The 55,697-nt window shown below is 74.5% G+C and carries 54 protein-coding genes and 1 riboswitch (1 of these 55 only partly in view); of the genes, 35 read left to right on the top strand and 19 right to left on the bottom strand.

All coding sequences use genetic code 11. From position 1 onward, the window contains the following. The 4 genes from GNZ18_RS35545 to GNZ18_RS35530 form a co-directional block, all read left to right on the top strand. Window positions 1-1,420, top strand: the 3' portion of a protein-coding gene (locus tag GNZ18_RS35545) for an NADH-quinone oxidoreductase subunit NuoF family protein (RefSeq protein WP_156221030.1). Its footprint begins 95 nt before the window's first position; only the last 1,420 of its 1,515 coding nucleotides appear in the window; its start codon lies off the left edge, out of view; the stop codon is at window positions 1,418-1,420. Window positions 1,421-1,544: 124 nt separating this feature from the next. Next, window positions 1,545-2,180 carry a DUF4142 domain-containing protein gene (locus tag GNZ18_RS35540; RefSeq protein WP_246251062.1) on the top strand — a complete coding sequence of 212 codons (636 nt, stop codon included), beginning with the start codon at window positions 1,545-1,547 and terminating at the stop codon, window positions 2,178-2,180. Between the two features lie 46 nt (window positions 2,181-2,226). Further along, on the top strand, window positions 2,227-3,447 hold the full coding sequence (locus GNZ18_RS35535) for a DUF1996 domain-containing protein (protein WP_156221029.1): 1,221 nt from the start codon (window positions 2,227-2,229) through the stop codon (window positions 3,445-3,447). A 41-nt stretch (window positions 3,448-3,488) separates the two neighbouring features. After that, window positions 3,489-4,148, top strand: a complete 660-nt coding sequence (locus GNZ18_RS35530) for an NAD(P)H-binding protein (protein WP_156221028.1) — start codon at window positions 3,489-3,491, stop codon at window positions 4,146-4,148. 4 nt (window positions 4,149-4,152) lie between these two features. Here GNZ18_RS35530 and GNZ18_RS35525 read toward each other — a convergent pair whose 3' ends face one another. Further along, window positions 4,153-5,943, bottom strand: coding sequence for an AMP-dependent synthetase/ligase (locus GNZ18_RS35525; RefSeq protein WP_312874927.1), 1,791 nt, complete (start codon window positions 5,941-5,943; stop codon window positions 4,153-4,155). A gap of 273 nt (window positions 5,944-6,216) precedes the next feature. Here GNZ18_RS35525 and GNZ18_RS35520 point away from each other — a divergent pair, with 273 nt between their 5' ends. The 5 genes from GNZ18_RS35520 (at window position 6,217) to GNZ18_RS35500 (ending at window position 10,284) form a co-directional block, all read left to right on the top strand. Further along, complete coding sequence (locus GNZ18_RS35520; protein WP_156221027.1) at window positions 6,217-6,918, top strand: copper homeostasis protein CutC; 702 nt, start codon at window positions 6,217-6,219, stop codon at window positions 6,916-6,918. A gap of 51 nt (window positions 6,919-6,969) precedes the next feature. After that, entirely contained in the window at window positions 6,970-7,737 is a 768-nt protein-coding gene (locus tag GNZ18_RS35515) for a metallophosphoesterase family protein (RefSeq protein ID WP_156221026.1), read from the top strand. Between the two features lie 40 nt (window positions 7,738-7,777). Continuing rightward, complete coding sequence (locus GNZ18_RS35510; RefSeq protein ID WP_156221025.1) at window positions 7,778-8,212, top strand: SRPBCC family protein; 435 nt, start codon at window positions 7,778-7,780, stop codon at window positions 8,210-8,212. A 381-nt stretch (window positions 8,213-8,593) separates the two neighbouring features. After that, window positions 8,594-9,562, top strand: a complete 969-nt coding sequence (locus GNZ18_RS35505; protein WP_156221024.1) for an ROK family glucokinase — start codon at window positions 8,594-8,596, stop codon at window positions 9,560-9,562. Next, window positions 9,559-10,284, top strand: coding sequence for an endonuclease/exonuclease/phosphatase family protein (locus GNZ18_RS35500; protein WP_312874926.1), 726 nt, complete (start codon window positions 9,559-9,561; stop codon window positions 10,282-10,284). Before GNZ18_RS35505 ends, GNZ18_RS35500 begins: the two co-directional genes overlap by 4 nt. Here GNZ18_RS35500 and GNZ18_RS35495 read toward each other — a convergent pair. Next, the gene (locus GNZ18_RS35495) at window positions 10,281-11,090 is read right to left on the bottom strand and encodes a hypothetical protein (RefSeq protein ID WP_312874925.1); all 810 of its coding nucleotides are present in this window, start codon (window positions 11,088-11,090) and stop codon (window positions 10,281-10,283) included. The genes GNZ18_RS35500 and GNZ18_RS35495 overlap by 4 nt on opposite strands. 377 nt (window positions 11,091-11,467) lie before the next feature. On the opposite strand from GNZ18_RS35495, the gene GNZ18_RS35490 reads away from it, so the two are divergent. The 5 genes from GNZ18_RS35490 (at window position 11,468) to thiI (ending at window position 16,673) form a co-directional block, all read left to right on the top strand. Beyond that, entirely contained in the window at window positions 11,468-12,199 is a 732-nt protein-coding gene (locus tag GNZ18_RS35490) for a lysophospholipid acyltransferase family protein (RefSeq protein ID WP_156221023.1), read from the top strand. 26 nt (window positions 12,200-12,225) lie between these two features. Next, entirely contained in the window at window positions 12,226-13,446 is a 1,221-nt protein-coding gene (macS, locus tag GNZ18_RS35485; RefSeq protein WP_312874924.1) for a MacS family sensor histidine kinase, read from the top strand. Window positions 13,447-13,479: 33 nt separating this feature from the next. Further along, a complete protein-coding gene (locus GNZ18_RS35480; RefSeq protein WP_156221102.1) occupies window positions 13,480-14,121 on the top strand; it encodes a response regulator in 642 nt (213 codons plus the stop codon). 134 nt (window positions 14,122-14,255) lie between these two features. After that, on the top strand, window positions 14,256-15,281 hold the full coding sequence (locus GNZ18_RS35475; RefSeq protein WP_156221022.1) for a 6-phosphofructokinase: 1,026 nt from the start codon (window positions 14,256-14,258) through the stop codon (window positions 15,279-15,281). Between the two features lie 162 nt (window positions 15,282-15,443). Continuing rightward, complete coding sequence (thiI, locus tag GNZ18_RS35470; protein ID WP_156221021.1) at window positions 15,444-16,673, top strand: tRNA uracil 4-sulfurtransferase ThiI; 1,230 nt, start codon at window positions 15,444-15,446, stop codon at window positions 16,671-16,673. Window positions 16,674-16,767: 94 nt separating this feature from the next. On the opposite strand, the gene GNZ18_RS35465 is transcribed toward thiI, so the two are convergent. The 3 genes from GNZ18_RS35465 to aroF form a co-directional block, all read right to left on the bottom strand. Then, window positions 16,768-17,670, bottom strand: a complete 903-nt coding sequence (locus GNZ18_RS35465; RefSeq protein WP_156221020.1) for a DUF5954 family protein — start codon at window positions 17,668-17,670, stop codon at window positions 16,768-16,770. 135 nt (window positions 17,671-17,805) lie between these two features. Then, entirely contained in the window at window positions 17,806-18,867 is a 1,062-nt protein-coding gene (locus GNZ18_RS35460) for a DMT family transporter (protein WP_156221019.1), read from the bottom strand. Between the two features lie 219 nt (window positions 18,868-19,086). Next, the gene (gene aroF, locus GNZ18_RS35455; protein ID WP_156221018.1) at window positions 19,087-20,127 is read right to left on the bottom strand and encodes a 3-deoxy-7-phosphoheptulonate synthase; all 1,041 of its coding nucleotides are present in this window, start codon (window positions 20,125-20,127) and stop codon (window positions 19,087-19,089) included. Between the two features lie 268 nt (window positions 20,128-20,395). Here aroF and GNZ18_RS35450 point away from each other — a divergent pair, with 268 nt between their 5' ends. The 5 genes from GNZ18_RS35450 to GNZ18_RS35430 all read left to right on the top strand — a co-directional run bounded on the left by GNZ18_RS35450 (window position 20,396) and on the right by GNZ18_RS35430 (window position 25,694). Next, a complete protein-coding gene (locus GNZ18_RS35450) occupies window positions 20,396-21,022 on the top strand; it encodes a sulfite oxidase-like oxidoreductase (protein ID WP_156221017.1) in 627 nt (208 codons plus the stop codon). A 169-nt stretch (window positions 21,023-21,191) separates the two neighbouring features. Beyond that, window positions 21,192-22,520 carry a histidine kinase gene (locus GNZ18_RS35445; protein ID WP_156221016.1) on the top strand — a complete coding sequence of 443 codons (1,329 nt, stop codon included), beginning with the start codon at window positions 21,192-21,194 and terminating at the stop codon, window positions 22,518-22,520. Window positions 22,521-22,595: 75 nt separating this feature from the next. After that, complete coding sequence (locus tag GNZ18_RS35440) at window positions 22,596-23,387, top strand: LytR/AlgR family response regulator transcription factor (RefSeq protein WP_156221015.1); 792 nt, start codon at window positions 22,596-22,598, stop codon at window positions 23,385-23,387. Beyond that, window positions 23,380-23,982: a hypothetical protein gene (locus GNZ18_RS35435; RefSeq protein WP_156221014.1), complete on the top strand. Its 603-nt coding sequence runs from the start codon at window positions 23,380-23,382 to the stop codon at window positions 23,980-23,982. Before GNZ18_RS35440 ends, GNZ18_RS35435 begins: the two co-directional genes overlap by 8 nt. Beyond that, window positions 23,979-25,694 (top strand): sodium/solute symporter, encoded by a 1,716-nt coding sequence (locus tag GNZ18_RS35430; RefSeq protein WP_312874923.1) that lies wholly within the window; start codon window positions 23,979-23,981, stop codon window positions 25,692-25,694. The genes GNZ18_RS35435 and GNZ18_RS35430 overlap by 4 nt, the downstream gene beginning before the upstream one ends. A 639-nt stretch (window positions 25,695-26,333) precedes the next feature. On the opposite strand, the gene GNZ18_RS35425 is transcribed toward GNZ18_RS35430, so the two are convergent. From GNZ18_RS35425 to thiO, 6 genes are all read right to left on the bottom strand, one after another. Continuing rightward, window positions 26,334-27,182: a deoxyribonuclease IV gene (locus GNZ18_RS35425; protein WP_156221013.1), complete on the bottom strand. Its 849-nt coding sequence runs from the start codon at window positions 27,180-27,182 to the stop codon at window positions 26,334-26,336. Window positions 27,183-27,244: 62 nt separating this feature from the next. Then, on the bottom strand, window positions 27,245-29,140 hold the full coding sequence (gene pknB, locus GNZ18_RS35420) for a Stk1 family PASTA domain-containing Ser/Thr kinase (RefSeq protein WP_173390991.1): 1,896 nt from the start codon (window positions 29,138-29,140) through the stop codon (window positions 27,245-27,247). 78 nt (window positions 29,141-29,218) lie between these two features. Further along, the gene (locus GNZ18_RS35415) at window positions 29,219-30,184 is read right to left on the bottom strand and encodes a DMT family transporter (RefSeq protein WP_156221012.1); all 966 of its coding nucleotides are present in this window, start codon (window positions 30,182-30,184) and stop codon (window positions 29,219-29,221) included. 154 nt (window positions 30,185-30,338) lie between these two features. Next, complete coding sequence (locus tag GNZ18_RS35410) at window positions 30,339-31,121, bottom strand: thiazole synthase (protein WP_156221011.1); 783 nt, start codon at window positions 31,119-31,121, stop codon at window positions 30,339-30,341. A gap of 1 nt (window position 31,122) precedes the next feature. Continuing rightward, a complete protein-coding gene (gene thiS / locus GNZ18_RS35405; RefSeq protein ID WP_156221010.1) occupies window positions 31,123-31,323 on the bottom strand; it encodes a sulfur carrier protein ThiS in 201 nt (66 codons plus the stop codon). Then, complete coding sequence (gene thiO / locus GNZ18_RS35400) at window positions 31,323-32,447, bottom strand: glycine oxidase ThiO (RefSeq protein ID WP_156221009.1); 1,125 nt, start codon at window positions 32,445-32,447, stop codon at window positions 31,323-31,325. Before thiO ends, thiS begins: the two co-directional genes overlap by 1 nt. After that, window positions 32,437-32,550, bottom strand: a riboswitch (TPP riboswitch). (Overlaps the previous gene by 11 nt.) Before the next feature lie 85 nt (window positions 32,551-32,635). Here thiO and GNZ18_RS35395 point away from each other — a divergent pair. From GNZ18_RS35395 to GNZ18_RS41025, 4 genes are all read left to right on the top strand, one after another. Continuing rightward, the gene (locus GNZ18_RS35395; RefSeq protein WP_156221008.1) at window positions 32,636-33,844 is read left to right on the top strand and encodes an NAD(P)/FAD-dependent oxidoreductase; all 1,209 of its coding nucleotides are present in this window, start codon (window positions 32,636-32,638) and stop codon (window positions 33,842-33,844) included. Window positions 33,845-33,922: 78 nt separating this feature from the next. Continuing rightward, window positions 33,923-34,297: an Rv2175c family DNA-binding protein gene (locus tag GNZ18_RS35390; RefSeq protein WP_156221099.1), complete on the top strand. Its 375-nt coding sequence runs from the start codon at window positions 33,923-33,925 to the stop codon at window positions 34,295-34,297. Between the two features lie 154 nt (window positions 34,298-34,451). After that, a complete protein-coding gene (gene thiE, locus GNZ18_RS35385) occupies window positions 34,452-35,111 on the top strand; it encodes a thiamine phosphate synthase (RefSeq protein WP_156221097.1) in 660 nt (219 codons plus the stop codon). Between the two features lie 115 nt (window positions 35,112-35,226). Further along, window positions 35,227-35,385 (top strand): hypothetical protein, encoded by a 159-nt coding sequence (locus tag GNZ18_RS41025; protein ID WP_173390987.1) that lies wholly within the window; start codon window positions 35,227-35,229, stop codon window positions 35,383-35,385. A gap of 1 nt (window position 35,386) precedes the next feature. On the opposite strand, the gene GNZ18_RS35380 is transcribed toward GNZ18_RS41025, so the two are convergent. Both GNZ18_RS35380 and GNZ18_RS35375 read right to left on the bottom strand, forming a co-directional pair. Continuing rightward, window positions 35,387-36,499, bottom strand: a complete 1,113-nt coding sequence (locus GNZ18_RS35380; protein WP_156221007.1) for a serine/threonine-protein kinase — start codon at window positions 36,497-36,499, stop codon at window positions 35,387-35,389. Between the two features lie 69 nt (window positions 36,500-36,568). Beyond that, a complete protein-coding gene (locus GNZ18_RS35375; RefSeq protein WP_173390990.1) occupies window positions 36,569-37,654 on the bottom strand; it encodes a polyprenyl synthetase family protein in 1,086 nt (361 codons plus the stop codon). A gap of 170 nt (window positions 37,655-37,824) precedes the next feature. Between GNZ18_RS35375 and metF the strand changes: the two genes are divergently transcribed. Next, window positions 37,825-38,757 (top strand): methylenetetrahydrofolate reductase [NAD(P)H], encoded by a 933-nt coding sequence (gene metF, locus GNZ18_RS35370; RefSeq protein ID WP_156221005.1) that lies wholly within the window; start codon window positions 37,825-37,827, stop codon window positions 38,755-38,757. Here the strand turns inward: metF and GNZ18_RS35365 are convergent. The 5 genes from GNZ18_RS35365 to GNZ18_RS35345 all read right to left on the bottom strand — a co-directional run bounded on the left by GNZ18_RS35365 (window position 38,694) and on the right by GNZ18_RS35345 (window position 41,567). After that, window positions 38,694-39,296, bottom strand: a complete 603-nt coding sequence (locus tag GNZ18_RS35365) for a GNAT family N-acetyltransferase (RefSeq protein WP_214617758.1) — start codon at window positions 39,294-39,296, stop codon at window positions 38,694-38,696. The genes metF and GNZ18_RS35365 overlap by 64 nt on opposite strands. Before the next feature lie 112 nt (window positions 39,297-39,408). After that, a complete protein-coding gene (locus GNZ18_RS35360) occupies window positions 39,409-39,753 on the bottom strand; it encodes a hypothetical protein (protein ID WP_214617759.1) in 345 nt (114 codons plus the stop codon). 2 nt (window positions 39,754-39,755) lie between these two features. Beyond that, the gene (locus GNZ18_RS35355; RefSeq protein WP_156221004.1) at window positions 39,756-40,640 is read right to left on the bottom strand and encodes a hypothetical protein; all 885 of its coding nucleotides are present in this window, start codon (window positions 40,638-40,640) and stop codon (window positions 39,756-39,758) included. A 77-nt stretch (window positions 40,641-40,717) separates the two neighbouring features. Continuing rightward, entirely contained in the window at window positions 40,718-41,101 is a 384-nt protein-coding gene (locus GNZ18_RS35350) for an ArsC/Spx/MgsR family protein (protein ID WP_156221003.1), read from the bottom strand. 1 nt (window position 41,102) lies between these two features. Beyond that, window positions 41,103-41,567, bottom strand: a complete 465-nt coding sequence (locus GNZ18_RS35345) for a YbaK/EbsC family protein (protein ID WP_156221002.1) — start codon at window positions 41,565-41,567, stop codon at window positions 41,103-41,105. A gap of 45 nt (window positions 41,568-41,612) precedes the next feature. On the opposite strand from GNZ18_RS35345, the gene GNZ18_RS35340 reads away from it, so the two are divergent. Next, window positions 41,613-42,458, top strand: coding sequence for a L,D-transpeptidase family protein (locus GNZ18_RS35340; RefSeq protein WP_156221001.1), 846 nt, complete (start codon window positions 41,613-41,615; stop codon window positions 42,456-42,458). Window positions 42,459-42,714: 256 nt separating this feature from the next. Further along, window positions 42,715-43,209: an SAV_6107 family HEPN domain-containing protein gene (locus GNZ18_RS35335; RefSeq protein WP_156221000.1), complete on the top strand. Its 495-nt coding sequence runs from the start codon at window positions 42,715-42,717 to the stop codon at window positions 43,207-43,209. Between the two features lie 391 nt (window positions 43,210-43,600). Here the strand turns inward: GNZ18_RS35335 and bldD are convergent, their stop codons facing one another. Then, window positions 43,601-44,095 carry a transcriptional regulator BldD gene (gene bldD, locus GNZ18_RS35330; protein ID WP_067463081.1) on the bottom strand — a complete coding sequence of 165 codons (495 nt, stop codon included), beginning with the start codon at window positions 44,093-44,095 and terminating at the stop codon, window positions 43,601-43,603. A 448-nt stretch (window positions 44,096-44,543) separates the two neighbouring features. On the opposite strand from bldD, the gene pyrR reads away from it, so the two are divergent. From pyrR to mihF, 9 genes are all read left to right on the top strand, one after another. Next, complete coding sequence (gene pyrR, locus GNZ18_RS35325) at window positions 44,544-45,104, top strand: bifunctional pyr operon transcriptional regulator/uracil phosphoribosyltransferase PyrR (RefSeq protein ID WP_242892297.1); 561 nt, start codon at window positions 44,544-44,546, stop codon at window positions 45,102-45,104. Beyond that, the gene (locus tag GNZ18_RS35320; RefSeq protein WP_214617762.1) at window positions 45,101-46,042 is read left to right on the top strand and encodes an aspartate carbamoyltransferase catalytic subunit; all 942 of its coding nucleotides are present in this window, start codon (window positions 45,101-45,103) and stop codon (window positions 46,040-46,042) included. Before pyrR ends, GNZ18_RS35320 begins: the two co-directional genes overlap by 4 nt. Next, entirely contained in the window at window positions 46,039-47,322 is a 1,284-nt protein-coding gene (locus GNZ18_RS35315) for a dihydroorotase (protein ID WP_156220999.1), read from the top strand. Before GNZ18_RS35320 ends, GNZ18_RS35315 begins: the two co-directional genes overlap by 4 nt. Then, window positions 47,319-48,437: a glutamine-hydrolyzing carbamoyl-phosphate synthase small subunit gene (carA, locus tag GNZ18_RS35310; protein WP_156220998.1), complete on the top strand. Its 1,119-nt coding sequence runs from the start codon at window positions 47,319-47,321 to the stop codon at window positions 48,435-48,437. The genes GNZ18_RS35315 and carA overlap by 4 nt, the downstream gene beginning before the upstream one ends. Further along, entirely contained in the window at window positions 48,437-51,781 is a 3,345-nt protein-coding gene (carB, locus tag GNZ18_RS35305) for a carbamoyl-phosphate synthase large subunit (protein WP_156220997.1), read from the top strand. The genes carA and carB overlap by 1 nt, the downstream gene beginning before the upstream one ends. A 35-nt stretch (window positions 51,782-51,816) precedes the next feature. After that, window positions 51,817-52,704 carry an iron-sulfur cluster-binding protein gene (locus GNZ18_RS35300; protein ID WP_214617765.1) on the top strand — a complete coding sequence of 296 codons (888 nt, stop codon included), beginning with the start codon at window positions 51,817-51,819 and terminating at the stop codon, window positions 52,702-52,704. Further along, the gene (locus GNZ18_RS35295; RefSeq protein WP_214617766.1) at window positions 52,701-53,681 is read left to right on the top strand and encodes a dihydroorotate dehydrogenase; all 981 of its coding nucleotides are present in this window, start codon (window positions 52,701-52,703) and stop codon (window positions 53,679-53,681) included. The genes GNZ18_RS35300 and GNZ18_RS35295 overlap by 4 nt, the downstream gene beginning before the upstream one ends. 8 nt (window positions 53,682-53,689) lie before the next feature. Beyond that, window positions 53,690-54,394: an orotidine-5'-phosphate decarboxylase gene (gene pyrF / locus GNZ18_RS35290; protein ID WP_312874929.1), complete on the top strand. Its 705-nt coding sequence runs from the start codon at window positions 53,690-53,692 to the stop codon at window positions 54,392-54,394. Between the two features lie 883 nt (window positions 54,395-55,277). Then, window positions 55,278-55,604: an integration host factor, actinobacterial type gene (mihF, locus tag GNZ18_RS35285; protein WP_021597647.1), complete on the top strand. Its 327-nt coding sequence runs from the start codon at window positions 55,278-55,280 to the stop codon at window positions 55,602-55,604. Window positions 55,605-55,697: the final 93 nt, after the last annotated feature.

Raw genomic sequence — 55,697 nt, 5'->3', positions numbered from 1 at the left:
CGTGCACGGCCGGCTGCGCGCCCCCGGCCTCGCCGACCTCGTCGAGATGGCCGAGCAGGTCGACCTGCGCGGCCGGGGCGGCGCGGGCTTCCCGTTCGCGCGCAAGCTCACCGCCGTCGCCGCCCGGGTGCGCCACCCCGGCGCGGACGACCTCCCGCCGCTGCCGGGGGAGCGGCGCGGCGCGCGCGGCCCCAGCGAGGACGTCGTGGTCGTGGTGAACGGCGCCGAGGGCGAGCCGGGCAGCGCCAAGGACCGGGTGCTGCTCGGCCGCGCGCCCCACCTCGTCCTGGACGGCGCGCAGATCGCCGCGTCCGCGCTCGGCACCCGGCGGATCGTCGTCGCCGTCGAGGACGGCGAGGCCGCCCGCTCGGTCCGCGCCGCGATCGCCGAGCGGCGGATGCCCACCCGCGTCGTCCGGCTCACCGAGCGGTTCATCTCCGGGGAGAGCGGCGCGGTCGTCCGCGCGATCAACGGGGAGGCGCCGATCCCGCCGGGGGTGAAGGTCCGCGCCGCCGAGTCCGGGGTGGACGGCTGCCCGACGCTGCTGTCCAACACCGAGACGTTCGCGCAGCTCGCCGTGCTGGTCTCGCTCGGCCCCGACCTGTACGCCTCGGCGGGCGGCGAGGACGAGCCGGGCACGACGCTGCTCACCGTCGGCGGGACCCGGGTCGTCGAGGCGCCGCTCGGCACGCCGCTGCGCGCCGTCCTGGAGCACTGCGAGGTCCCGCCGTCCCCGGGCGTGCTCGTCGGCGGATACCACGGCATGTGGCTCGACCCGCCCGGCGCGGCGCGGGCCGTGCTCTCGCGCGCCGGGATGCGGCGGGTGGGCGGCACCGTCGGCGCCGGGATCATCCTGCCGCTCGCGCGCGGCACGTGCCCCCTCGGCGAGGTCACGCGCATCGCGTCCTACCTCGCCGCGCAGTCCGCCGGGCAGTGCGGGCCGTGCCGGCTGGGGCTGCCCGACGTCGTCCGGTCGCTGACCGCGCTCGCCGACGGCTCCGGGACGGTCGAGGACGTGCGGCGCGCGGCGGGCGTCGGGCGGGGCCGGGGCGCCTGCACCCACCCCGACGGCACCGCGAGGTTCGTGCTGTCGGCGGTCGAGGCGTTCGCCGGGGACATCGACGTCCACCGGCAGGGCGGGACCTGCGGGCAGCCGACCTACGGGGTGCTGCCGCTGCCCGTCCCGACCGGCGAGGAGGGCCGCGTCGCGATCGACTGGAGCCGCTGCGACGGGCACGGGCTGTGCGCCTACCTCGTCCCTGAGCTGATCCAGCTCGACCGGTACGGCTTCCCCGTCGTGCTCGGCAGCGACATTCCGGCCTGGATGGAACGCGACGTGGCCAAAGCGGTGGCGATGTGCCCCGCGCTCGCGCTGCGCGTCACCGGCGGAATCACGGGAAGTGCGGCGCGGCGTCCATGACCGGCCAATCCTCCGCGATTTTCCATCGCGAATCGGTGAACCCCGGGTTCGGTGCGGTGCGTACCTCCTGGCGACCCGCGCCGGGTCGGTCCGGCGACATTTCCGAAAGGAGGACGAGGCCGTTTTGAGGAAGAGCCACGGTTTCGCGCGGGTGCGCCGGCGCCGCCGCCACCGCGTCGGCCGCGCCCTGCTGCTGCTGGCGGTGGCGGCCGCCGTCGCGGGCGCCGCCGCGGTGGTCCTGCGCCCCGGATACGGCGGTGCGCCCGCCGACGGCGCGACCCGGGGAGGCACGACCCAGACCCGCTGGGGCCGCCTCAGCGCGCTCGACAGGGTGCTGCTGGTGAAGGTCCGGCAGGCCGGGCTGTGGGAGATGCCCGCAGGCCAGCAGGCCCAGCAGCGCGCCTCCAGCCCCCGCGTGCGGGAGGTCGCGGGGATGATCATGGAGCAGCACATGCGGCTGGACGCCGACACCCGCGCCACCGCGGAGCGGCTCGGAGTGATCGTGCCGAACCAGCCGAACGGCACCCAGCAGAGCTACCTCCGGGAGCTCTCGCACAAGATCGGGGCGGACTACGACCGGACGTTCGTGCTGCGGCTGCGCTCGGCCCACGGGCAGGTCTTCAGCGTCATCGCCAAGGTCCGCGCGCAGAGCGAGAACACCGAGATCCGCGCTTTCGCGGAACGGGCGCTGAAATTCGTCAACACCCATATGTCACTGCTGGAGAGCACGGGCCTGGTGACCAAATCGGCCCTGCATTGAACGGCACCGCATTGAGGCTTTCCGCCCACACCTAGGGAGTTTTTCCATGGGAAGAAGGAAGAAGGCGCTCGCCGCGATCGTCCCGGCGCTCGCGCTCGTCGCGACGGCGGCCGGGACGCCCCCGGCGGGGGCCGCGCCGATCGGGGGCCGCGCGGTGCTCGCCGCCGGCCCGTCCGATCCGCCCTCCTCCGACCCGCCGCCCCCCGACCCGTCCGCGAGCCCGTCGGCCGATCCGTCGGCGGAACCGCCCGCCGACGCGTCCGCCGATCCGTCGGCGGGGCCGCCCGGGGAGCCCTCCGCCGAACCGTCCGCGGAGCCGTCCGTGGAGCCGCCGGACCAGCCGACCGCCGCGCCGCCGCAGGGGCAGGGCGGGCAGGCGGTCAAGCAGGGGCCGAACCGGAACCAGTTCGCCGACATCCGCCGGGCCCCGCGCGTGCGGCAGCCCCGGCAGGGCCGGGGCGGGTCGCGCGGCACCTTCACCTCGAACTGCGGGCGCAACGAGGGCCAGCGGCACAGCAACCCCGACAACGTGATCGTGGCGCCCGGCGTCCAGAACGGCGCGCACCACATCCACGACTACGTGGGTAACGAGTCGACCGACGGGTTCTCCACCGACCAGAGCCTCGCCGCCGCCGGGACGACCTGCACCAACGGCGACAGGTCCACCTACTACTGGCCGGTCGTGCGGCTCCGCGCCGGGCGGGACGGGTCGGACGCGGCGGGCCAGAGCAAGCAGGACGGCAACACCGGCTCCGTCGTCACCCCCTCGTCCGTGCAGCTCCGGTTCATGGGGAACGCGCGGGGCAGGGTCGCCGCGATGCCGGAGTTCATGCGGATCGTCACCGGCGACGCCAAGGCCGGGACGAACGGCCCGGGCAACGCCCGCTCCCAGTGGACGTGCACCGGCTTCCAGGACCGCGCGTTCACCGACCGGTACCCGCTGTGCCCGCGCGGCAGCCGCGTGACGCGCGTGCTGAACTTCCCGAGCTGCTGGGACGGGCGCAACTCCGACAGCGCGAACCACCGGGACCACGTCGTCTTCCCCGACCCGCGGACCGGCGCGTGCCCGCAGGGGCGCCAGGCCGTCCCGCAGCTGCGGATGACCCTGACCTACGCGGTCCCGGCGCGCGCGCTGGCGTTCGCGCTCGACACCTTCCCCGAGCAGGGCCACGACCCGGTGACCGACCACGGCGACTTCATCAACGTGATGTCGCCGGACCTGATGCGCCGCGCGGTCGGCTGCGTGAACTCCGGCCGCCGCTGCTGAGGTCCCGGGTCCCCGGCCCGTCCGGCCGTAGGATCGCGGGTATGAACGTAGTGATCGCGGGCGGGCACGGGCAGATCGCGCTGCGGCTGGCGCGGCTGCTGGCCGCGCGGGGGGACACGGTGCTCAGCATGATCCGCAACCCGGCGCACGAGGAGGACGTGCGGGCGGCGGGCGCCGGGCCGGTGCTGTGCGACCTGGAGTCGGCGTCCGTCGAGGAGGTCGCCGACGTGGTGTCGGGCGCGGACGCGGTCGTGTTCGCCGCCGGGGCGGGGCCGGGCAGCGGCGCCGCCCGCAAGGACACCGTGGACCGGGCCGCCTCGGTGCTGCTGGCGGACGCGGCGGAGCGCGCCGGGGTCCGCGACTTCGTGCAGATCTCGGCGATGGGCGCCGGGGAGCCGCCCGCCCCCGGCCGCGACGACGTCTGGGCCGCCTACATCAGGGCCAAGGGCGAGGCGGAGGACGACCTCCGCGCGCGCGGAGCCCTCGACTGGCTGATCCTGCGCCCGGGGCGCCTCACCGACGACCCCGGCACCGGCCGGGTCCTCCTCGCCGAGCCGCCGGTCGGCCGCGGCGAGGTCACCCGCGACGACGTCGCGGCGGTCGTGGCCGCGGTGCTGGACGCTCCCGCCGCCCGCCGCCGCACCCTCGACCTGCTGGGCGGCGACACGCCCGTGGAAGCGGCGGTCGCCGCGCTCTCCTGAGCGGTCAGGAGTCGTAGAGCGCGTCGATCTCGGCGGCGAAGTCGCGCAGCACCACACTGCGCTTGACCTTGAGGCTGGGCGTCATGTGCCCGGCCTCCTCGGTGAAGTCCACGCCGAGCACGGCGTACTTCTTGACGGCCTCGGCGTGGCTGACCGCCCGGTTCGCGGCGGCGACGGCGGCGTCGATCTCGGCGACGAGGTCGGGGTCGCGGCGCAGCTCGTCCACCGTGGCGCCCCCGGGCTTGCCGTGCCGCTCCTTCCACGGGCCCAGCGCCTCGTCGTCCAGCGTGATCAGCGCGCCGACGAACCTGCGGCCGTCGCCGACGACCAGGCACTGGCTGACCAGGGGGTGCGCGCGGATCCGGTCCTCCAGCGGCGCGGGCGCCACGTTCTTGCCCGCCGCGGTGACCAGGATCTCCTTCTTGCGGCCGGTGATGCTCAGGAAGCCGTCGCCGTCCAGGGAGCCGAGGTCGCCGGTGTGGAACCAGCCGTCGTCCAGGGCCTCCTTGGTGGCGGCCTCGTTGTTCCAGTAGCCGCTCAGGATGTTGACGCCCCGGACGAGGACCTCCCCGTCCTCGGCGAGGCGGACGTCCACGCCCGGGATCGGCGGGCCGACCGTGCCCATCCTGATCTTGGTCGGCCGGTTGACGCTGACCGGCGCGGTCGTCTCGGTGAGCCCGTAGCCCTCCAGGATCGTGATGCCGACGCCGCGGAAGAAGTGCCCGAGCCGCTCGCCCAGCGCGGCGCCGCCCGACACCGCGTACTCGACCCGCCCGCCGATCGCCGCGCGCAGCTTCTTGTAGACCAGCACGTCGAAGACCTTGTGCCGGACCGCCAGCCCGAGGCCGGGGCGGCCGGAGTCCAGCGCGCGGCTGTAGGCGACCGCCGTCTCGGCCGCCGCCTTGAAGATCCTGCCCTTGCCCTCGGCGGCGGCCTTCTGCTCGGCGCCGTTGTAGACCTTCTCGAACACGCGGGGGACGGCGAGCAGGAACGTCGGGCGGAACGTCGCGAGGTCGGGCAGCAGGTTCGGGACGTCGCTGTGCCCGAACACGACCCCGGCCTCGACGCACGCCACCTCGATCATCCGCGCGAACACGTGCGCGAGCGGCAGGAACAGCAGTGTCGAGCTGCCGTCCACGGTGATCTCGGAGATCGCGCCCTGGACGGCGTTGCGGGCCGTCCGCAGCAGGTTCCCGTGGGTGATCTCGCAGCCCTTGGGGCGCCCGGTGGTGCCCGAGGTGTAGATGAGCGTCGCGGTGTCGGCGGTGTCGCGGGAGGCGCGGCGCTCCTCCACCACGTCCCGCGCGACCTCCTTGCCGAGCCGGACGACCTCGGCGACGCCGCCCGCGTCGATGCCCCAGACGTGCGCGAGGTCCGGGAGCGAGCCCCGGACCTCCTCGATCGCGGCCTCGTGCGCGGCCGTCTCGGCGAACACCGCCCTGAGACCGGAGTCGCCGGCGATCCACTCGATCTGCTCGGCGGAGGACGTCTCGTAGACCGGCACCGAGACCGCGCCCGCCGCCCAGATCGCGTAGTCCAGCAGCGTCCACTCGTAGCGGGTCCGCGACAGCAGCCCGACCCGGTCGCCGGGCTCGATCCCGGCGGCGATCAGGCCACGGGCCACGCCCGCGACCTCCTCCGCGAACTCGGCCGCGGTGACCGAGCGCCACGCCCCGCCGCCCCGTCTGCGCAACACGATCACGCCGGGTTCCCGCGCGGCGCGGGTGAAGGGCGCGTCGGTCAGATTGGCGGAGTCGGGGACCTCCACCATCGCGGGGACGCTGAACTCGCGCACGGCCCACTCCTGTTGTCGGTCGTCTGTTGTGGCTTGGCGGGACGGCGGGGGAGTCGTCTCCGGCTCCTCCGCAGCCGATGATACCCACGGGTAGGTAACAGACCGCCAGCAAAACGCCGCCAACCAGGGCGTGCGCGGCATCGCGGAGGCTTTCGAACGCCCGCCGGAGGCGGCTGCTAACGGCACGGCAAAGACCGCCCGGCCACCCGTGGCGGGCGCCGTGCCGTGGCCTACCCTTGGTGTCGCCGGACACCTGGGACTCGGGGGATCGCCATGTCGCTGCTTGAGGTGATCGCGCTGACCGCCGACGACGCGCGCGCCGCGCAGGACGGCGGCGCCGACCGGATCGAGGTCGCCGCCGACATGGCCGCGGGCGGGCTCACCCCCGATCCCGACGTCGTCGAGGCGATGCGCCGGGCGACGTCGCTGCCGATGCGGGTGATGCTGCGCGCCAACGCCGGGTTCCGCACGACCGGCGCCGAACTCGACCGGCTCCGGGACGCCGCCGCGCGCCTGGCCGGGTCGGGCGTGGACGGCTTCGTGCTCGGCTTCCTCGACCCGCTCGGCCAGGTCGACACCGCCGCGATCGACAAGCTCGCCGCCGTCACCGCCCCGCTGCCGTGGACGTTCCACCGCGCCCTCGACAACGCCGCCGACCCCGCGCAGGCGTGGGAGGTCGTCCGGGGCCTCGGCGGCGGGCTCGACACCGTCCTCACCGCGGGCTCGGCGCGCGGCGTGGACGCGGGCGTCGACGTCCTCGCCCGCCGCGCCCAGCGGGACGGCGACTCCGCGAGCATGATCCTCGCCGGCGGCGGGCTGCGGCGCAGGCACGTCGCCGTCCTCGCCGCCGCCGGCGTCAGCGCGTTCCACGTGGGCGGCGCCGTCCGCCCCGACGGGGCCTGGGACGCCACGGTCGACGCCGCGCTCGTCGCCGAGTGGCGCTCGCTGGTCTCCGCCGCCGCCGACGGCGCCTGAGCGGCGCGCGGGCGGCGTTCTGGCCGCCTCTCGGCCGATTAGAGTCGGTTCATGAGGATCCACGTGGTGAGCGACGTCCACGGCCGCGCGGACGCGCTGAGGAGCGCGGCCGACGGCGCCGACGCCCTCCTCTGCCTGGGCGACCTGATCCTGTTCGTCGACTACTCCGACCACGGCCGCGGGATCTTCGCCGACCTGTTCGGCCCGGAGGCCGCGAGCCGCTTCATCGCGCTGCGCGACCAGCGGCGCTTCGACGAGGCGCGGGAGTTCTCCCGGACGCTGTGGACCCGGCTCGACGGCGAGCCCTGGCCGCACATCGAGCGCGCCGTGGACCGCCAGTACGCCGAGCTGTTCGCGGCCATGCCCGCCCCCGCCTACCTCACCTACGGGAACGTCGACGTCCCGCACCTGTGGGCGCCGCACCTGCGGGACGGGCACCGCGTCCTGGACGGCGAGACCGCCGAACTCGGCGGGCTGCGGTTCGGGTTCGTCGGCGGCGGCCTGCGCACCGAGTACCGCACCCCCTACGAGCTGGACGAGGACGCCTACGCCGCCAAGGTCGAGGCGGTCGGGGCCGTGGACGTGCTGTGCTGCCACATCCCGCCCGCCGTCCCCGAACTCCTCTACGACACGGTCGCGCGCCGGTTCGAGCGGGGCAGCGAGGCGATCCTGGAGGCGATCCACCGGACCCAGCCGAAGTACGTGCTGTTCGGGCACGTCCACCAGCCGCTCGCGCGCCGCGTCCGCCTCGGACGCACCGAATGCGTGAACGTGGGGCACTTCAGGGCCAGCGGGGTGCCCTACGTGCTGACGGTGTGAAGATACTTCCTGTGAGGACCCCGTCCGGAGGGAAGCGCGCATGGCCGACCGCACGAGTTCGTCGATCAACGTGAAGGCGGCGAAGGCCGAGATCATGGCGGTGATCGCCGATCTCGGGAGCTATCCGCGCTGGGCCAGCGGCATCCGGGAGTTCACCGTCCAGGAGACGGGCGGCGACGGGCGGGCCGAGCGGGCCCGGCTCACCTTCGACGGCGGGCCGTTCAGCGACACGGTCGGGCTGGCCTACACCTGGGCCGGCGACGACCGCGTCACCTGGGACCTCGTGGAGAAGGGCAACGTCGTCACCGGCCTGCACGGCTCCTACACCCTCACCGAGGCGGGCGGCGGCACCGAGGTGACCTACGAGCTGGCCGTGGACGTGCGGGTTCCCATGCTCGGGATGGTGAAGCGCAAGGGCGAGAAGCGGATCATCGACTCCGCTCTCAAGGGGCTCAAGCGACACGTTGAGAGCTGAGTGGTTCGTTCCCTGTCGCGGGGGCGATACCGTTTCACGCCGACAACGGATGGAAAATGTGGTCATGACCGATCAGCCGGGTGGTGTGCGGGGCCGGGCGACCGCCGAGGACGTCCAGCGTGCCGGCACGGAATGCCGGTACCGCCCGATCCGCCGGGCGACTGCGCTCGGCCGCGCTGGGGACCGCCGCGGCCGCGGCGGGGAGGGGTCAGGGGGCTTCTGGGCGGGTACGTCCGATCGGTCGGGCCCGTCGCGTCCCGAGGGGAGCGGCCGCCCGCAGCGGGAGGACGCGTGGTCGCCGGCCACCGCCGGCGATCCCACCGACATCCGCCAGCGCGGTACGCGCCCCTGCCGGGACGCGTGAGGAGGAGGAAGCGTTACATGGCCCTGACCATCGGCGTGGATGTGGGCGGCACGAAGGTGGCCGCCGGGGTCGTCGACGACCGGGGGAGGATCCTGGAGAAGGTCCGCCGGCCGACCCCCTCGACGAACCCCAAGGAGACCGCCGACGCCATCGCCGAGGTCGTCGACCTGCTGAAGGGCAAGTTCGAGGGCGTCTCGGCGGTCGGGCTCGGCACCGCCGGGTTCGTCGACGAGACCCGCTCCACCGTGCTGTTCGCCCCGAACCTGGCCTGGCGCGACGAGCCGATCAAGGAGAAGGTCGAGAGCCTGGTCGGGCTCCCGGTCGTGGTCGAGAACGACGGCAACGCCACCGCCTGGGGCGAGGCGAGGTTCGGCGCGGGGCGCGGCGAGAACTTCATCGTGCTCGTGGCGCTCGGCACCGGCATCGGCGGCGGCATCATCATCAACGGCGAGCTGTACCGGGGGCAGTTCGGCATCGGCGCCGAGATGGGCCACTTCCGCGTCGTCCCGGACGGGCGGCGCTGCGGCTGCGGCAACCGCGGCTGCTGGGAGCAGTACGCCAGCGGGAACGCCCTCGTCCACGAGGCCCGCGACCTCGCCCGGGTCGCCCCCGCGATGGCGGGGCGGCTGCTGGAGCTAGGCGACGGCAGGCCCGACGGGATCAGCGGCCCCGAGGTCACCCAGGCGGCCCGCGAGGGCGACAAGGCGGCGCTGGAGTGCTTCCGCACCGTCGCGCACTGGGCGGGCCAGGGCCTCGCCGACCTCAGCGCCATCCTCGACCCGGGCGCGTTCATCATCGGCGGCGGCCTCTCGGACGCCGGGGACCTGCTCCTCGACCCCATCCGCGCCGCGTACGGGAACGCTCTGACGGGGCGGGGCCACCGCCCGGTGTCCGACATCCGCATCGCCGAACTCGGCAGCGCCGCCGGGATCGTCGGCGCCGCCGACCTGGCCCGCGCCCGCACCCGCGAGGACGCGGTCGTGTGACGGGCGCCCCCGCCCGCGGCTCCGGCGTCCGCGTCCTGAGCTACAACGTCCGGTCGCTGCGCGACGACCCGGCCGCCGTGGCGCGGGTCGTCCGCGGGATCGGCCCGGATCTGCTGCTCCTCCAGGAGGTCCCGCGCTTCTGGGACTGGCGGGTCAAGCGCCGCAGGCTGGCCCGCGCCTGCCGGATGGAGATCGCCGCCGGGCGCCGCGCGTGCGGGCTGGCCGTGCTGGCGGCGCCGGGCGTCCGGCGGGTGGGGCGCGAGTTCCACCTGCTCAGCCCCGTCCCGGGGCTGCACCGGCGCGGGCTCGCGATCGCCGTCGTGGAGGTCGGCGGCGCGCGGCTCGTCGCCGCGTCCACCCACCTGGACCTGATGGACGCGCCGCGCCTGCGGCACACGAGGGAGGTCCTCGGCCACCTGGAACGCGCCCGCGACCGCTACGGCGCGCCCGTCGTGCTGGCGGGCGACATCAACGAGGAGCCGGGCGGCCCGTCCTGGACGATGTTCACCGGGACCTTCCAGGACGCCCACGCCGTCGCCCCGGACGGCGGCGAGCCGACCTTCTCCGCCCGCGACCCCCGGCGGCGCATCGACGCGGTCTTCGCCGACCCGCCGGTGGAGGTCCTCGCGTGCGGCGTCCCGCCGGACCCGGACGGCGACCACGAGCGCGCCACCGACCACCGCCCGCTACGCGCCGACCTGCGCCTCCCGGCGGGCTCCTAGACGACGGCCCCGTCGTCGGGGTCGCGGGGCTCGTCGCCCATCCGCAGGACGAGGGTGACGAAGCCGCCGATGAACGCGGCGACCGCGAGGAAGGCGGCCCAGCCGGGCACCTCCCAGTCGAGGATGACGGTGATCAGCAGGTAGACGGGGCCGCCGATGAGCGCGATCCAGGCGCCCTTGGTGAGGGGGTCGGCGGTCGGGAGCGGGGGCGGCGGCGGGGGGACGTAGTGGCCCTCATCGTCGTCGTCCGGGGGGAACTCGGGCGGGTCGTCGGTGTCGATCACGCGGGCGCGGGGCAGCCGGCCGGTGCGGTCCTCGCCCTCGGCGGGCGGCGCGGAGGGCTCGTCGATGTTCTCCTGGTCGGGCCAGGGGTTCTCGTCGCCCTCGGGGGCGGTGTCGAAGCCGGCGACGATCTCGGCCCAGATCGCGTCCTCGTCGCGCTCGGCGGTGTCGCCCTCGGGCGGGGAGGCGGGGGTCGGGGCGGGGGTGTCGGCGTCGCGGTCGGCGAGGTCGGTCTCGGGCTCGGAGCCGCGCACGGAGGCGTCGCGCAGGCGGGCGAGGTGGGCGCGCAGGATGCCCTCGGCGGCGGGCTTCATCTCGACGTCCACGTAGAGCCGGTCGAGGACGTCGCCGGACGCGGGCTCGCCCGCGAGGTCGGGCAGGTCGGCGAGCCCGGACGGCGACGCGGCGTAGGCGGCGACGCCCGCCTCCCCGAGCGCGGCGAGCATGGCGTCGGCGAGGTGGGGGGCGAGGTCGACCAGGGGGGCGTAGGTGTCCGCCGACAGTCCGTTGCCGCGGCGGTTCACGGAGCCGGCTCCTTCGACTGCACCGGCATGACGGCCTCCGCTCCCCGATGGTCATGTGCCCGGCGGTACGCGGTGGCACCCACGGACACCCCGAAACGTGAGTCCCACGGTATTCGCTGCGCCGCCCGGGACAAGCCCCCGGGGCACACCCGATTGAGATTTCGTACAGAGCCTACGTTCATGTCGCGGCCACCCGCGCCCGCGCGGACGGACGGGGCCTGTTCGCCGCGCCGTTCCGGGTGCGGCTCCTGGGGCTGGTCGCGGCGGCGTTCGACGTGTGGGCGCCCACCGGCCGGGATGCGAGGATGTCCCATCATCTCCCCTCGGGGACTTAACCTTGCGCCCGCGGGCTCGCGCGGTCGGAGGAAGGTGTCGGCATGCTCTGGTTCTGGATCCTGCTGAGGATCGTTCTCACACCCATCATGTACGCCGGGTGGTGGCCGCGGAACCGGGGTATGCGGAACGTCCCGAAGCGGGGCCCCGCGCTGCTGGTCAGCAACCACCTCTCGTTCGCCGACCACTTCTTCGGGCCGCTGCCGCTGCTGCGCCCCATCTTCTTCATCGGCAAGGGCGAGTATTTCACCGGCCGCGGGATCAAGGGCCTGGTCAGCAGGGCGTTCTTCACCGGGGTGGGCGTCGTGCCGGTGGACCGGACGGGCGGCTCCTCGGCCGAGGCGGCGCTGCGGACGGGCCTGCGGATCCTGTCGGAGGGCAAGCTGCTCGGCATCTACCCCGAGGGGACCCGGGCACCCGACAACCGCCTCTACCGGGGCAAGACGGGCGTCGCGCGGCTGGCGCTGAAGTCCCGGGCGCCGGTGGTCCCGATGGCGATGATCAACACCTTCGAGCTGATGCCGCCGGGACGGCGGTTCCCGAGGTTCGGGATCAGGCCCGGGGTGCGGTTCGGCGCGCCGCTGGACTTCTCCCGGCACTACGGCCGCGAGGACGACCACGACGTGCTGCGGGAGATCACCGACGAGATCATGCAGGCGATCCGGGACCTGTCGGGCCAGGAGTACGTGGACCGCTACGCGGCCGACGTCAAGGCGGAGCTGGCCGGGGGCCCGGCCCGGGACGCCGAGGACGACGGCGGCTTCGGAGGCGGCTGAGGGCCTCGGGCGAAGGAGGGGGCGGGGTGACCGGCACCGGCGTCGGCGGCGGGCAGGGCCTGGAGGTCGCGCTGTGGCGCGCGGTCGCGGTGTACCGGGTCGCGGCGCTCGGCTACGCGGCCGTGGTGATCGTGATGAACTACGACGGCTACGCGCACCCGTGGGGCGGCTGGGCCGTCCTCGCCGTGATGACCGCCTGGACGGCCTACACCGTGCCGGCCTACGGCGGCCGGCGGCGCCGGGGCTGGCCGCTGCTGATCGCCGACCTCGCGGTCGCGGCCTGCTGCGTGGTCGCGACCGCGTGGGTGGAGCGGCCCGACAACATCGCGGACGGGCGTCCGACGCTGCCGGTGTCGTGGGTCGCGGCGGCGCTGCTGGCGTGGGCGGTGGCGGGCGGGCGGCGCGTGGGGATCACCGCGGCGGCCGTGCTGTCGGCCGCGAACCTGCTGGTGCACGCCCTCGCGCGGACGAGCGGCGGGATGAGCCGCACCACCTTCAACGCGATCGTGCTGCTGTTCCTCGCGGGCCTGGTCGTCGGGCACGTCGTCCGGCTGGCGCTGGAGGCCGAGGCGCGGCTGGCGCGGGCGGTGGAGATGGAGTCGGCGACCCGGGAGCGCGAGCGCCTGGCCCGCCGCATCCACGACTCGGTGCTCCAGGTGCTCGCGATGGTGCAGCGGCGCGGCGGGGAGCTCGGCGGCGAGGCGGCCGAGCTGGGTCGGCTCGCGGGGGAGCAGGAGGCGGCGCTGCGCGCCATGATCGGCACCGCGCCGTCCGTCGAGGCGGTGGTGGACGCCGCCGTGGACGGGCGGCGCGGAGCGGACGGGCACGGGCGGCTCGTCGACCTGCGCCCCCTGCTGGCGGCCCACGCGTCCCCCTCGGTGACCGTGTCGGCCCCGGCGACCGCGGTGCGGCTGCCCGAGCACGCGGCGGGCGAGGTCGCGGCGGCGGTGGCGGCGGCGCTGGACAACGTCCGGCGGCACTGCGGCGGCTCCGCCCGCGCCTGGGTGCTGCTGGAGGACGACGGCGCGGGCGCGGTGACGGTCAGCGTCCGCGACGACGGCCCCGGCATGCCGCCCGACCGGCTCGCGCTCGCCGCCGCCGACGGGCGCCTGGGCGTCGCGCAGTCGATCCGGGGCCGCGTCCGCGACCTCGGCGGGACGGTGTCGATCGTCTCGGCCCCGGGCGAGGGGACCGAGATCGAGATGACGGTTCCGGGAGCGGAGGCCGCGGGGCGCGTCCGGCCGTAGGGTGAGGGGGTGAGCGAGGTTCCCCTCAGGGTCATGGTCGTGGACGACCATCCGATGTGGCGCGAGTCGGTCGCCCGCGACCTGGCCGAGGCCGGGTACGAGGTGGCCGCGACGGCGGGCGACGGCCGCACGGCGGTGCGCGTCGCGGCGGCGGCGCGCCCGGTGGTCGCGGTCGTCGACCTCCAGCTTCCCGACATCAGCGGCGTCGAGGTGACCAGGCACCTGGTCGCCGCCGACCCGCCCGTCCGCGTGCTGGTGCTCTCGGCCAGCGGCGAGCAGCAGGACGTCCTGGAGGCGGTCAAGGCGGGCGCCACCGGCTACCTGCTGAAGTCCGCCGCGCGCGAGGAGTTCCTGGACGCCGTCCGGCGGACGGCGGAGGGCGACGCGGTCTTCACCCCGGGCCTGGCCGGGCTCGTCCTCGGCGAGTACCGGCGGCTCGCGGCGGCCCCCGCCCGCGCGGACGACGGCGCGCCCCGCCTCACCGACCGCGAGACCGAGGTGCTGCGCCTGGTCGCCAAGGGGCTGACGTACAAGCAGATCGCGCAGCGGCTCGTCCTTTCCCACCGGACCGTCCAGAACCACGTGCAGAACACCCTTGGAAAGCTCCAGTTGCACAACCGCGTCGAGCTCGTCCGCTACGCCATAGAAAAGGGGCTCGATCAGGAGGCGGAGTAGGGGCCGGACGGCTATGGTCTAGACCAATGGCGGCGCGCCGGGGGCACCGGCGAATGCCCCGAGGGGCCGTGTGCGGACGGCTAGTCTGACCACGTGGACGAGGGAGGATCCCGGTGGCGGGAGAGGGAGAGGGCATGCGCGTCGGAGTGCTGACCGGCGGCGGGGACTGCCCCGGCCTGAACGCGGTGATCCGCGCTGTCGTGCGCAAGGGGGTCCAGGTCTACGGCTATGAGTTCGTGGGCTTCCGGGCGGGCTGGCGCGGCCCGCTGGAGGGCGACACCGTGGCCCTGGACGTGCAGGCCGTCCGAGGGATCCTGCCGCGCGGCGGAACGATCCTCGGCTCGTCGCGGACCAACCCCGTCAAGGTCGAGGGCGGCGTCGAGCGGATCAAGGACAACCTCGCCGGGCTCGGCGTGGACGCGCTGATCGCCATCGGCGGCGAGGACACCCTCGGCGTCGCGCGCGAGCTGCACGCGAACGGGGTCGACGTCGTCGGAGTGCCGAAGACGATCGACAACGACCTGAACGCCACCGACTACACCTTCGGCTTCGACACCGCCGTCAACATCGGCATGGAGGCGGTCGACCGGCTGCACACCACCGCCGAGAGCCACCACCGCGCGCTGATCTGCGAGGTCATGGGGCGGCACGCGGGCTGGATCGCGCTGCACGTCGGGATGGCGGCGGGCGCCAACGTCATCCTCATCCCCGAGCGGCCCTTCGACATCGACAAGGTCTGCGAGTACGTCGAGAGCCGGTTCAAGACCCGCTTCGCGCCGATCATCGTGGTGTCCGAGGGCGCCCACCCGATCGACGGGCAGATGGAGCTCCAGACCGGCGAGCGCGACGCGTTCGGGCACGTCCGGCTCGGCGGCATCGGCCAGGCCCTCGCCGACGAGATCGAGAAGCGCACCGGCAAGGAGGCCCGCGCCACCGTGCTCGGGCACATCCAGCGCGGCGGCACCCCGACCGCGTTCGACCGCGTGCTCGCCACCCGCTTCGGCCTCCAGGCGATCGACGCCGTCCGCGACGGCGACTACGGGAAGATGGTGTCGCTCCAGGGCACGGACATCGTCCGCGTCGCCCTGGCCGACGCGACCAAGGAGCTGAAGACCGTCCCGCTGGAGCGCTACTCCGAGTCCGAGGTCTTCTTCGGCTGACGCGGCGCCCCACCTGACGGCCGGCCGGGGCGACCCCGGCCGGCCGGTCCGCCTCCGGGAACAGGTTCACGCGGTCGCGGCGTTGCCGACTGTGGGCCACACTAGAGAGGCCCGCCCCCAGTACCGTCCGGCCTGTTCCGGCCCTCGCCAGGAGGATCACGCATGACCACGCTCGACACCGCGCCCGCCGCCGTCCGGGAGGCGCCGGTCGACGGCGAGCCGTGCGTGCTGCTGAAGCTGGGCGAGGTCGTGCTGAAGGGCAAGAACCGCGAGCTGTTCGAGCGGCGCCTCGCCGACAACGTCCGGATGGCGTGCCGCCCGATCGCCCGGGTGGACGTGATCAGGCGGCACGGGGTGTTCATCGTCCGCACCAAGGACGCCGACACCGCCACCGTCGACCGGCTCGCCCAGCGCATCACCGACGTCATGGGCATCGTGTGGGCGCACCGCGCCTGGCGGGTCGGCAAGGACCTCGCCAGCGTCGAGCGCGCCGCCCTGGAGCTGATGGACGGCCGGATCGGCGCGTTCGCCGTCCGGTCCCGGCGCCGCGACAAGCGGTTCCCGATGACCTCCACCGAGCTCGACCGGCACATCGGCGGCCTCGTCGCCGACCGGTACGGGCAGCCCGTCCGGCTGAAGGCCCCCGAGCACACCCTGTCGATCGAGGTCGACCGCGACGAGGTGTTCGTGTTCTCCGGCGGCCTCCCCGGCCAGGGCGGCCTGCCCGTCGGCATGAGCGGCCGCGCGCTGGTGCTGATGTCGGGCGGCATCGACTCGCCCGTCGCCGCGTACCGGATGATGCGCCGCGGCCTGCGCGTCGACTACCTGCACTTCTCCGGCATGCCCTTCACCGGCCCCGAGTCGATCTACAAGGCGTACGCGCTGGTCCGCGAGCTGGACAAGTTCCAGGGCGGCTCCCGGCTGTTCGTCGTCCCGTTCGGCAAGGCCCAGCAGCAGATCAAGTCCTCGGGCGCCGACCGGCTCGCGGTGATCGCGCAGCGCCGGCTGATGCTGCGCACCGGCGAGGTCCTGGCCCGCCGGCTGCGCGGCTCCGCGCTGATCACCGGTGACGCGCTCGGCCAGGTGTCCAGCCAGACCCTCACCAACATCACCGCGCTGGACGACGCGGTCGAGCTGCCGATCCTGCGCCCCCTCGTCGGCATGGACAAGGTCGAGATCATGGACCAGGCGCGCCGCATCCGGACGCTGACGATCTCCGAGCTGCCCGACGAGGACTGCTGCACGATGCTGGCTCCCCGCCGCGCCGAGACCAAGGCCAAGATCGACGACCTCCGCCAAATCGAGAAGCGCCTGGACGTGGGCGAGCTGGCCGACCAGCTCGCCGCCTCCGTCCAGGAGCACCGCCCGGTCTACGGGGACACGACAGCCTGACAGCCCGCCCTCCGGCAAGGACCTCGGCCGTCAGGCGAGCCTTGCCGGGAATTCCGCGGAGGGACGCCGGGCGAGCACTTCGGGCCAGGACAGGTCAACAGGTGTCGAAGTCGTCGGGGCGGGGCGGTTCGGGGCCGTCCGGGCCGATCAGGGTGATCCGCTCGATGCGGACGATCCGGAACCGGCGGCCCGCGGCCTGCACGCCGTTGCGGCGCGGCTCGTCCTCCATCAGGTCGGCGGCCTCGGTGTACTCGGCGAACGCGGCCGGGGTGGGCTGCTCCACGGCCGGGATCACGTGCCGGAAGTAGGTCACGAGCGCGGCGCGGGCCTGGCGCGGGGTGTCGTGCAGCCGGCCGATCGGGCGCCAGCGGCCGCCGAGCCGCTCGGCGACCGTGAACGCGGGCGCGAGGGCGATCGGGGTGAGGAACGCGCCGGACGGCTCGTTGCCCGTCGCGGCCGCCGCGTCCAGCACCTGGCACAGCAGTTCGGCGGTGGTGAGGTCGGAGGCGGCCCGGTCCTCGGGCAGCAGGTCGTAGGGGCGGGGCGGGACGGCGCGCCGGTCGGCCGGGTGCGGGTCGAGGTCGGTGGGGCGCGGCGGCTCGGGGCCGTCGGGGCCGGTGCGGACGAGCTGCTCGATCCGGACGACGCGGAACCGCCGCCCGTCGGCCGCCACGTCGTCGGCGGGGGAGTCGCGCAGCAGGTCGGCGGCCTCCCGCAGCTCCCGCGCGGACGCGCCCTCGGCGAGGGCCGCGCCGTCGTCGAGGTGGTCGGCGAGCAGCTCCCGGGCGCCCTGGGGGAGCGGGTCGCAGGGGCAGAGGATCTGCCAGCCGCCGGGGACGTGCTCGGCGGCGGTGAACAGCGCGCCGACGACGACGAGTTCGGGATAGGCCGCGATGGAGCGGCAGGCGTCCGCGAGCATCACCGCGGCGACCGGATCGACGCCGTCCAGATTGTCCGGGAAAAGTCGCCCTCCGGCGTCCCCATCGCCCGTAGTCATGCCGGATATCATCCCCGCCGAGATCGGTTCTGGCGAGTGGTTCAGACCAATTTGTTACTGCGGAGTCTGTCCCGTCTCCCCCGTCCCCGTACGCGATGCCCCGGCGGGCCCGCGCGGGCCCGCCGGGGCCCCTCGCTACCGCCGCGCGGGCAGGACCAGGACGACCAGGCTCGCCGCCAGCAGCGCGAGCCCGCCGAGGGCGACCGCGCCGAGGCTCTCGCCGAGGACGGCCGTGCCGAGCACCGCCGCCACGGCCGGCTCGGCGAGCGTCAGCGTCGTCGCCGTGGTCGCGGGGGTGGTGCGCAGGCCGCGGGTGAACAGCACGTACCCGCCGCCGGTGGTGACCGCGCCCAGGTAGAGCGCGGTGAGCGCGCCCGGCCCGGTGAGCAGCCAGCCGGCCGGCCCCACGAGCAGGACGGGCAGCAGCACGGCGCCCGCCGCCCCGAACAGCGCCGCCGCGACGGCCCGGTCGTCCTCGCCCCGGGAGATCAGCGCGGACGCCGCCGTCGCGTACGCGGCGTAGGCGAGCCCGGCCACCAGCGCCAGCGCGATGCCGACCGGCTCGATCCCGGCGTCCCGGCCGCCGCCGATCAGCGCCGCGCAGCCGCCGACCGCGCCCGCCGTCGCGAGCGCCCAGCGCCGCGACGGCGCGCTCCGGTGGACCACCAGGCCGATCAGGCCGGTGAAGGCGGGCGCGCTGCCGATCGTGACGACGGTCCCGGCCGCGACGCCGGTGCGGGCGACCGCCACGAAGAACGCCGTCTGGTACACGGCGATCGCCGCCGCGCCGACTGCGAGCGGCGGCCACGAGCGGCGGGCGGCGAGCAGCCGCCGCAGCCCGGCGGCGCGGGTGAGCGCGGCGAGGGCGACCAGCACGGTCCCGCCGATGACGATGCGGGCCGCGCCGAGCGAGACGCTGGACGCGCCGTCCGCGAACGTCGCGACGGTGCCGGTCGTCCCCCACAGGGACGCGGCGGCGAGGATGTCGGCGCTGCCGCCCGGCAGCCGCCGCCGGGACGCGGGCCCGGGGGACGTGCCCTGCTTGGAGGTGCCCTGCTTGGAGGTGCCCTGCTTGGAGGTGCCCTGCTTGGAGGTGCCCTGCTTGGAGGTGCCCTGCTTGGAGGTGCCCTGCTTGGAGGTGCCCTGCTTGGAGGTGCCCTGCTTGGAGGTGTTCGGCCTGAACGTGCGCACTGCCACGGGAGATGCTCCTGGGCTCGAATCGGGAGGGGATGATCCGGATCCGGGGCGCAGGAGGATGCCAGCCCGGCGCAGGTCAGCGCCGGGCCGCGGCAGGTCTCAGGGAGGTCGTGTCGCCGCGCCCCGTCAGGAGCGGGGTGGCCCGAGGTTGGAGGTCCAGTACGCCATGCCGCCGAGGCTACCAGGCCAGACGTGGCGACCGGCCCCCGCGCGACCGGCTCAGGCGGGGACGCCGTCGGCCGTCCCGGTGAGCACGCGGCCCACCATCGGCGGCAGGTCGCGGACGATCTTGGCCAGCTCGCGCAGGTCGCCGTCCACGAGGGCCTGCGGGCCGTCGCACAGCGCGGTCTCCGGGTGCGGGTGCACGTCGATGATCACGCCGTCGGCGCCGACCGCGATCGCGGCGCGGGTCAGCGGCAGCACCAGGTCGCGGCTGCCGCCCGAGTGGGACGGGTCCACGATCACCGGCAGGTGCGACATGCGCTGCGCCACCGGGACCGCGGAGATGTCCAGGGTGTTGCGGGTGGCGCGCTCGAAGGTGCGGATGCCGCGCTCGCACAGCACGATGTCGAGGTTGCCGCGCTGCGCGATGTACTCGGCGGCCATCAGCCACTCCTCGATCGTGCCGTTCATGCCGCGCTTGAGCATGACCGGGCGCCCCGCCTCGCCCGCCGCCTGGAGCAGCGCGAAGTTCTGCGCGTTGCGGGTGCCGATCTGGAGCATGTCGGCGTAGGAGGCGACGAGGTCGACGTCCCGGGCGTCCACCACCTCGGTGACGATCGGCATGCCGGTCTCCTCCCGCACGTCCGCGAGGATGCGCAGGCCCGCCTCACCGAGGCCCTGGAACGCGTACGGGGAGGTCCGGGGCTTGAACGCGCCGCCGCGCAGCAGCGTCGCGCCGGCCGCCTTCGCCATCTGCGCGGCGCCGAGCGTCTGCTCGGGGGTCTCCACCGCGCACGGGCCGGCGATCAGCGTCATCGTGCCGGGGCCGACCGGGACGCCGCCGACCCGCACGACCGTCCGCTCGGGGTGGTTCTCGCGGCTCACCAGCTTGTGCGGCGCGGAGATGCGGATCACGTCGCTGACGCCGCGCATCCCGCGCAGGTTCAGGGAGGCGAACTGCTGGACGTCGCCGACGAGCCCGACGATGGTCCGCTCGACACCGCGGCTGACGAACGCGTCGCCGCCCGCCGTCTCGACCAGTGAGACGACGGCCCGGACATCCGCTTCGTTGGCCTCGGGGGCCATGACGACGACCATTGGTGTGCTGCCTCTCCTCGTGGCGCGGGGGCCGGCGGCCCCCGCGAACATCCCTGGAACGACGAAGAGCCCCGGGCCGCTGGGGCCCGGGGCTCTTCGTCTGGTGGTCTGTCAGCGCAACGTCTGGCAGACCAGCCGCCCGGGCTGGTCGAACCAAAAGAAATACACGACGTTGCGCACGAGGTCAGCGTAGCCGATTCCCGGGCCCCCGCTCCGTACGGGGGGCGAATATGGCTCAGCTCACGCCGGATGGCAGGATGGCCGCGTCATGTCGTCCCCACCCGATGAGCCCGCGCCGGATCCGCGGGACCTTCCGCCCGGCCAGTACGTCCCCCGGGGCTGGCCGGTCCTCCACTACGGGCCGGTGCCCAGGTTCCGCCCGGAGGGCTGGGACTTCCGGGTCTTCGGCGCCACCGAGTCGGGCGGGCAGTACCGCTGGAGCTGGGACGAGTTCGACGCGCTCCCGAAGTCCGAGGCCGTCGGCGACTTCCACTGCGTCACCAAGTTCACGATCCCCGACAACGAGTGGCGGGGCGTGCCCTGCACGCTGATCGTGGACCTCGCGCCGCCCGCGCCGGACGTCACCCACGTCATGGTCTGGGCCGAGTACGGCTACAGCGCCAACATCCGGATGACCGACTTCCTCGCCGACGGGACGATGTTCGCCACGCACCGCGACGGGGAGCGGCTCAGCCCCGACCACGGGTTCCCGATCCGCATCGTCGTGCCGCACCTGTACGCGTGGAAGAGCGTGAAGTGGGTCCGGGGCGTGGAGTACCTGGTGAGGGACCGCCGCGGCTTCTGGGAGGAGCGCGGCTACCACAACGTCGCCGACCCGTGGCGCGAGCAGCGCTACTCCTACCAGGAGGACGAGGGCGAGTCGCCGCCCGGCTGACGCGGCGAATCGCGGCCCATGGCGCTCCTACGGGGACGACTCCCTGGCCATCCGCCTTTGTGGACCATGCGCGGATCGGTGCGTTGTCCGGGATTTCGGTCCAATCGAGTTCTTCGTAAATGGGCAACAGACAGACCGGGCGGCGAGACAGCCATTACCGTGGGTCGTCATGGACCTACCGTCCGTTGTGGGTGTCATGGCATGCGCGTCGGCCGCCGCGGCGGTCACCGGCGCCTGCGCGCTGCACCGCTGGCCCGCGGCCCGGCGGCGCCGCGGCCCCGGGCTCGCCGCCGAGGCGGCGAGGTTCGCCGCGCTGCACACGATCGCGCGGGCCTCGCCGCCGCTGCGCGGCGGGCTGAGCAGGGAGGCGGCCCGCCGGTCGGCCGGGCACCTGCGCTCGCTGCTCGGCGCCGAGGCGGTCGCGCTGATCTCCGCCCACCCCCCCGAATGCGAGGAGGGGGCCGACCCCGGCGGCGCGGACGGGCGGCTGCTCGCCTGGGACGGCGCGGGCGGCGGGTGGCACGCGGCCGAGGCCGTCCGGCACGCCCTGCCGGTGCTGGCCTCCGGGCGCCCCCGCGTGGTCACCCCCGGCCCCCCGGCCTGCGCCGACCCCCGCTGCGCGCTGCGCGTCGCCGCGATCGCCCCGCTCACCGTCGAGGGACGGGTGGAGGGCGCGCTCGCCGCGTACTGGCCCGGCCCGTCCGCCGCCCGGGTCAAGGCGGTGGGCGAGGCGGCCCGCTGGGTCACCGACCAGCTCGAACTCGCCGAACTGGACGCCTCCCGGGTCCGGCTCGCCGAGGCCGAGACCCGGGCGCTGCGGGCCCAGATCTCCCCCCACTTCGTCTACAACTCGCTGACCACGATCGCCTCGTTCGTCCGCACCGACCCCGCCCGCGCCCGCTCGCTCCTGCTGGACTTCGCCGACTTCGCCCGCTACTCCTTCCGCAACCCCCGCGACTTCACCACGCTCGCCGACGAGCTGCGCTCCATCGACCGCTACCTGCTTCTGGAGCGCGCCAGGTTCGGCGAGCGGCTGCGGTTCAGCGTGGAGGTGGCGCCCGAGGTGCTGCCCGTCGCGGTGCCGTTCCTGGCCCTCCAGCCCCTGGTCGAGAACGCCATCCGGCACGGCATGCAGGGCGCGGACGGCGAGTTCCACATCTCGATCGTCGCGCGCGACTCCGGCGCCGACGCCGCGATCAGCGTCGAGGACGACGGCGCGGGCATGGACCCCGAGCGCCTCCAGGAGATCCTCTCCGCCCCCGTCGGCCGGTCCCGGACGCACGGGCCGGGGGGCGCCGCGTCCCGCGGACGATCCGGGGGCGACCCCCAGGAAAGGCCGAACGCGGACGGAGCGGGCATCGGCCTCGCCAACGTGGACGAGCGGATGCGGCAGGTCTACGGCGAGGAGTACGGGCTGACCGTCGAGACCGCGCCGGGCGCCGGAACGAAGGTGAATTTGCGTGTCCCGAAGTACCGGCCAGGAGTATTTCCAGAGTGAGCGGCGGTCCACGACACGCCACTCACATTTCGAAACCGATTGCGGACAGACGGTAATCGCGGCAAAGTCGCCCCTATGCTGCGCGTCCTGGCCGTCGACGATGAACGCCCCGCCTTGGAGGAGCTCACCTACCTGCTCCGCAAGGACCCGCGGATCGGGCAGGTCACCGGGGCGGGCGAGGCCGCGTCCGCGCTGCGCGACCTCAGCCGCATGCTGGTGGCGGGCGAGCGGCTCGACGCGGTCTTCCTCGACATCCGGATGCCGGGGCTGGACGGCCTCGACTTCACCCGGCTGCTCACCGGCTTCGCCGCGCCGCCGCGCGTCGTGTTCGTCACCGCGCACGACGACTGCGCCGTCACCGCCTACGAGCTCGGCGCGCTCGACTACCTGCTCAAGCCCGTCCGGCCCGAGCGGCTCGCCGAGGCCGTCCGCCGGGTCGCCGAGGCCGCCGGGCGCGCCGCGCCGCCGGGCGAGGGCGGCCGCGCCGACGACGAGATGATCCCCGTCGAGCTGGGCGGGCGCACCCGGCTGGTCTCGCGCCGCGCGGTCACCCACGTCGAGGCGCAGGGCGACTACGTCCGGCTGCACACCGCCGACGGCGGCTTCCTCGTCCGGATGCCGCTGGCGGCGCTGACCAAGCGGTGGGAGGCGGCCGGGTTCATCCGCATCCACCGCAGCACGCTCGTCGCGTCCGAGCACATCACCGAGCTGCACTTCGACGGCGGGCGGGCGGCCGTCCAGATCGGCGACGAGCTGCTGCCGGTGAGCCGCCGGCACACCCGCGAGGTCCGCGACCTGCTGATCCGCCGCTTCCACCAGCCCGCCCGACAGCAGCCCGAAGCTCCCGGAGGTGGCCGCCTTGGCTGACCGACGCCGCGTCGTGGTCTCCGGCGCGACCGCCGCCCGCGCCCGTGCCCTGCCGCAGGCGGCGCCGGACCCCGGCGGCGGGCCGCCGGGCGCCGAGCCCTCCGGCGCCGGTCACGACCCGGCCGGGCGGGAGACCGCCGACACCGACCCGCCCGATCCGCCATGTCCTTCGTGTTCTGTTTCGTTCCCCCTCGCGGCCTGCGCCGGTGAGCCGGCGGGACGCGGCGGCGACGGGGCGGGGCTCGCGCAGGCGCGGGCCCTGATCCGCGTCCAGCTCCGGGCGGCCCTCACCACCGGCGCGACCGTCATGATCGTGGTGACGGGCCTCCCGCTGCTGCTCGCCCTCGCCCCCGCCCTCGGCCGCCTGCGCGCCGACGGCGTCCCGCTCGCCTGGGCCGTCCTCGCCCTCGGCATCCAGCCGGTCTGGGTCGCCGCGTCCCTCCTGCACCTCCGCCGCGCCGAGGGCGCCGAACGGGCCCTGACCCGCCAGACCTCCCGCGCCGCACCGCCCGAGCACACGGCGCCGACCGGCGGCACGGCGCCGGCCGGGCGCCGGGGGCCGGTCGGGCGCGCGGGGCCGGCGGGGCGCCGGTGACCGTGACGGCCACGGCGGCCTCCCTCAGCGCCCTGGCCGCGCTGGTCGGCATGACCGCCGCCCTCGGCCTGTACGGCCGCCGCGCCGTCCGGACGACCTCCGACCTCCTCATCGCCTCGCGCGGCGTCACCCCCTGGTGGAACGCCTCCGCCATCGGCGGCGAGTACATCTCCGCCGCCGCCTACCTCGGCACCGCCGGGCTGGTGCTCGCCTACGGCGCCGACATGGTGTGGCTGCCCATGGGCGCGACCGCCGGATACGTCCTGCTCCAGGCGTTCGTCACCGCGCCGCTGCGCAGGTCGGGCGCCTACACGATCTCCGACTTCGCCGAGTGGCGGCTCGGCTCCCGCGCCGTCCGGCGGATCGTCACCGGCTGCGTCTGCTTCGTCGGCTGGTTCTACCTCCTGCCGCAGTTCCAGGGCGCCGGCGTCACCCTCCGGGTGCTCACCGGCGCGCCCGTGTGGGCGGGCTGGGCCCTGGTGATCGCGGTGGCGCTGCTCGTCGTGGCCTCCGGCGGCATGCGCAGCATCACCGCCGTCCAGGCCGTCCAGTTCTGGGTGAAGCTCGTCGCGGTCGCCGTCCCCGCCGTGGCGCTGCTGGCCCTGTGGCACCTGGACGGCGGCGCCGACCCCGCGAGCGCCGGCGCCCCCACGTTCGCCCGCGACACCCGGGTCCACGTCGGCCATGGCCTGACCGTCACCCTCCCCGCCGACACCGTCGTGACCGTCCGCGGGCCCGTCGACGGCGTCCCGCGCGCCGGGGAACGGCTGCGGCTGCCCGCCGGCACCCACACGATCGGCCCCGGCGCCGACGTGGACTTCCCGCCCGGCGCGCCCGTCCCGCACGCCGGGCGCCTCACCGTCCAGGACGGCGACACCTGGGCCATGCCGTTCGGGCACGGCGAGGGCCTCGGGCTCTACGCCGGGTACTCGGCGATGCTCGGCGTCCTCCTCGGCACCATGGGCCTCCCGCACATCCTCATGCGCTTCTACACCAACGCCTCCGGCACCACCGCCCGCCGCACCGCCGCCGCCGTGCCCGCCCTGCTCGCCCTGTTCTCGGTGTTCCCCGTCCTGTACGGCGCGCTCGGCCGCCTCTACACCCCCGACCTGCTGCTCACCGGCGACCTCGACGCGACCGTCCTGCTCCTCCCGCAGCGGATGCTGCCCGGACCCGCCGGCGCGCTGCTCACCGGCCTCGTCGCCGCCGGCGCGTTCGCCGCGTTCATCTCCACCTCGTGCGGCATCGTCGTCGCCATCGCCGGGACCCTCTCCCAGTGCGTCCGCCGCCGGGGCGTCACCGCGTTCCGCGCCGGCGTCGTCCTCGCGCTCGCGGCGCCGCTCGCGCTGCTCCCCGGAATCGGCCCCCAGGGCGCCGCGAACGTCGTGACGATGGCGCTGTGCGTGTCGGCGTGCTCGCTGTGCCCGCTGCTCGTCCTCGGCATCTGGTGGCGCGGCCTCACCGCGCCCGGCGCCGGCGCCGGGCTCCTGCTCGGCGGCGGCCTGTCGGTCGCCGCCGGCGTCGCCCGCCTCGTCGCGGGCCCGTTCACGGGCTGGCCCGCCGTCCTGCTCACCCACCCGGCCATGCTCCTCGCCCCGCTGTCGTTCGCCGCGATGGTCGCCGTCTCCCTGCTGACCCGGCGCCGCGTCCCGCGCCGTGCCGAACGCGCGCTCGCCCGGCTGCACCTGCCCGAGGACATCACCGCCCGCTGATCCGCCGCCCATCGGGCCGGGCGGCAGCCGCCCGACCTGCGTGGACCGTTCCCGCGACCGCGCCCGGCCCGCTCGTCCCGTCGGACCGCCCGCTCGTCGCACAGCTACTCTACGCACATCTCCGACTACATACCGCTCATCGAGCCCCGCGTTTTCCGCCTCCCGATCGGTGGCACCAGACCCCTAGTGTTCTCAGTGGCACTACAACCACACCCGCCACGGAGGGCGGACGGCGATCCAGCACCACCCCACCGCCGGAACCTCCCACAACAGCAAATCCGGAGATCCGGCGCACGCCAGTCGAGCGCCGGGTCGTGAGTCGCTGGATCCCGTACCGGGGGGGTGGGATCCGGCGACCTGTGGCTCGGGCGTCGCGGAACAGTCGGGGGGTTGTTCCGCGGCGCCTGAGTCCTTTTGTATTGCCCTTGGCGTCGGTCGCTGGCGCTCCCTCCTTCGGCAGGCAACACGGCGATCGCTGGCATCGCTCCGAACTCGCCTTGGCGGCTCGCTTCGCGATCAGATTCTCGCTTCGCTCGCATCTGCCTTCGGACGCGATCGCAACGTTTCGGTCGTTGCGGGGCTGGGCTTACTGCGTTGCGCGTGGTGCTCTTGGTGCCTCTCTTGGCCCTTGCTTCGGGCCTACGGGCGCAGGTTTTTCAGGGTGGTTATGTCTTTGGCGTGGGGTTCCGGGGCTCGGCCCGGGGTTTCGATGATGAAGGGGATGCCGGCCACGGCGGGGTGGTGGAAGAGGTCGGCGAAGGGGGACTCGCCTATGTGGCCCGCGCCGATGTTCTCGTGGCGGTCGCGGCCCGAGGCGCAGGGGTCCTTGGAGTCGTTGGCGTGCACGAGTTTGAGGCGGCCCTCGCCCACGGTGGCGACCAGGGCGTCGATGGCGGCCTTGGCGCCGCCGGGGGCGGCCAGGTCGTGGCCCGCCGCGTAGGCGTGGCAGGTGTCGAAGCAGACGCCGAGCTTCGGGTGGTGTTCGAGCCTGTCGAAGAAGGGGCCGAGTTCCTGGACCTTGGCGCAGAGCATGTTGTTCTGGCCCGCCATCGGCTCCAGCAGCAGGTCGGGGCCGTCCTCGGGGATCTCTTCGAGGAGGGGGAGGACGTGCTCGTGGACCTGCGCCATCGCCTCGTCGTAGGTCTGGCTCACGGAGGAGCCGGTGTGGACGACGACGCCGCGGGCGCCGATCGCGCGGCCCCGGGCGAGGGAGTGGCGGATGCTCGCCAGCGACTTGGTCAGGGTCTCGGGGTTCGGGGAGCCGATGTTGACCAGGTAGGGGGCGTGGACGTAGACGGGGACGTCGGCGCGCTCCAGCAGCTTCGCGTCCTCGGCGGGCTTGCCCTCGGGCATCGCCCAGCCGCGCGGGTTCGCCACGAACACCTGGATGGTCTCGGCGCCGATCTCGGCGGCGTACTTCAGGCCGCCGGTGGCGAGACCGCCGGCGACCGGGACGTGCGCGCCGATCAGGCTCTTCGGTGAGGTCATAGGTCGTCCAGCCTATGGCGTGTTGCGAAGTGGCCTCAACGGGCGCGTTGGGCCGGGACGGCTCAGGGGCCGCGGAGGAGGGTGATGGTGGAGCCGCGGGGGGCCTCGCCGGAGCTCGGGTTCTGGAAGCGGACGGTGTCGCCGCCGATCCCGGTCACGGTGACCTTGAAACCCGAGTCCTCCAGGGCCGCCTTGGCCTCGTCGACGTTGCGGCCCATCAGGTTGGGGACGGGGATGTCCTCCTCGCCGCCCTGCTTGCAGCCCCACTTGACCGGGCCGATGTCGATCTTGCAGTCGTCCTCGTTGACGACGAGCGTGACGTGGTCGCCCCGCGACACGCCGGTGCCCATGGGCGGGTCCTGGCTGACCACCGTGGCCGCCGGCTTGCCGTCCACCTTCCGCTTGTCGATCTTGACGTCCAGGCCCATCGAGCGGAGCTGGTTGGCGGCGTTCTCGCCGCCGATGCCGACCAGGTTCGGCATCGACATGCCGCTGCTGATGACGAGGTCGACCGGCTCGTCGGGGGAGCGCCGCTCGCCCGCGGGCGGGTCGCTGCTGATGACCCGGTCCCTGGAGACGGTCTGCGAGCCGTTGGTGCTGGTCTGCCCGACGGTGAAGCCCTTGTCGCCGAGTATTCTCCGGGCGTCGGCCAGGGACTTGCCCTCGACGTCCGGGACCTCGCGCGGGGAGCGGCCCCGGGACGGGGTGAGCGTGACGGTCTCGCCCTTGGCGACGCGGGCGCCCGCGGGCGGGTCGGACCTGGCGACCTCGCCCTTGCGGACGCGGTCGTCGTAGACGGCCTTCGCGACGCGGACGTCGAGGCCGCCGCCCTCCAGCTTGGCGCGGGCGTCCGCGACCTTCATCCCGACGATCTTCTCGGGGACGTGGTCGTACTGGCCGGACGTCTCGTACCAGACGGCCCAGCCGAGGACCATCGCGACGACCGCGCCGACCGCGATCAGGACGTAGCGGCCGGTGATCACGCCGATCGCGCGGTCGGCGCGGCCGCGCTCGCGGGGCAGCTCCCGCCGGTCCATGACGGCCGTGTGCGGCGCCGGGGCGTGCATCTCGACGGTGGTGGTCGGCTGCTCCATGCGCTGGTCGAAGTCGCGGGGGAGGCCGTTGTAGGCCTCGGCGACCTCGGCGAGGAACTGGTTCGCGTCCCGGGGGCGGCGGTCGGGCTCGTGGCTGGTGGCGTCGGTGACCAGGTCGTCGACCTGCCGGGGGATGCCGGGGACGGCCTCCGAGGGCGGCGGGACGGTCTCGTTGACGTGCTTGTAGGCGACGGCGAACGCGGTGTCGGCCTGATGGGGCAGCCGCCCGGTGACCAGCTCGTAGAGCATGATCCCGGCGGCGTAGACGTCGGTGCGGACGTCGACGTGCCCCGCCACCACCTGCTCGGGCGCCAGGTAGCCGACGGTTCCGATGATCACGCCGGTGCGGGTCATCTTGCTCGCGGACTCGGCGCGGGCGAGGCCGAAGTCGGCGACCTTGACCCGGCCGTCCTCGGTGATCAGCACGTTCTCCGGCTTGACGTCGCGGTGCACCAGCCCGGCCCGGTGCGCGGCGCCGAGCGCGGCGAGCACCGGCTGCATGATCTCCAGCGCGGCGCGGGGGCCGAACCGGCCGGCGGCGGTGAGCGCGTCGCGGAGCGTGTGGCCCTCCACGTACTCCATCACGAGGAACACGTGCTCGCCGTCGGTGACCTGGTCGTAGACGGCGACGACGTTCGGGTGCGAGAGCGCGGCGGCGGACTTGGCCTCGCCGATGAAGCGGGCGACGAAGTCCTCGTCGGCGGCGAGCGCGGCGTGCATCACCTTGATCGCGATGACGCGGTCGAGGCGGATGTCGCGCGCGACGTACACGGTGGCCATGCCACCGCGGGCGACCCGTGACTCAATGCGGTATCGCCCGTCGAGTACCCGCCCGACGAGGGGATCGGTAGCCGTCGCGTCCATCGCTGCGAGTTTACGGCGACGTCCGGGCGGATCTCATCAGTCCCGAGTATGAGCGCCCCTGCGCCGCGGGTCGGAGCCTCACCGGGCGCCGGCGCCGGCGCCGGTCGGGTCCGGCTCGGGTTCGGCCGGCAGGACGGGGGTGCCGCGGCGCGGCGACCGGGTGCTGCGGGACACGCCGACACCGGCCAGGCACAGCACGCCGCCCGCGAGCGTGAGCAGCCCGGGGACCTCGCCCAGGAACAGCCACGACATCAGGACGACCAGCGCGGGCGCGGCGTAGGTGGTGGCGCCCATCTTCCCCGCGGACGTGCGGGCCAGCGCGTACCCCCAGGTCGTGAACGCCAGCGCGGTCGGGAAGACGCCCAGGTAGAGCACGTTGAGCGTCGCGCCGGTGGAGGCGTCGGCGGCCTCTCCGGCGAGCTGCCCGGCGAACGGCAGGCAGGCGAGGGCGCCGATCGCGCAGGAGAACGTGGTGAACTGCAACGGCGTGGCGTGCCTGAGCGTGGGCTTCTGGGTGACGACGCCCGCGGCGTAGGTGACGGCGGCGGCCAGGCACAGCAGGACGCCGCCGACCGAGGATCCGCCCTCGTCCGACATCGACAGCCCGACGACGGCGGCGCCCGCGAACGAGACCGCCATGCCCGCCAGGAGCCGGGGCGCGAAGCCCTCCTTCAGCAGCCAGCCGCCGAGGAGCGCGATGAGGATCGGCCCGATGTTGACGACGAGCGCGGCGGTGCCCGCGTCCACGAGCCGCTCACCCCAGTTCAGCGCGATCATGTAGGCGCCGAACCACAGCACCCCGGCGGTGGCGATGCCGGGCCAGGCGGCCCGGGAGGGCAGGCCCTCCCGGCGGACGAGGCAGATCGCGCCGAGCACGAGCGCCCCGGAGAGCATGCGGCCGAGCGCGAGGGCGCCGGGGCTGTAGTCCTCCCCGGCGCTGCGGATCGCGACGAAGGCCGACGCCCACAGGACGACGGTCACGGTCGCGGCGGCCACCGCGAGCCGGTCGACGCGCGCCGGGGCGGGAACGTTCCCTTCTTCCATGTCACGCACCTTAGGTCTGGAATGCTTCCATCAACACCGAAATGTCGCGCATGGTTGCGGGACGGGGGGGTTCGGGGGGATAGATCCAGTCTCGGTGCGGTTGACGTGCGGGTCCAGCGAATCCTGCTACAGGCGATCTTTAAGGATCTCTACATCAGGTGGCGAGGCCCTCGAAGGGGGAGGACGCCTGGGCGTGGTGGCGCCTCGGGATGCGTCCCGCCTGCCGGGCGAGGCGTCCGGCCTCGACGGCGTGCCGCATCGCGGCGGCCATCCGCGCGGGGGACTGGGCGCGGGTCACGGCGGTGGCGAGGAGGACGGCGTCGCAGCCCAGTTCCATGGCGAGGGCGGCGTCGCTGGCGGTGCCGATCCCCGCGTCCAGGATCACCGGGACCCCGGCCTGCTCGACGATCAGCGCGATGTTGTGCGGGTTGCGGATGCCGAGCCCCGAGCCGATCGGGGAGCCGAGCGGCATCACCGCCGCGCATCCGATCCGCTCCAGCCGCCGTGCGAGGACGGGGTCGTCGCTGGTGTAGGGCAGCACGGTGAAGCCGTCGTCGACGAGCTGCTCGGCGGCCTCGACCAGTTCGATCGGGTCGGGCAGCAGCGTCCGCTCGTCGGCGATCACCTCCAGCTTGACCCAGTCGGTGCCGAGCGCCTCGCGCGCGAGCTTGGCGGTCAGCACGGCCTCGCCCGCCGTGAAGCAGCCCGCCGTGTTCGGCAGCACCCGGACGCCGCACTCGCGCAGCACGTCCAGCACCGAGCCCCGCGCGGACGGGTCGACCCGCCGCATCGCGACCGTGGTCAGCTCCGTCCCGGACGCGACGAGCGCCTCGCGCAGCACCGCCATGCTGGGCGCGCCGCCGGTGCCCATGATGAGCCGGGAGTCGAGCCTCTCGCCCGCGATCTCCAGCGGGTCGGTCTCGTTCTGGACGGTCATGTCAGCCTCCCTGGACGGCGGTGAGCACTTCGAGGCGGTCGGCCTCGCGCAGCGGCGTGTCGTCCCACGCCGACCGGCGGACGACCTCGTCGTTGAGCGCGGCGGCGACGCCGGACCCGGCCGCGGAGACGGTGGCGACGGCCTGCGCGACGCTGGTGCCCTCCGGCACCTCGCGCGGCTCGCCGTTGACGATGACCTTCATCAGTGCACCTCGGGGGAGAAGCGGTCGGGGGTGAAGGGGGCGGCCTCGGCGGGGACGGGCCCGTCCAGCAGCATCGCGGCCAGGATGTCGGCGCTGACCGGGGCGAGCAGGATGCCGTTGCGGAAGTGGCCGGTGCCGAGGAACAGGCCGGGCAGCGCCGACGGGCCCATCACCGGCGCGTTGTCGGGCGAGCCGGGCCGCAGCCCCGCCGAGACCTCGGCGAACTCCAGCTCGGTGATGCCCGGGAGCAGCTCGTGGGCGTCGCGCAGCAGCTCCCACACGCCGCCCGCGGTGACCCGCGTGTCGAAGCCCAGCTCCTCCTGGGTCGCGCCGACGACGATCTCGCCGTCCGCGCGCGGCACGAGGTAGACCGACGAGCCGCGCACCAGCGCGCGGGTGGAGCGGCGCAGGAACGGCACCGCCGTCCGCAGCCGGATGACCTGGCCCTTCACCGGGCGGACGGGCGGGACCACCCCCGCCGACAACCCCTCCAGGTCGCCGGACCAGGAGCCGGCGGCGAGCAGCACGCGGTCGGCGCGGATCTCGGTCCCGTCGTCGAGGCGGACGCCGGCGGCCCGGTCGCGCTCGACCAGGACTCCCGCCGCCCGCCGCCGGACGAGCCGCGCGCCCAGGCCCTCGGCCGCCGCCAGCAGGGCGGGGGCGAGGCGGCGCGGGTCGATCGAGCCGTCCTCGGGGGCGAGCAGGCCGCCGCGCACGCCGGGCGCCAGCATCGGCTCGTGCCGGCGGCACTCGCGGCCGGTCAGCGCCTCGGTCGGGATGCCGAGGCTCTCCTGGAAGCGGCGGAGGTCGTCCAGGTGGTTCAGGTCGCCGGAGTCGAACGCGACCTCCAGGATCCCGTCGGTGCGGTGGGCGACGTCGAGCCCGGTCCGCTCCTCCAGCTCGGCGACGAACGCGCCGTAGCGGTCGCGGGAGGCCAGGCCGAGCCGCAGCAGCGGCTCCTCGCCGTAGGTCAGCTCGCTGACCGGGGTCAGCATGCCCGCCGCGACCGAGGTCGCCCCGCTCATGGGCGCCGGGTCGACGAGCGTGACGGCGGCGCCGCCCGCGGCGGCCCGCCAGGCGGTGGCGAGGCCGATGATTCCGGCGCCGAGGATGACGATCTCCATGCGCGCTCCCTTCGCCGGCATGATCCGGATCAGGTCGTAGCGGTCGGCGGCCCGTTCAGCCGCCCTCTCAGCCCGGTCGCACCGGACTCCCGCGCTCTCGCCCCCCACCATACGACCCCTGGCGATATGCGCCGATGTCCGGATACCGATCACTGTGTCCGGAGGTCCCCCGGCTAGGGTGGACGGCCATGGACAGCGTGATCGTCGTCGGCGGCGGGCTGGCGGGACTGCGGGCGGCGCAGGGGCTGCGCGAGGGCGGCCACACGGGCGCGATCACCCTCGTCTCCGCCGAGCGGCACCTGCCCTACGACCGCCCGCCGCTGTCGAAGGACGTCCTCGCGGGCGCCGCCGACGACACCACGCTGGAGGCCGACTGGGACGCGCTGCGCTGCGAGGTCCTGCTCGGCGAGCGCGCCACCGGCCTGCGGCTGGACGCGCCGGGCGCGGGCGGCGCGCTCGCCTCCACGGCGGGCGAGCTGCGCTTCGACGGGCTCGTGATCGCCACCGGCGCCGCGCCGGTGACGCTGCCGGGCGGCGGGCGCCAGCGCGTGCTGCGCACCGTCGAGGACGCCCTGGACCTGCGCGCCGCGCTCGTCCCCGGCACCCGGCTCGCGATCGTCGGCGCGGGCTGGATCGGCGCGGAGGTCGCGACGGCCGCCGCCGCCAAGGGCTGCGCGGTCACCGTGGTCGAGGCTGCGGAGGCCCCGCTCGCGTCCGCGCTCGGGCCCGAGGTCGGCGCGCTGACCGCGCGCTGGTACGCCGAGGCGGGCGTCGGGCTGCGCACCGGCGTCAAGGTCGCGGCGGTCGAGGACGGCGGCCTCGCCCTGGCGGGCGGCGAGCGGATCGACGCCGACGAGGTGGTCGTCGGCGTCGGCGTCCGGCCCGTCCTGGGCTGGCTTGAGGGATCCGGGCTGCTGCTGGAGCGCGGTGTCGTCACCGACGCCTCGTTCCGCGCCACCGGGGCGGACGGGGCGCCGCGTCCCGACGTGGTGGCGGTGGGAGACTGCGCCGCCTGGTGGTCCGCCCGGTACGGGCGGCGGCTGCTCGTCGAGCACTGGGACACCGCCCTGAACGCGCCCGCCGTGGCCGCCGCCGCGCTCCTCGGCCGGGACGCGGCGTACGACGCCGTCCCCTACTTCTGGTCGGAGCAGTTCGGCCGGATGGTCCAGTACGCGGGCGTGCACGGGGCGTCCGAGCGGCTCGTCCGCCGGGGCGACCCGGCGGAGGCGGCGTGGGCGGTCGTCTGGCTCACCGGCGACCGGCTCGACGCGATCCTCGCCGTCGGCCGCCCCCGCGACCTCGTGCAGGCCAGGCGGGTGATCGCCGCCGGGACCCCCGTCGACCCCGCCGCGCTGGCCGATCCGGGCGTGCCCGTCCGGCAGGCTGTTCGCGCGTAGCGGACACTGACCTGCGCGAACGGGCGCCGAACGGGTTTGAGTCTTCCGAAGGCGTGGTAGGCAGGGGGCGTGACGCAGATGCACGCGACCGTTGACAGCGCACTCGACCCCCGCACCGACGCCCTGGCCGGGGAGTGGCTCTCCCTCAGGGAGACCGCCGACCGCCTCGGCATCAAGACCAACCGGATCAAGCAGCTCATCAGCGAGCGCCGGCTCCTGGCGATCCGGCGCGCCGGCGAGCCGATGGTGCCCGCCGCGTTCCTCAAGGACGGCCAGGTCATCAAGGGCCTGGCCGGGACGCTGACGCTCCTGTCGGACGCGGGCTTCGACGAGGTGGAGACGGTCCGCTGGCTGTTCACCGCCGACGACACGCTGCCGGGCACGCCCGTCGAGGCGCTGAGCGAGAACCGGGGCACCGAGGTGCGCCGCCGCGCCCAGGCCCTCGCCTTCTAGGGCGGGGCGGTCGGACGGGCCGGACCGAGGGCCCGGCGAACACACGTGACACGATTGCGGGGTCACGCGCGGTGCCGCGGCGCCGCCGCGTGCCCCCGCGATCCGTCTCCGGAAGGAACCGTCCGACACCGTGGCCAGCACCGTCTCCGCGCACATGCCCACCGAGCAGGGCGTCGCGCTCCGCGCCCGGCTCTCCCGCGCCCGCCTCTACCTCTGCACGGACGCGCGGGAGCGGCAGGGCGACCTGCCCGAGTTCCTGGACGCGGTGCTCGCGGGCGGCGTCGACCTCGTCCAGCTCCGCCAGAAGGGCCTGGAGGCCCGGCAGGAGCTGGAGTACCTGGAGGTGTTCCGCGCCGCGTGCGACCGGCACGGCGCGCTGATGGCGGTGAACGACCGGGCGGACATCGCGCGCGCCGCCGGGGCCGACGTCCTGCACCTCGGGCAGGACGACCTGCCCGTGCCGGCCGCCCGCGCGATCATCGGCGAGGACGTCCTGATCGGCCGCTCGACGCACTCGGACGGGCAGGCGGGCGCGGCGGCGGCGCAGGCGGGCGTCGACTACTTCTGCGCGGGGCCGGTCTGGCCCACGCCCACCAAGCCGGGGCGCGCCGCGCCCGGCCCCGAGCTGCTGGAGCGGGTCGCCGGGCGGCGCGGGAGCCGTCCGTGGTTCGCGATCGGCGGCATCGACCTCGGCAACCTCGACGAGGTCCTCGCGGCGGGGGCGCGCCGCGTCGTGGTGGTCCGGGCGATCACCGAGGCGGACGACCCGGGCGCGGCCGCCGCCGCGTTCGCCGACCGCCTCCCGCCCGCCTGACCGCCTTCCGTTCAGGTTCCGTCCGCTTGGCGCCCACCCGGCCGATGCCCGCTCGTCGGGTGCCGTTCGCCCGCGCGCGGCCGGGGCAGCGGCCCGGATGACCGACAATGGGATCATGGGACCCGACGACGACAGGCTCGTGCACCTGGACGACGACGACCTGGACGTGCTGCCCGACCAGACGTCCGACGACACCGACACCGGGTGGGGCGAGTGGCGCGGCGGCGTGAGCGACGACGACCGCCTGCTGGAGGAGCGGCCGCCGCACTGGTGACCTAGAACAGCACGCCGAGCGCGAAGCCGGCGGTGACCACGACCGCGAGCGCGACCATCATCCGCCACCGGTAGCGGGGGATGCGCTTGGGGCGCGGCTTGGCCGCGGGCGCCTGCCCGTCCCGCAGCGCGCGGACGAGCTGCCGCGCGGTCGGCCGCGCGGCGGGGTTCTTGTCCAGGCAGCGCGCCGCCAGCTCGCGCAGCGGGCCCTCCAGCTCGCCGAGGTCCGGCGGCCGGGACGTCACGCGCCGCATGACGGCGGCGCTCGGCCCGGTGCCGAACGGCGGGCGCCCGGTCGCGGCGAACACCAGCGTCGCGCCCCAGGCGAACACGTCCGCGGGCGGGCCGACCGGCTCGTCCTCGATCTGCTCGGGCGCCATGTAGGCGGGGGTGCCGACCGGGCCCGTGGTCACCGGGGTCGCGTCGGCGGTGCGCGCGATCCCGAAGTCGATCACCTTGGCGCCGTCCGGGCCGAGCAGGACGTTGCCGGGCTTGAAGTCGCGGTGCACGATCTCGGCGCGGTGGATCGCGGCGAGCGCGCCCGCCGTGCGCAGGGCGATCTTGTGGAGCCGGGGCGCGGGCAGCGGGCCCCGGTCCTCGACGACCTGCTGGAGCGAGGGCCCCTCGACGTACTCGCTGACGATGTAGGGGCGGTCGCCGGTGACGTCGGCGTCCAGCACGCGGGCGGTGTGGCGGCCCTCGACCCGGCGCGCCGCGTCCGCCTCCTTGACGAAGCGGCCCCGGGCGCGCTGCCCGGCCGCGACGCCGCCGCGCAGCAGCTTGACGGTGACGAGCGCGCCGTCCCCGTCCTCGCCGAGGTAGACGACGCCCTGGCCGCCCTCGCCGAGCCGCCCGAGCAGCGTGTAGCCGCCGAGGGAGCCCGGGTCGCCCGCCCAGAGCGGCGAACCGGGGTGCCGGGGCCGCGCGGGCCTGGCCGCGCGGGGGTGCGGCTCCGCGGCGCGGGGCTTGCCGCCGCGCGGCTGACCGGCGCGCGGCGGGGCGCCGCCGGCGGATCGGGCGGCGGGACGCGGGTGATGGGGGTTCGCCCTCCCGCGGGAGGTGTCGTGCGGCACGGCGGACTCCGACTCGGCGGGGACGGACGAAGATTTCCTCATTTGTACCGCGTCATCACGGGAGTCGGCAGGGGAACCCCGATCTTCGGGTCCCCGGAGCGCGCCGCGCGGTCAGGTGCGGCGCGCGGTCGCGGCGACGGCGAGGGCGTTCAGCGCGGCGCGGGCCTCCTCCGGGACGGGCGCGGCCGCCAGCACGCGCTCGGCGTCGCCGGTGTAGCGGGCGATCATCGCCTCGCAGGCCGCGAGCCCCCCGGTGTCGGTGATGATCTGGCGCAGCTCGTCCACGCCCGGCCGGTCGAGGCCGGGGTCGCCGAGGCGCCGCTGGAGCGCCGCCGCCTGCGCGGGCGTGGCGCGTTCGAGGGTCAGCGCGACCAGGACGGTGCGCTTGCCCTCGCGCAGGTCGTCGCCCGCGGGCTTGCCGGTCTCGGCCGGGTCGCCGAACACGCCGAGCACGTCGTCGCGGAGCTGGAAGGCGATGCCGAGCGGGACGCCGTAGCCGGTGAGGGCGGCCGACACCTCCGGGGCGCCCCCGGCGAGCGCGGCGCCGAGGTGCAGCGGCCGCTCGATCGTGTACTTGGCGCTCTTGAACTCCACCACGCGCAGCGCCGTGTCGACGGCGGCCTCGCCCCGGGTGCCCTCCAGCATGTCCAGGTACTGGCCGCACATGACCTCGGTGCGCATCAGGTCGTAGACGGCGCGGCCCCGGCGGCGGCGCTCCTCGTCCAGCCCGCACGTCTCGAACATCTCGCCCGACCAGGCGAGGCACAGGTCGCCGAGCAGGATCGCGGTGCCCTCGCCGAACGCCCGCGCGGGGCCCGGCCAGCCCTGCGCGCGGTGCAGCGCCTCGAACCTGCGGTGCATCGAGGGCTGCCCGCGGCGGGTGTCGCTGGAGTCCATCACGTCGTCGTGGATCAGCGCGCTCGCCTGGAGCAGCTCCAGCGACGCCGCCGCGTTGACGATCCCCTCGTGCAGCCGCTCGCCGGGCGGCCCGTCGAGGTCCTCCTCCACGGCGCCCGCCGCGCGCCAGCCCCAGTAGCAGAACGCCGGCCGCAGCCGCTTGCCCTCCGCGAGCAGCGCGTCCAGCGCGGCCATCAGCGGGGCCAGCTCGTCGCTGATCGCCAGCAGGTTCGGACGCTGCCGGGCGACGAAGGCCAGCAGCGCCCCGTCGACCTCCTTGCGGATGGGGCTCGATGACATGCCGAGATCGTATCCAGGAGTCGGTGGCCGCTCGTACGTCATAACGGGATAAATGCCCAGTTCTAGCTATTTAAGGTGCATACCGGATGGCGCGAGGTGGGAGGGATCACTCCACCCGGGCCCGTCCGCCGTTCACCTTCGGCTCAAGGCCGCTTCTGTACTCTGGGGTGATGCGACGCCTGCGCCCAGACCGGCCCCCGACCGTCCGAGAACTCCTGGCCTCGGGCAGGTCCTTCTCCTTCGAGTTCTTCCCGCCCAAGACCGAGAAGGGCGCGCGGAACCTGTGGCGGACGATCCGCGAGCTGGAGCCCCTCCACCCGTCGTTTGTCTCGGTGACCTACGGCGCGGGCGGCGGCACCCGCGACAAGACCGTCGACATCGTCGAGCGGATCGCGACCGACACCACGCTCACGCCCGTCGCGCACTTCACCGCCGTCGACCACTCGCAGGCGGAGCTGCGCCAGCTCATCGGCCGGTTCGCGGCGGTCGGCGTGCGCAACATCCTCGCCGTGCGCGGCGACCCGCCCGGCGACCCGATGGGGGAGTGGGTCAAGCACCCCGACGGCGTCGAGTACGCCGCCGACCTCGTCCGGATGATCCGCTCCTACGGCGACTTCAGCGTCGGCGTCGCCGCATTCCCCTACAAGCACCCGCGCTCGCCCGACATCGAGAGCGACACCCGGCACTTCGTCGCCAAGTGCCGCGCCGGCGCCGACTACGCCATCACCCAGATGTTCTTCCGCGCGGACGACTTCCTGCGCCTGCGCGACCGCGTCGACGCCGCGGGCTGCGACGTGCCGATCATCCCGGGCATCATGCCGGTCACCCAGATCAGCACGATCGACCGGTCCGAGCAGCTCTCGGGGGCGCCCTTCCCCGCGGACGTGCGCGCCCGGTTCGAGGCCGTCGCCGACGACCCGGAGGCCGTCCGGCGCCTCGGCATCGAGCACGCGGCGCAGCTGTGCCGCGACCTGCTCGACCAGGGCGTGCCCGGCATCCACTTCATCACCTTCAACAAGTCGACGGCGACCCGCGAGGTCTACGGGCTGCTGGAGGCCGACGGGTACGGCGCCAGGGGCAGCGTCCCGCCCATGACCGCGTAGAGCGGCCCGCCGCCGGGGAACTCGAACCCCGTCAGCAGGTCGACCATGCCCACCGACCGGTAGAGCCGTTGGGCCGGGGTGGCGGACCGCAGGTCCAGCGTGGACAGCACCACCGTCCGCTCCGGCCTGCCCTCGCACAGCGCGGTCAGCAGCCCCCGGCCGAGGCCCTTGCCCTGCGCCGCCGGGTGGACGTGCAGCTCCGCCACCTCGAACGGGTCGTCCATCCAGGCGTCCGCGTGCTCGGGCCCCTCCCGCGCGGCGAGCGCCTGGTGGACGATGTCGTGCCACCACTGCCCGCGCGAGCCGTGGAACCCGTAGGCGAACCCCTGCACCGGCCCGGCCAGGCCGGGCAGCGGCCCGCGCCGCTCCGCGACGAACGCGCGGAACCCGGGGTAGGCCGCGTGCCGCTCCATGATCGTGTGGCGGCCGGGGAGCTGCTCGGCGGGCGGCGCCATCGTCGCGGCGTACACCTCCAGCATCGGGCCGAGCCGGCGCAGGAAGGCGCGCTCGTCGATCTCGCGCAGCTTCGGATCCCTCACCGGACGTCCCTCACCAGACAGAGACTAGACGTCCCGCCCGCTCACCCGCTCCGGGAACGGTGATCCGGCGCGGCCGCGGGCGCGGTGACGGAGGCGGCCCGGGGGAGGGGGATCAGAGCTTGGCGATGGTGCGCTGGGTCGCGTTGAGCCGGTCGTAGATGTCCCACAGGATGCGGTCGGCCGCCTTGCGCAGCGCGTTCCGGTTGGCGTCGAGCTGCCCGCCCCACTGGCGCGCCTCCGGGCCGAGCCAGGCGTCGGTCGAGCCGAGCGTGCGGGCGGAGGCGTCGAGCGCCCGCCGGAGCCGGTCGATGCTGCCGTAGGCGTCCGCGTACGCCTGGTACAGCTGCCCGTACTCGGGGTTCGGGCGCTCGGTCGGCGGCAGGCCCACCGCCGCCGCGGCCTCGATCGGCGGCGGCAGGCTCCCGGGCGGCGGCGGGGCGGACGAGGGGGAGGACACGCTCAGCCACCCGCCTTCTGGTGCAGCCCGGCGAGCGCGTCGCGGGTCCGGGGGCTCAGATCGGCGCCGGTGAGCACCTGGACGGCGACCGGCCGCACGCCCTCCCGGTCGGCCTCGGCGAGGAACGCGCGCAGCCACGCCGTGTCCATCGCCAGGTGGTGGCTGGAGGTGCCGAGCGCCTGCCGCAGGGCCTGCAGCAGCGCCGCGTCGCCGTGGGCGGCCTTCACCAGGGCCGCCGCGGAGGCGGGGCCGAGCCGCTCGTACAGCGCCTCGGTGTAGTCGGGGTCGTCGGCGTTGGCCCGCAGGTGCTTCCACACGCCGTCCGGCACGGGGTCGCCGTCGCGGACGGCGGCGGCCACGGCCAGCGCGTCGGCCCGCGCGGCCCGCGCCGCCGCCTGCCGGGTCGGGAAGTTGCCGAGGTCGCCCGCGCCCCGCGAGGTCGGCGGCGCCGTGTGCCTCGGCGGGCGCACCGGATGGCGCCGCCCCGGCGTACCCGGCGTGCCGGGCGAGGGCGTGCGCGGCGCGGTCGCGCCCGGCCTGCCGGGCTGCACGCCGCCGCCCGCGCCCGGGTTCCCGCCGGGGCTCGGCTTCGGGCTCGGCGCGTGGACGGGCGGGACGTCGACGCCGCCGCCGTCCGGGTGCGTGATCGCGTAGTTGTAGCGGCGGGTCAGCATGCCGAGCTGGTCGGCGGCCCACAGCGCGACCTGGTCGGCCTGCCGGTACCCGGTCGCGGGCACCCCCGGCGGGGGGCGGTGCCCGTTCAGCCAGCCCTGGATCGCGTTCTGCGCGTCCTGGAGCTGGCGGATCACCCGGTCGAGCGCGGGCGGGTCGATCCCCCGGAACTCCGGGTCGCGCGCCGCCGGGCCGGAGCGCATCTGCGCGGTCATCGCCCCTCCGGTTGGTCACCGATCGTCGTTGCTCGGTCCCCCAGGATCACATCCTGGCCACCAGAATCACATCAGGGTCACCGGCTGTCGAGGGCCCGGCGCAGCGATTCCCCGTCGCGCGCCACCACCGCCACCGCCCGGGTCAGGACGATCGGCCGCTGGATCAGCACCGGGTTCGCCACCATGATCTCGATCCAGCGCGCCCGGTCGTGCTCCAGGGACCGCAGGCCGAGCTCCTTGGCGACGGGCTCGTTGAGCCGCGCGACGTCCCAGGGCTCGGCGCCGATCCTGGTCAGCGCCGCGTCCAGCTCCGCCGCCGTGGGCGGCTCGTCGAGGTAGCGGCGCTCGGTGTAGGGGACGCCCGCCTCGTCCAGCGCGGCCTTCGCGGCGCGGCTCTTGGAGCAGCGCGGGTTGTGCCACAGTTCCGTACCCCGCGCGTCACCCTGCGCGTCGTCGCCCATCTCAGCCCACCTCCGCCGGGGTGCCCCCGGTGATTTTCAGCAGTTCCTCGTACGAGGTGGGGAACACGGTGTGCGGGTGCCCGCCGGCCGCCCAGACCTCGTCGTACTTGTCCAGCCAGACGTCCACGAGCGTGCGGATCGGCGCGGGGTGGCCCAGCGGGGCGACACCCCCGATGGGCTGGCCCGTCGCGTCCCGGACGAACTCCGGCGTCGCCCGGCGCACCGCCTCCGCGCCCACCAGCGCCGCGACCCGCGCCGTGTCGACCCGGTGCGCGCCGCTGGTCAGCACCAGCAGCGGCGCCCCGTCGGCGTCGAACACCAGGCTGTTGGCGATCGCGCCGACCTCGCATCCGAGCTGGTCGGCGGCGGCCTGCGCCGTCCGGGCCGAGTCGGGCAGCTCCACGATCTTCCCCGTCGCCCCTTGCGCCTCCAGGGCCCGTGCGACACGTTCGGCATTTGCGTGCATGGGAAGCACTTTAAGGTCAGCGGTGAGGCGGAGGAGACCATGGGCATGCGGAAAAGCGCGGCGTTGCTGATCCCGATCGTCCTGCTGGCGGGGTGCAAGACGGCGGGCGAGGCGGCCCCCGCCGACGCGGGGCGCTCCTCGCGGCCCCACAAGCCGTCGGCGGACAGGCCCAAGCACAAGCCCAAGCGGGAGCCCGTCCGCAAGCCGAGGGCCAGGGCCACGCCCAAGCCGTCGCCGTCCAGGCCCGTGCCCCCGCTCCGGGCCGGGGACCGCAAACTGAGGCCCGGAGCGGAGGGGGCCGACGTCCGGGAGCTCCAGCGCCGCCTGAAGGGCCTGCACTACGACCCGGGCGTGGTGGACGGGGAGTACGGGACGTCCACCCAGCTCGCCGTGTGGGCGTTCCAGGCCGTCAACCGGCTCAAGCAGTCCGGGACGCTGGGCGCGCCCTTCTGGAAGGCGCTGGACCGCCCCCGCGAGCCCCGCCCGATGGCCAGGCGCCACGAGGCCGACCGGGTCGACGTGGACCTGCGCCGCCAGTACCTCGTCCTCTACAGGGACGGCAGGCCCCGGCTCATCACGCACGTGTCGTCCGGCTCGGGGGAGTACTACTGCGCCAAGGACCGGGGCGCCACCGTCGCCCGCTGCCGCTACGCCACGACGGGCACCGGCGACTTCCGGACGGGCCGCCGCGCCAAGGGCTGGGAGGTCTCGCCCCTCGGACGGCTCTACAACCCCGTCTACTTCAACGGCGGCATCGCCTTCCACGGGGCCCTCGACGTGCCCCGGTACCCGGCCTCGCACGGCTGCGTCCGGCTGCCCATGCACATCGCGGAGTACTTCCCGAGCCTGGTCGGGACGGGTGTGGCCGTGCACGTCCGACGCCTGGGATGACGGGTGGTCAGGTGGTTCGTGTAACCCGCTGACCTGTGGGAAGCGCCACCCGTTCGAACACGTTGACGAATCGCCCCGGGAACGCTTTACTGTGAGTGCGTCGAACTTATGTTCGACGTGGCGCGGGACTCGCGGCCCGCGCCAGGGCGACGTCCCCGCCCGGCGGCAGCGCGATGCCCCCGGGCGGGACGGACGGCCGGGCGGAGTGAGGGGAAGCTCTCCGCCCGGCCGGCCCGAGCCCCGGAAGGAGGCAGTCATGTCCGAAACGACGACCGCCCGCGGAGTTCATTCCGCCGCGCAGTTCGGCCCGCCGGGCCCGCGCTCGCGGCCGAAGCCCGCGCCGCGTCCGGCGCACACGGCGGTCGGCCAGCTCCACGCCGCCCGCATGGGCCTCGCCGAGGCGGCCGAGGCCACCTCGCCCGCCGTCCGCTACGTCTGCGCCCACCTGGCCGCGCTGCGCGCCGCCGCCGCGGTGCTGGCGTCCAAGGAACCGCTGGAGACGCACCGGCGGGGGCGCCCCCGCAGCGTCTGGGTGCTGCTGCCCGAGGCCGAGCCCGCGCTGCGCGAGTGGGCCGCGTTCTTCGCCGCCGGCGCCGACAAGCGCGCCGCCGCCGAGGCGGGCCTGCCGCGCGCGGTGACGCCGCGCGAGGCCGAGGAGCTGCTGCACGACGCCGAGGTCTTCGTCACCCTCGTCGAGGACACCCTCGGCGTGACCAGCCAGCCCACCTTGCCGATCCCCGAGGCGAGCTGACCCCGCCGACGGGCTCCGAGGCGAGCCGACCTCGCTGACGGGCCCGCCGACCGACCCCGCCGACCGACCCCGCCAACCCCCTGAGCCACTCCCGGGCCGTCCCGTAGACCTCCCCAGGGGACGGCCGCGCCCGAAGACCGGGGCCGCCGCTGGAGCACGGCCCCGGTCTTCGACGCGCCCCCTCAGAGCTTCGACGCGCCCCCTCAGAGCCGGGACGCCTCCCGCGGCGGGCACCCGTTTCGCGCCCTGCGCCGCGTCCGGCCGGCGTCGGCCCGCATGCAGGCGCGCGCCGGCGCCCGCCGCAACGGAATTCGGGCCGGGACGCGGAACGGGGGCCCGGCGTCGGCCGGGCCCCCGTTTCGGTGGTGCCAGAATTAGGTGGTGCTAGGGGTTAGAACGACTCGACGGCGCGCCGCGCCTCCGGGTCGAGGACGCCCCACGTGATGAGCTCTTCCGTGAGCTCGTTCGGGGACTTGTCGTAGATGACCGCGAGTGAACGCAGGTCTTCCTGGCGGATGGACAAAACCTTTCCGTTGTAGTCGCCCCGCTGGCTCTGGATCGTCGCGGCGTAGCGGGCGAGAGGACCGGCCTTGTCTTTCGGAAGCTGCTGCAACCGCTCGAGGTCGATCACGAGCTTGGGTGTAGGCCCGAGCGGGCTCGGCGCGGCTCCGCCGGGCAGCAACTCGGAAACCGGCACGCCGTAGAAATCGGCGAGCTCGGCCAGCTTCTGAACGGTGACGGCGCGGTCGCCCCGCTCGTACGAACCCACGACGACGGCCTTCCAGCGGCCGCGGGACTTCTCCTCCACACCGTGCAGGGACAGGCCCTGCTGTGTGCGGATGGCGCGCAGGCGCGCGCCGAGAGCCTTAGCGTATTCAGACGGCATTGTCGGCCCCCCAGGCTCACTTTCGTCGTCGTTTGCCCCCGGCGGGACGCCGGGGCGGAGGCGGGGAACCCGGCGCGCTGATCGCTCCGGGAATCCACCTCCGGGGATGGTTACGGACAGTGACGGTAAAACGGGGACGGCCTCAGGTCAAGCTGATTGGAAAAAAGCGGTCGAATCAGTAGGTCTCGCTGGGGGTCGTCCGGATCGGCCGGAAGCCCGGCGGGCCCGGCCCCGCGGGCGCCGCGCCGGGGCCGCGGGCCGCTCCGCGCGCGTTCGAGTGTGACCCCTCTCACCAGGCAAGACGTGGACCGGTCCGATGCGGACCCGTGGGTACCGGCTGCTACGGTGTGGGGGACAAGGCGTCCTTTAAGCCCCGTCCTGTGAGGCGGGAAAGGAGGTTTCGGTGGTGAATGCTGCCTCCCGGCCGGACGAGCCGGCGGCGGCGCGCGTGGCGGACGGTGACCCCCGGCCCAAGGCCGTTCTGGAGGGACCGGACATCCGGCGCGCGCTGACCCGCATCGCGCACGAGATCCTCGAACGCACCAAGGGCGGGCACGACGTCCTGCTCCTCGGCATCCAGACCCGCGGGGTGACGCTGGCCGAGCGGCTGGCGGGCCTCCTCGGGGACGTGGAGGGCCGCCCGGTGCCCTGGGGGTCCCTGGACGTGACGATGTACCGGGACGATCTCCGGATGCGTCCCGCGCGCGCTCTGGGCCGCACGGAGGTACCCCAGGACGGCGTCGACGACCGCGTGGTCGTCCTCGTCGACGACGTGCTGTTCTCCGGCCGGACGGTGCGCGCCGCGCTCGACGCCCTCAACGACCTCGGGCGGCCCCGCGCCGTCCAGCTCGCGGTGCTGGTCGACCGCGGGCACCGCCAGCTGCCGATCCGCGCGGACTACGTCGGCAAGAACCTGCCCACCTCGATGCGGGAGACCGTGCGGGTCCTGCTGGGCGAGAACGACGGACGCGACGCGGTGCTGCTCGGTCCGGCGGGGGGTGACCGGTGAAGCGCCATCTGATCTCGGCGGCCGACCTGACGCGCGAGGACGCGCTGCTCGTCCTCGACACGGCCGAGGAGCTGGAGAAGGTCGCGGGCCGCTCGATCAAGAAGCTGCCGACGCTGCGCGGCCGGACGGTCGTCAACCTGTTCTTCGAGGACTCCACCCGCACCCGGATCTCCTTCGAGGCGGCCGCCAAGCGGCTGTCCGCCGATGTGATCAACTTCTCGGCGAAGGGGTCGAGCGTGTCCAAGGGCGAGAGCCTGAAGGACACCGCGCTGACGCTGGAGGCGATGGGCGCCGACGGCGTCGTCGTCCGGCACGGCGCCTCGGGCGCGCCGCACCGGCTCGCGGGCTGGGTCCAGGGCAGCGTGGTCAACGCCGGGGACGGCACCCACGAGCACCCCACCCAGGCGCTGCTGGACGCGTTCACGATGCGCAAGCGGCTCGGCGACCTGGAGGGGCGCCGGGTCACGATCGTCGGCGACGTCCTGCACAGCCGGGTGGCACGCTCCAACGTGCTGCTGCTCGGGACGCTCGGCGCCGACGTGACCGTGGTCGCGCCGCCCACGCTGCTGCCGGTCGCGATCAACACCTGGCCCTGCCAGGTGTCCTACGACCTCGACGCGGTGCTGCCCAAGAGCGACGTCATCATGATGCTGCGCGTCCAGCAGGAGCGGATGAACGCCGCCTACTTCCCGACCGTGCGCGAGTACAGCCGCCGGTACGGGCTGGACGGCGAGCGCATGGCCGCGCTCCCCGAGCACGCCATCGTCATGCACCCGGGGCCGATGAACCGCGGCGTGGAGATCGCCGCCGAGGTCGCCGACTCGGTCCGGTCCACGATCGTCGAGCAGGTCGCCAACGGCGTCAGCGCCCGCATGGCCGTGCTCTACCTGCTGCTCGGAGGCTCCGAGCCCGCCATCGGCACGGAGGTCACCGAATGAACCACCTGATCAGGGGCGCGCGCATCCTGGGCGGCGCGCCCGCCGACATCCTCGTCCGGAACGGGCAGATCGCCGAGATCGGCACCGGGCTCGACGCCGGCGGCGCGCAGGCCGTCGACGCCGACGGCCTGGTCGCGCTGCCCGGGCTCGTCGACCTGCACACCCACCTGCGCGAGCCGGGGCGCGAGGACGCCGAGACCGTCGAGTCCGGCACGAAGGCCGCCGCGATGGGCGGGTTCACCTCCGTCCACGCGATGGCCAACACCGACCCGGTCGCCGACACGGCGGGCGTGGTCGAGCAGGTGTGGCGGCTCGGCCGCGAGGCCGGGTACTGCGATGTCCAGCCCGTCGGGGCCGTGACGCGCGGCATCGCGGGCGAGCAGCTCGCCGAGCTCGGCGCGATGGCCGACTCGGCGGCGCGGGTCCGGGTGTTCTCCGACGACGGGCACTGCGTGTCCGACGCGGTGATCATGCGGCGGGCGCTGGAGTACGTGAAGGCGTTCGGCGGCGTCGTCGCCCAGCACGCGCAGGAGCCCCGGCTCACCGAGGGCGCGCAGATGAACGAGGGCGAGATGTCGGCCGCGCTCGGGCTGCGCGGCTGGCCCGCCGTGGCCGAGGAGGCGATCATCGCCAGGGACGTGCTGCTCGCCCAGCACGTCGGGTCGCGGCTGCACGTCTGCCACGTCTCCACGGCCGGGTCCGTGGAGATCATCCGCTGGGCCAAGAGCAAGGGCTGCCCGGTGACCGCCGAGGTCACCCCGCACCACCTGCTGCTGGACGACACCCGCGCCGGCACCTACGACCCGATCTTCAAGGTCAACCCGCCGCTGCGCACCGCCGAGGACGTCGCCGCGCTGCGCGCCGCGCTCGCCGACGGGACGATCGACTGCGTCGCCACCGACCACGCCCCGCACCCGGTCGAGGCGAAGGAGACCGAGTGGGCCGTGGCGGCGATGGGCATGATCGGCCTGGAGACGGCGCTGCCCGTCGTCCAGGAGGCCATGGTCGAGACCGGGCTGCTCGACTGGGCCGGGGTCGCCGAGCGGATGTCGCTGAGCCCCGCCCGCATCGGCCGCCTCTCCGGACAGGGCCGTCCGCTGGAGGCGGGATCGCCCGCCAACATCACGCTGTACGACCCGTCGCCGCGCCGCGCGGTGGACGCGTCGGAGATGACCTCCAAGAGCCGCAACACCCCGTTCGCGGGGCTGGCGCTGCCCGGACGGGTCGTCGCGACGTTCCTGCGCGGCACGCCGACCGTCCTGGAAGGGAAGCTCCAATGACCCCTGCTCTGCTGGTTCTGGAAGACGGCAGGGTGTTCCGGGGGACGGCCTACGGGGCCGAGGGCGAGACCTTCGGCGAGATGGTCTTCAACACCGGCATGACCGGCTACCAGGAGACCCTGACCGACCCGTCCTACGCGCGGCAGATCGTCGCGATGACCTCCCCCCACATCGGCAACACCGGCGTCAACGCCGAGGATCCGGAGTCCGGCCGCATCCAGGTCGCCGGGTACGTGGTGCGCGAGCCCGCGCGCGTGGCCTCGAACTGGCGGGCCACCGGCTCGCTCGGGTCGGCGCTGCGCGACCAGGGCGTGGTGGGGATCGCGATCCCCGGCACCCGCGCGCTGACCCGCCACCTGCGCGACCGGGGCGCGATGCGCGCCGCGATCTTCAGCGGCGGCGAGGCGCTCGCCCCGGGCGAGGCCGCCCTGGTCGAGCGGGTCCGGCAGGCGCCGCCGATGGTCGGCGCCGACCTCGCCCGCGACGTCTCGACGGCCGAGCGCTACGTCGTCGCGGCCCAGGGGGAGAAGCGCTTCACGGTCGCGGCCGTGGACCTCGGCATCAAGGCGATGACGCCGTACCGGATGTCCGAGCGGGGGTGCGAGGTGCACGTCCTCCCGGCCTCCAGCACCGCCGAGGAGATCCTCGCGCTCGCCCCCGACGGGGTGTTCTTCTCCAACGGCCCCGGCGACCCGGCCGCCGCCGGGTACGCGGTGGACGCGCTGCGCGGCGTCCTCGACGCGGGCAGGCCGTTCTTCGGCATCTGCTTCGGCAACCAGATCTTCGGGCGCGCGCTCGGCCTCGGCACCTACAAGCTCCGCTTCGGGCACCGGGGCATCAACCAGCCCGTTCAGGACAAGGCGACCGGACGGGTCGACGTCTCCGCCCACAACCACGGGTTCGCCGTGGACGCGCCGACCGACGGCCCGTTCGACACCCCCTACGGGCGCGCCGAGGTCAGCCACGTGAACCTCAACGACGGGTGCGTGGAGGGGCTGCGGCTCCTGGAGCGGCCCGCGTTCAGCGTCCAGTACCACCCGGAGGCCGCGGCGGGCCCGCACGACGCCTCCGGGCTCTTCGACCGTTTCTGCGAGATCATGGAGGGGTCGAGGTAATGCCGCGCCGCGAAGACCTGACGTCCGTCCTGGTGATCGGCTCCGGGCCGATCGTGATCGGCCAGGCGTGCGAGTTCGACTACTCCGGCACGCAGGCGTGCCGGGTGCTGAAGGCCGAGGGCCTGCGGGTCACGCTGGTCAACAGCAACCCCGCCACGATCATGACCGACCCCGAGTTCGCCGACGCCACCTACGTCGAGCCGATCACGCCCGAGGTCGTCGAGAAGATCATCGCGAAGGAGCGGCCGGACGCGCTGCTGCCCACGCTCGGCGGCCAGACGGCCCTGAACACCGCGATCGCGCTGTACGAGAGCGGCGTGCTGGAGCGGTACGGGGTCGAGCTGATCGGCGCCGACGTGGACGCGATCCAGGCCGGGGAGAACCGCGAGCGGTTCAAGGAGGTCGTCGCGAAGGTCGCGCGCGAGCGCGGCCTGAACGCCGAGTCCGCCCGGTCGCTGATCTGCCACACGATGGAGGAGTGCCTGGCCGCCGCCGCCGAGCTCGGCTACCCGGTCGTGGTGCGCCCCTCGTTCACGATGGGCGGCGCCGGGTCCGGGTTCGCCCACGACGAGAACGACCTGCGCCGCATCGCCGGGGCGGGGCTCGACGCGTCCCCGACCAGCGAGGTGCTCCTGGAGGAGTCGATCCTCGGCTGGAAGGAGTACGAGCTGGAGGTCATGCGCGACCGCCACGACAACGTGGTGATCGTCTGCTCGATCGAGAACCTCGACCCGATGGGCGTGCACACCGGCGACTCGATCACGGTCGCGCCCGCGCTGACGCTGACCGACCGCGAGTACCAGAACATGCGCGACGTCGCGATCGCGGTGATCCGCGAGGTCGGCGTCGACACCGGCGGCTGCAATATCCAGTTCGCCGTGAACCCGGGCACCGGCCGGATGATCGTCATCGAGATGAACCCGCGCGTGTCGCGCTCGTCGGCGCTGGCCTCCAAGGCGACCGGGTTCCCGATCGCCAAGATCGCGGCCAAGCTCGCGATCGGGTACACGCTGGACGAGATCCCGAACGACATCACCCGCGAGACCCCCGCCTCGTTCGAGCCCACGCTCGACTACGTCGTGGTCAAGGTCCCCCGGTTCGCGTTCGAGAAGTTCCCCGGCGCCGACGGCACGCTCACCACGCACATGAAGTCGGTGGGCGAAGCCATGGCGATCGGGCGCTGCTTCACCGAGGCGCTCCAGAAGGCGCTGCGGTCGCTGGAGCAGAAGGGCTCCTCGTTCAGCTGGGCGACGGGCCCGGACGGGCTCGACGCCGCCGCGCTGGTGGAGTCCGCGAGCCGGCCGCACGACGGGCGGCTGCGCGACGTCCAGCGGGCGCTGTGGGCCGGGGCGAGCGTCCAGGACCTGTTCGAGGCGACCGGCATCGACCCCTGGTTCCTCGACCAGATCGCCGCGATCAACGAGACCGCCGAGGAGATCCGCACCGCCGACGACGCGCTCACCAGGGACAAGCTGCTGCGCGCCAAGCGGCACGGGTTCTCCGACGCGCAGATCGGCGAGCTGCGGAACCTCTCGGAGGAGGTCGTGCGGGAGCTGCGGCACGCGCTCGGCGTCCGCCCGGTGTACCTGACCGTCGACACCTGCGCCGCCGAGTTCGCCGCGCGGACCCCGTACCTGTACTCGGCCTACGACGAGGAGACCGAGGTCCCCCCGGGCGCCAGGCCCAAGGTGATCATCCTCGGCAGCGGGCCCAACCGGATCGGGCAGGGCGTGGAGTTCGACTACTCCTGCGTCCACGCCTCGTTCACGCTCGCCGAGGCGGGCTACGAGACCGTCATGGTCAACTGCAACCCCGAGACCGTCTCGACCGACTACGACACCTCCGACCGGCTCTACTTCGAGCCGCTCACGCTGGAGGACGTCCTGGAGGTCGTGTACGCCGAGCAGTGCTCGGGCGAGGTCGCGGGCGTCATCGTCCAGCTCGGCGGGCAGACGCCGCTGGGCCTCGCGCAGAAGCTCAAGGACGCGGGCGTGCCGATCGTGGGCACCTCGCCGGAGAGCATCCACCTCGCCGAGGAGCGCGGCGCGTTCGGGCGCGTCCTGCACCGGGCCGGGCTCCTCGCGCCCAAGCACGGCACCGCCTCGTCCTACGCCGAGGCCCGCGAGATCGCCGCCGAGATCGGCTACCCCGTCCTGGTGCGCCCCTCGTACGTGCTGGGCGGACGCGGCATGGAGATCGTCTACGACGACGTCACGCTGGAGTCGTACATGGCCCGCGCGACGGAGGCGAGCCCGGAGCACCCCGTCCTGGTCGACCGCTTCCTGGACGAGGCGATCGAGATCGACGTGGACGCCCTCTACGACGGCGAGGAGCTGTACCTGGGCGGGGTCATGGAGCACATCGAGGAGGCCGGGATCCACTCCGGCGACTCCGCGTGCGCGCTCCCGCCCATCACGCTGGGGCACGACGACATCCGCCGCATCCGCGCGTCCACGGAGGAGCTGGCCAAGGGCGTCGGGGTGCTGGGGCTGATGAACGTCCAGTACGCGCTGTCGGCGGGCGTCCTGTACGTGCTGGAGGCCAACCCGCGCGCGTCCCGGACGGTGCCGTTCGTCTCCAAGGCGACGGCCGTGCCGCTCGCCAAGGCCGCCGCCCGCGTGATGATGGGCGCCACCATCGCCGAGCTGCGCGCGGAGGGCCTGCTGCCCGAGGCCGGCGACGGCGGCTCGCTGCCGCTGGACGCGCCGATCGCGGTGAAGGAGGCCGTGCTGCCCTTCGACCGGTTCCGCAACGAGCAGGGGCAGGGCGTCGACACCGTCCTCGGCCCGGAGATGCGCTCCACCGGCGAGGTCATGGGGATCGACGAGGTGTTCGGCACCGCCTACGCCAAGTCGCAGCAGGCCGCCTACGGCTCGCTGCCCACCAAGGGGCGCGCGTTCGTGTCGGTCGCCAACCGCGACAAACGGCACATGGTCTTCCCCGTGAAGCGGCTCGCTGACCTGGGCTTTGAGATTCTTGCCACGGAGGGGACCGCGGAGGTCCTGCGCCGCAACGGCGTGCGTGCCAAGATCGTGCGCAAGCACGGCGAGGGGCCCGGCCCCGGCGGCGAGCCCACCATCGTGCGGCGCATCCTGGACGGCGAGGTCGACCTCATCGTCAACACGCCCTTCGGCGGCCCCGGGCAGTCCGGGCCGCGGCTCGACGGCTACGAGATCCGCACCGCGGCCGTGCTGCGGGGCGTACCCTGCGTGACGACCGTCCAGGGGCTCGCGGCGGCCGTCCAGGGCATCGAGGCGGTCGCCGGGGGCCAGGTCGGCGTCCGCTCCCTCCAGGAGCACGCCGAGCGCCTCAGCGGCGCCCACGGGCGCACCGGGACGCGGTAAGGGCGCGGTCCGGGGAGGGACGAGGAGGGAGAGGTGTGTCCGACACACCGGTGCAGACGTCGGCGACGGTCCTGACGGTCCGCCAGGTGCAGGACTACCACGCGGTCACGCTGGTGGCCCCGGCGATCGCCGAGCGGTTCCGGCCCGGCCAGTTCGTGGCGGTCGCCGTCGGCGGTGAGTACTCCGCCCGGCTCGTCCGCCGCTGCTTCGGGGTGCACGAGGTGAAGTCCGACTACGGCGGCACCGTCGAGCTGGTCTTCGCCGACACCGAGCCCGGCACCGGCTGGCTCGCCGGGCGCCGCTCCCGCGACCAGCTCGACCTCCTCGGGCCGCTCGGCCGCCCGTTCCGGCTCCCGCGCGACCCGGTCACCTGCCTGCTCGCCGCGGGCGGGCCGGGCGGCGCGGCGGTGTTCGCGCTCGCCGACACGCTGCTGCGGCGCGGCTGCAAGGTCCACTTCGTGCTCGGCGGGCCGTCCGCCAAGGCGGTGTTCGGGTCGCGGATGGCGCAGCGCATCGGCGACTCGGCCACCATCACCACCGAGGACGGCTCGATGGGGGAGAAGGGCACCGTCCGCGACGTGCTGCCCCGCGTCCTCCAGGAGACCGGCGCCGACGTCGTCTACGGCTGCGGGCCCACCGGCCTGCTGCGCGCCGTCACCCAGGTCGCGGGCGACTTCGGGCTGCCCTCCCAGGTGTCGGTCGAGGAGTTCCTCCAGCGGACGGGCGCGTGCGGCATCGGCGTGTGCATGACGTGCATGCTGCCCGTCCACGGCGACGACGGCGTGACCCGCATGGTGCGCGCCTGCGCCGACGGGCCCGTGCTGCGCGGCGACCGCGTCCGCTGGGGCGACCTCGGCACCATCCCGTTCGACGCGCTGGGGGCGCCGCGCGTCCTCAGCGTCTCCGAGGGGGGCTCCCAGTGAGCGACCGGCTCAGGACCACCCTCGGGCCGCTGGAGCTCCCCAATCCCGTCCTGACGGCCTCCGGGTGCGGCGGGACGGGACGCGAGCTGGCCCAGTTCTCCGACCTGGCCCGCCTCGGGGCGTTCGTCACCACCTCGGTGATGCCGCAGGCGCGCGCCGGGCGCCCCACCCCGCGCGTCGCCGAGACGCCGAGCGGCCTGCTCACCGCCACCGGCCTGCCGAGCCCCGGCGTCGAGACGTTCCTGGAGCGCGACCTGCCCTGGCTGATCGAGCAGGGCGTCCGCACGATCGTGTCCGTCGCGGGCAACAGCGTCGAGGAGTACGGCGACATCGCCAGCCGCCTCCGCAACGTGCCCGGCGTCGCCGCGATCGAGGTCAACGTCGCCTGCCCGAACGTCGAGGACCGGGGCCGCATGTTCGGCTGGCACCCGACGGCCGCCGCGTCGGTCGTGCGCGCCGTCCGCGCCTACGCCCGCCCCGGCCTGCCGGTGTTCGCCAAGCTCGCGCCCGACGTCACCGACATCGTCACGATCGCGCTCGCCTGCGTCGACGCGGGCGCCGACGGGCTGACGCTGATCAACGCGATGGAGGGCATGGCGATCGACACCGGCACGCTGCGGCCCGCGCTCACCGGCGTGTCGGGCGGGCTGTCGGGGCCCGCGATCCGGCCCGTCGCCGTCCGCTGCGTCTACCAGGTGCACGCCGCGCTGCCCAGCACGCCGATCATCGGCGTCGGCGGCGTCGCCTCCGGCCTGGACGCGCTGGAGTTCATCCTCGCCGGGGCGAGCGCCGTCGCCGTCGGCACCGCGCTGTTCCACGACCCCGCCGCCGGGCCCCGCGTCCTGCGCGAGCTGGACGAGGCGCTCGGCGCCCGCCGCCTCGGGCGGCTCGCCGACGCCGTGGGCCTCGCGCACAAGCCCGCCGGATACGTCCCGCCCCAGGTGCGCCCCCAGGAGCCCGAGAAGGAGCCGCAGTGACCCCGCCCATCACCCCCGCGCCGATCGCCGTCGCCCTGGACGCCCCCGACCTGGACACGGCGGCGCGCTGGGCCGCGCTGGTCACGCCGTACGTCACCACGGTCAAGGTCGGCCTGGAGCTGTACCTGCGGTACGGGCCGGACGTGGTCGCCGCCGTCCGGGGCGCGAGCGGCGTCCAGGTGTTCCTCGACCTCAAGCTGCACGACATCCCGGCGACCGTCCGGGGCGCCGCCCGCGCGGTCGCCCGGCTCCGCCCGTCGTACCTCACCGTGCACGCCGCCGGGGGCCCCGCCATGGTCCGCGCGGCGGTCGAGGCGGCCCCCGGCACGGCCATCGCGGCGGTGACCGTGCTGACGTCCCTGGGGGAGGCCGACCTGGCCGCGATCGGGCTGGAGGGGCCCGCGCCCGACGCCGTCCGCCGGCTGGCCGCCCTGGCCGTCGAGGCGGGCGCGCGGGCGCTCGTGTGCTCCCCGCAGGAGGCCGCCGCCGTCCGCGCCGAGGTCGGCGCGGGGGTCACGCTGATCACGCCCGGCGTCCGCCCGGCGGGCGCCGACGTCCAGGACCAGGCGCGCGTCGCCACCCCCGAGCAGGCCCTGGCCGCCGGGGCGGACCTGCTGGTCATCGGCCGTCCCATCACCGGAGCGCCCGACCCGGGCGCCGCCGCGGCGGGCATCGCCGCCGCGCTGCGCCGCGCGTCCGCCGGAGCCTCCTAGCGGCTCCCAGAGGCTTCCGCGGGGGCCTCCGCGGCCCTCTGCGGGCCTCCGCCGCCGCCACCCGGACATGAAAGATCTTCGCGTGTCCGGATGGCGAGTTTTGCTTTCCGGGCAACGTTTAGGGCCCGCTGTACTACGGCCCGCACTAGGGCGTCCTGCATCGTTCTTAGTCGTTTCTCCGCAATGCCAATCGGGCGCCGGGGTCTTCCCCAATCCGGTACGCGCCGAACGGCGGAAGTCGTTCACCCGGGCCCGGGGTTTGCGGGCATCGTTACTCGGAGTTGTCACCCCGGTTCCGGTGGAATCGTTTCCGCGCGCCATCGGCGGGCCGGAGGGCGCGCGGCGGCGGGCGCACGCGCGCGGCCGGGCGCCTGCGGGGAGGGGGAGCGGGGAGCGGGACGAGGCGGCGACTCCAGGGTCGGTAACGATCTTGGCGGGCGACGTGTCACGAGGATGGCAGGCCCGGTGCCGCCCCGACGTGCGGAACGGCCCGGCGTGACGAGCGTCACTAGCGTCCCGGCGGGGTGTGGGGGACGTCACACGCGCGTCAGGGCCTGGACCGGTGGGAGCGGGCCCGCGGATGCCGGGATCATGGTCCAGAGCTCCCACCCGCCTCCTGGCCGCCATGGCATTCTGGTACTCGGTGCCGCAAATGGGGTCAGAAAGGGGGGATTTTCACGATCATGCGAAAGTCCCAGCAAGGCACGGGGATGGGCCCCGCACCGGCGAAGTTGTGTACACTCGGTATTCAGGACACTCCGGGGAGTGATTTTCGTGAATTTGTGGCGGGCTAAACGGCACTTCACGTTGCCTTATGGGGCGTGAACTCGCTAGTTTCCCAACCCGTCCGACTCCATCGAGTGGAAACCTGAGGTGACCCGGCGTGGCTCTTCCGCCCCTAACCCCCGAACAGCGCGCCGCAGCCCTGGAGAAGGCTGCCAAGGCGCGCAAGGAGCGGGCCGAGGTTAAGAACAAGCTCAAGCACGGGGGAACCTCTCTCGCGGAGGTTCTCAAGGAGGGTCAGTCCGATGACGTCATCGGAAAGATGAAGGTCTCGGCCCTCCTGGAATCACTTCCCGGCGTGGGCAAGGTCCGTGCGAAGCAGATCATGGAGCGCCTGGGTATCGCCGAGTCCCGCCGCGTGCGGGGCCTCGGCGCGAACCAGCGCGCCTCCCTGGAGCGTGAGTTCGGCGGAAGTGCGAACCGCTGACACGCGACTCACGGTCGGGCGCGGCGGCGTGACCGCCGCGGCCGGCTCGGGGCTCCCCCTGGCCGGCTCCATCCCGTCCGGCTCCGGCGCACC

Origin of the sequence: Actinomadura litoris (assembly GCF_009733595.1) — a bacterium.
GTDB lineage: Bacteria > Actinomycetota > Actinomycetes > Streptosporangiales > Streptosporangiaceae > Spirillospora > Spirillospora litoris.
Note: the sequence above shows the minus strand (reverse complement) of the source record. Positions and strands in the feature narration are given on the sequence as shown.

Coding starts and splice junctions, on each gene's coding strand:
- GNZ18_RS35535 (WP_156221029.1), top strand. CDS start 2,227: ATGGGAAGAAGGAAGAAGGCGCTCGCCGCGATCGTCCCGGCGCTCGCG.
- GNZ18_RS35530 (WP_156221028.1), top strand. CDS start 3,489: ATGAACGTAGTGATCGCGGGCGGGCACGGGCAGATCGCGCTGCGGCTG.
- GNZ18_RS35520 (WP_156221027.1), top strand. CDS start 6,217: ATGTCGCTGCTTGAGGTGATCGCGCTGACCGCCGACGACGCGCGCGCC.
- GNZ18_RS35515 (WP_156221026.1), top strand. CDS start 6,970: ATGAGGATCCACGTGGTGAGCGACGTCCACGGCCGCGCGGACGCGCTG.
- GNZ18_RS35510 (WP_156221025.1), top strand. CDS start 7,778: ATGGCCGACCGCACGAGTTCGTCGATCAACGTGAAGGCGGCGAAGGCC.
- GNZ18_RS35505 (WP_156221024.1), top strand. CDS start 8,594: ATGGCCCTGACCATCGGCGTGGATGTGGGCGGCACGAAGGTGGCCGCC.
- GNZ18_RS35490 (WP_156221023.1), top strand. CDS start 11,468: ATGCTCTGGTTCTGGATCCTGCTGAGGATCGTTCTCACACCCATCATG.
- GNZ18_RS35480 (WP_156221102.1), top strand. CDS start 13,480: ATGGTCGTGGACGACCATCCGATGTGGCGCGAGTCGGTCGCCCGCGAC.
- GNZ18_RS35475 (WP_156221022.1), top strand. CDS start 14,256: ATGCGCGTCGGAGTGCTGACCGGCGGCGGGGACTGCCCCGGCCTGAAC.
- thiI (WP_156221021.1), top strand. CDS start 15,444: ATGACCACGCTCGACACCGCGCCCGCCGCCGTCCGGGAGGCGCCGGTC.
- GNZ18_RS35465 (WP_156221020.1), bottom strand. CDS start 17,670: ATGACTACGGGCGATGGGGACGCCGGAGGGCGACTTTTCCCGGACAAT.
- aroF (WP_156221018.1), bottom strand. CDS start 20,127: ATGGTCGTCGTCATGGCCCCCGAGGCCAACGAAGCGGATGTCCGGGCC.
- GNZ18_RS35450 (WP_156221017.1), top strand. CDS start 20,396: ATGTCGTCCCCACCCGATGAGCCCGCGCCGGATCCGCGGGACCTTCCG.
- GNZ18_RS35445 (WP_156221016.1), top strand. CDS start 21,192: ATGGACCTACCGTCCGTTGTGGGTGTCATGGCATGCGCGTCGGCCGCC.
- GNZ18_RS35440 (WP_156221015.1), top strand. CDS start 22,596: ATGCTGCGCGTCCTGGCCGTCGACGATGAACGCCCCGCCTTGGAGGAG.
- GNZ18_RS35425 (WP_156221013.1), bottom strand. CDS start 27,182: ATGACCTCACCGAAGAGCCTGATCGGCGCGCACGTCCCGGTCGCCGGC.
- pknB (WP_173390991.1), bottom strand. CDS start 29,140: ATGGACGCGACGGCTACCGATCCCCTCGTCGGGCGGGTACTCGACGGG.
- GNZ18_RS35415 (WP_156221012.1), bottom strand. CDS start 30,184: ATGGAAGAAGGGAACGTTCCCGCCCCGGCGCGCGTCGACCGGCTCGCG.
- GNZ18_RS35410 (WP_156221011.1), bottom strand. CDS start 31,121: ATGACCGTCCAGAACGAGACCGACCCGCTGGAGATCGCGGGCGAGAGG.
- thiS (WP_156221010.1), bottom strand. CDS start 31,323: ATGAAGGTCATCGTCAACGGCGAGCCGCGCGAGGTGCCGGAGGGCACC.
- thiO (WP_156221009.1), bottom strand. CDS start 32,447: ATGGAGATCGTCATCCTCGGCGCCGGAATCATCGGCCTCGCCACCGCC.
- GNZ18_RS35395 (WP_156221008.1), top strand. CDS start 32,636: ATGGACAGCGTGATCGTCGTCGGCGGCGGGCTGGCGGGACTGCGGGCG.
- GNZ18_RS35390 (WP_156221099.1), top strand. CDS start 33,923: ATGCACGCGACCGTTGACAGCGCACTCGACCCCCGCACCGACGCCCTG.
- thiE (WP_156221097.1), top strand. CDS start 34,452: ATGCCCACCGAGCAGGGCGTCGCGCTCCGCGCCCGGCTCTCCCGCGCC.
- GNZ18_RS41025 (WP_173390987.1), top strand. CDS start 35,227: ATGGGACCCGACGACGACAGGCTCGTGCACCTGGACGACGACGACCTG.
- GNZ18_RS35380 (WP_156221007.1), bottom strand. CDS start 36,499: ATGAGGAAATCTTCGTCCGTCCCCGCCGAGTCGGAGTCCGCCGTGCCG.
- GNZ18_RS35375 (WP_173390990.1), bottom strand. CDS start 37,654: ATGTCATCGAGCCCCATCCGCAAGGAGGTCGACGGGGCGCTGCTGGCC.
- metF (WP_156221005.1), top strand. CDS start 37,825: ATGCGACGCCTGCGCCCAGACCGGCCCCCGACCGTCCGAGAACTCCTG.
- GNZ18_RS35355 (WP_156221004.1), bottom strand. CDS start 40,640: ATGACCGCGCAGATGCGCTCCGGCCCGGCGGCGCGCGACCCGGAGTTC.
- GNZ18_RS35350 (WP_156221003.1), bottom strand. CDS start 41,101: ATGGGCGACGACGCGCAGGGTGACGCGCGGGGTACGGAACTGTGGCAC.
- GNZ18_RS35345 (WP_156221002.1), bottom strand. CDS start 41,567: ATGCACGCAAATGCCGAACGTGTCGCACGGGCCCTGGAGGCGCAAGGG.
- GNZ18_RS35340 (WP_156221001.1), top strand. CDS start 41,613: ATGCGGAAAAGCGCGGCGTTGCTGATCCCGATCGTCCTGCTGGCGGGG.
- GNZ18_RS35335 (WP_156221000.1), top strand. CDS start 42,715: ATGTCCGAAACGACGACCGCCCGCGGAGTTCATTCCGCCGCGCAGTTC.
- bldD (WP_067463081.1), bottom strand. CDS start 44,095: ATGCCGTCTGAATACGCTAAGGCTCTCGGCGCGCGCCTGCGCGCCATC.
- GNZ18_RS35315 (WP_156220999.1), top strand. CDS start 46,039: ATGAACCACCTGATCAGGGGCGCGCGCATCCTGGGCGGCGCGCCCGCC.
- carA (WP_156220998.1), top strand. CDS start 47,319: ATGACCCCTGCTCTGCTGGTTCTGGAAGACGGCAGGGTGTTCCGGGGG.
- carB (WP_156220997.1), top strand. CDS start 48,437: ATGCCGCGCCGCGAAGACCTGACGTCCGTCCTGGTGATCGGCTCCGGG.